The 56,434-nt window shown below is 40.1% G+C and carries 68 protein-coding genes (1 of these 68 cut by a window edge); 28 read left to right on the forward strand and 40 right to left on the reverse strand.

Annotated elements, in window-relative coordinates; genetic code table 11:
• A partial coding sequence (locus tag CL181_RS05705; protein ID WP_176505085.1) for a pentapeptide repeat-containing protein occupies nt 1–863 on the forward strand: 863 nt, incomplete at its 5' end.
• Nucleotides 864–986: 123 nt separating this feature from the next.
• Here CL181_RS05705 and CL181_RS05710 read toward each other — a convergent pair.
• From CL181_RS05710 to CL181_RS05725, 4 genes are read right to left on the reverse strand one after another with little or no spacing between them, the layout of a single operon-like run.
• Nucleotides 987–1,586, reverse strand: coding sequence for a hypothetical protein (locus tag CL181_RS05710; protein ID WP_097298315.1), 600 nt, complete (start codon nt 1,584–1,586; stop codon nt 987–989).
• Nucleotides 1,583–2,569 carry a cytochrome c biogenesis protein CcsA gene (ccsA, locus tag CL181_RS05715; RefSeq protein ID WP_097298316.1) on the reverse strand — a complete coding sequence of 329 codons (987 nt, stop codon included), beginning with the start codon at nt 2,567–2,569 and terminating at the stop codon, nt 1,583–1,585. The genes CL181_RS05710 and ccsA overlap by 4 nt, the downstream gene beginning before the upstream one ends.
• Nucleotides 2,569–3,027: an RNA-binding domain-containing protein gene (locus CL181_RS05720; protein ID WP_255251441.1), complete on the reverse strand. Its 459-nt coding sequence runs from the start codon at nt 3,025–3,027 to the stop codon at nt 2,569–2,571. The genes ccsA and CL181_RS05720 overlap by 1 nt, the downstream gene beginning before the upstream one ends.
• Nucleotides 3,024–3,563 (reverse strand): dephospho-CoA kinase, encoded by a 540-nt coding sequence (locus CL181_RS05725; protein WP_097298318.1) that lies wholly within the window; start codon nt 3,561–3,563, stop codon nt 3,024–3,026. The genes CL181_RS05720 and CL181_RS05725 overlap by 4 nt, the downstream gene beginning before the upstream one ends.
• A gap of 79 nt (nt 3,564–3,642) precedes the next feature.
• On the opposite strand from CL181_RS05725, the gene CL181_RS05730 reads away from it, so the two are divergent.
• The 3 genes from CL181_RS05730 to CL181_RS20170 all read left to right on the forward strand — a co-directional run bounded on the left by CL181_RS05730 (nt 3,643) and on the right by CL181_RS20170 (nt 5,865).
• Complete coding sequence (locus tag CL181_RS05730) at nt 3,643–4,854, forward strand: proteasome-activating nucleotidase (protein WP_097298319.1); 1,212 nt, start codon at nt 3,643–3,645, stop codon at nt 4,852–4,854.
• Between the two features lie 3 nt (nt 4,855–4,857).
• Nucleotides 4,858–5,526, forward strand: coding sequence for a TIGR00266 family protein (locus tag CL181_RS05735; protein ID WP_097298321.1), 669 nt, complete (start codon nt 4,858–4,860; stop codon nt 5,524–5,526).
• A 162-nt stretch (nt 5,527–5,688) separates the two neighbouring features.
• Complete coding sequence (locus tag CL181_RS20170) at nt 5,689–5,865, forward strand: type II toxin-antitoxin system RelE/ParE family toxin (protein ID WP_217993099.1); 177 nt, start codon at nt 5,689–5,691, stop codon at nt 5,863–5,865.
• A gap of 20 nt (nt 5,866–5,885) precedes the next feature.
• Here CL181_RS20170 and CL181_RS05740 read toward each other — a convergent pair whose 3' ends face one another.
• From CL181_RS05740 to CL181_RS05760, 5 genes are all read right to left on the reverse strand, one after another.
• Nucleotides 5,886–6,380 (reverse strand): DUF6036 family nucleotidyltransferase, encoded by a 495-nt coding sequence (locus CL181_RS05740; RefSeq protein WP_097298323.1) that lies wholly within the window; start codon nt 6,378–6,380, stop codon nt 5,886–5,888.
• Nucleotides 6,381–6,601: 221 nt separating this feature from the next.
• Complete coding sequence (locus tag CL181_RS05745) at nt 6,602–6,880, reverse strand: DUF1894 domain-containing protein (RefSeq protein ID WP_097298325.1); 279 nt, start codon at nt 6,878–6,880, stop codon at nt 6,602–6,604.
• Nucleotides 6,859–7,311, reverse strand: coding sequence for a DUF1890 domain-containing protein (locus CL181_RS05750; protein WP_097298326.1), 453 nt, complete (start codon nt 7,309–7,311; stop codon nt 6,859–6,861). The genes CL181_RS05745 and CL181_RS05750 overlap by 22 nt, the downstream gene beginning before the upstream one ends.
• Entirely contained in the window at nt 7,308–8,810 is a 1,503-nt protein-coding gene (locus CL181_RS05755) for a methanogenesis marker 14 protein (protein ID WP_097298328.1), read from the reverse strand. The genes CL181_RS05750 and CL181_RS05755 overlap by 4 nt, the downstream gene beginning before the upstream one ends.
• Nucleotides 8,794–9,510 carry an RNA methyltransferase gene (locus CL181_RS05760; RefSeq protein WP_097298397.1) on the reverse strand — a complete coding sequence of 239 codons (717 nt, stop codon included), beginning with the start codon at nt 9,508–9,510 and terminating at the stop codon, nt 8,794–8,796. Before CL181_RS05760 ends, CL181_RS05755 begins: the two co-directional genes overlap by 17 nt.
• Before the next feature lie 37 nt (nt 9,511–9,547).
• Between CL181_RS05760 and CL181_RS05765 the strand changes: the two genes are divergently transcribed.
• Nucleotides 9,548–9,913 (forward strand): hypothetical protein, encoded by a 366-nt coding sequence (locus tag CL181_RS05765; RefSeq protein WP_097298330.1) that lies wholly within the window; start codon nt 9,548–9,550, stop codon nt 9,911–9,913.
• A 109-nt stretch (nt 9,914–10,022) separates the two neighbouring features.
• On the opposite strand, the gene CL181_RS05770 is transcribed toward CL181_RS05765, so the two are convergent.
• The 9 genes from CL181_RS05770 to CL181_RS05810 all read right to left on the reverse strand — a co-directional run bounded on the left by CL181_RS05770 (nt 10,023) and on the right by CL181_RS05810 (nt 16,962).
• Nucleotides 10,023–10,469, reverse strand: a complete 447-nt coding sequence (locus CL181_RS05770; RefSeq protein WP_097298332.1) for a hypothetical protein — start codon at nt 10,467–10,469, stop codon at nt 10,023–10,025.
• Between the two features lie 25 nt (nt 10,470–10,494).
• Nucleotides 10,495–11,004 (reverse strand): hypothetical protein, encoded by a 510-nt coding sequence (locus CL181_RS05775; protein WP_097298334.1) that lies wholly within the window; start codon nt 11,002–11,004, stop codon nt 10,495–10,497.
• Between the two features lie 677 nt (nt 11,005–11,681).
• A complete protein-coding gene (locus CL181_RS05780) occupies nt 11,682–12,038 on the reverse strand; it encodes a dihydroneopterin aldolase family protein (protein ID WP_097298336.1) in 357 nt (118 codons plus the stop codon).
• Entirely contained in the window at nt 12,022–12,708 is a 687-nt protein-coding gene (gene pssA / locus CL181_RS05785) for a CDP-diacylglycerol--serine O-phosphatidyltransferase (RefSeq protein ID WP_097298338.1), read from the reverse strand. Before pssA ends, CL181_RS05780 begins: the two co-directional genes overlap by 17 nt.
• A 49-nt stretch (nt 12,709–12,757) precedes the next feature.
• On the reverse strand, nt 12,758–13,405 hold the full coding sequence (locus CL181_RS05790) for a phosphatidylserine decarboxylase (RefSeq protein WP_097298340.1): 648 nt from the start codon (nt 13,403–13,405) through the stop codon (nt 12,758–12,760).
• Nucleotides 13,395–14,210 (reverse strand): archaeosortase A, encoded by an 816-nt coding sequence (artA, locus tag CL181_RS05795; RefSeq protein ID WP_097298342.1) that lies wholly within the window; start codon nt 14,208–14,210, stop codon nt 13,395–13,397. Before artA ends, CL181_RS05790 begins: the two co-directional genes overlap by 11 nt.
• 46 nt (nt 14,211–14,256) lie before the next feature.
• A complete protein-coding gene (locus CL181_RS05800; protein WP_097298344.1) occupies nt 14,257–15,267 on the reverse strand; it encodes an NAD(P)/FAD-dependent oxidoreductase in 1,011 nt (336 codons plus the stop codon).
• Nucleotides 15,257–15,820: a hypothetical protein gene (locus tag CL181_RS05805; protein ID WP_097298345.1), complete on the reverse strand. Its 564-nt coding sequence runs from the start codon at nt 15,818–15,820 to the stop codon at nt 15,257–15,259. The genes CL181_RS05800 and CL181_RS05805 overlap by 11 nt, the downstream gene beginning before the upstream one ends.
• Complete coding sequence (locus CL181_RS05810; RefSeq protein WP_097298347.1) at nt 15,817–16,962, reverse strand: RNA-guided endonuclease TnpB family protein; 1,146 nt, start codon at nt 16,960–16,962, stop codon at nt 15,817–15,819. The genes CL181_RS05805 and CL181_RS05810 overlap by 4 nt, the downstream gene beginning before the upstream one ends.
• Nucleotides 16,963–17,240: 278 nt before the next feature.
• On the opposite strand from CL181_RS05810, the gene CL181_RS05815 reads away from it, so the two are divergent.
• Nucleotides 17,241–18,764: a small ribosomal subunit Rsm22 family protein gene (locus CL181_RS05815; RefSeq protein WP_097298349.1), complete on the forward strand. Its 1,524-nt coding sequence runs from the start codon at nt 17,241–17,243 to the stop codon at nt 18,762–18,764.
• 8 nt (nt 18,765–18,772) lie between these two features.
• Here CL181_RS05815 and CL181_RS05820 read toward each other — a convergent pair whose 3' ends face one another.
• Nucleotides 18,773–19,213 carry an Sjogren's syndrome/scleroderma autoantigen 1 family protein gene (locus CL181_RS05820; RefSeq protein WP_097298398.1) on the reverse strand — a complete coding sequence of 147 codons (441 nt, stop codon included), beginning with the start codon at nt 19,211–19,213 and terminating at the stop codon, nt 18,773–18,775.
• A gap of 77 nt (nt 19,214–19,290) precedes the next feature.
• On the opposite strand from CL181_RS05820, the gene CL181_RS05825 reads away from it, so the two are divergent.
• Both CL181_RS05825 and CL181_RS05830 read left to right on the forward strand, forming a co-directional pair.
• Nucleotides 19,291–19,560 carry a UPF0147 family protein gene (locus CL181_RS05825; protein ID WP_394336511.1) on the forward strand — a complete coding sequence of 90 codons (270 nt, stop codon included), beginning with the start codon at nt 19,291–19,293 and terminating at the stop codon, nt 19,558–19,560.
• Nucleotides 19,561–20,174: 614 nt separating this feature from the next.
• A complete protein-coding gene (locus CL181_RS05830) occupies nt 20,175–21,416 on the forward strand; it encodes an ORC1-type DNA replication protein (RefSeq protein ID WP_097298351.1) in 1,242 nt (413 codons plus the stop codon).
• Nucleotides 21,417–21,439: 23 nt separating this feature from the next.
• Here the strand turns inward: CL181_RS05830 and CL181_RS05835 are convergent, their stop codons facing one another.
• Nucleotides 21,440–22,021 carry a signal peptidase I gene (locus CL181_RS05835; RefSeq protein WP_097298352.1) on the reverse strand — a complete coding sequence of 194 codons (582 nt, stop codon included), beginning with the start codon at nt 22,019–22,021 and terminating at the stop codon, nt 21,440–21,442.
• 72 nt (nt 22,022–22,093) lie between these two features.
• Complete coding sequence (locus CL181_RS05840; RefSeq protein WP_097298354.1) at nt 22,094–22,678, reverse strand: S26 family signal peptidase; 585 nt, start codon at nt 22,676–22,678, stop codon at nt 22,094–22,096.
• 141 nt (nt 22,679–22,819) lie between these two features.
• Here CL181_RS05840 and hisS point away from each other — a divergent pair, with 141 nt between their 5' ends.
• Complete coding sequence (gene hisS, locus CL181_RS05845; RefSeq protein ID WP_097298355.1) at nt 22,820–24,052, forward strand: histidine--tRNA ligase; 1,233 nt, start codon at nt 22,820–22,822, stop codon at nt 24,050–24,052.
• On the opposite strand, the gene CL181_RS05850 is transcribed toward hisS, so the two are convergent.
• Nucleotides 24,049–25,059 (reverse strand): tetratricopeptide repeat protein, encoded by a 1,011-nt coding sequence (locus CL181_RS05850; protein WP_097298357.1) that lies wholly within the window; start codon nt 25,057–25,059, stop codon nt 24,049–24,051. The two genes, hisS and CL181_RS05850, sit on opposite strands and share 4 nt — an antisense overlap.
• Nucleotides 25,060–25,402: 343 nt before the next feature.
• Between CL181_RS05850 and CL181_RS05855 the strand changes: the two genes are divergently transcribed.
• The 7 genes from CL181_RS05855 (at nt 25,403) to moaA (ending at nt 31,007) form a co-directional block, all read left to right on the forward strand.
• Complete coding sequence (locus CL181_RS05855; RefSeq protein ID WP_097298359.1) at nt 25,403–25,669, forward strand: AbrB/MazE/SpoVT family DNA-binding domain-containing protein; 267 nt, start codon at nt 25,403–25,405, stop codon at nt 25,667–25,669.
• A 600-nt stretch (nt 25,670–26,269) separates the two neighbouring features.
• The gene (gene fae / locus CL181_RS05860; protein ID WP_255251442.1) at nt 26,270–26,770 is read left to right on the forward strand and encodes a formaldehyde-activating enzyme; all 501 of its coding nucleotides are present in this window, start codon (nt 26,270–26,272) and stop codon (nt 26,768–26,770) included.
• 143 nt (nt 26,771–26,913) lie between these two features.
• Nucleotides 26,914–27,870 (forward strand): protein translocase subunit SecF, encoded by a 957-nt coding sequence (locus CL181_RS05865; RefSeq protein ID WP_097298363.1) that lies wholly within the window; start codon nt 26,914–26,916, stop codon nt 27,868–27,870.
• A complete protein-coding gene (locus tag CL181_RS05870) occupies nt 27,867–29,528 on the forward strand; it encodes a preprotein translocase subunit SecD (RefSeq protein WP_097298364.1) in 1,662 nt (553 codons plus the stop codon). The genes CL181_RS05865 and CL181_RS05870 overlap by 4 nt, the downstream gene beginning before the upstream one ends.
• Before the next feature lie 131 nt (nt 29,529–29,659).
• Complete coding sequence (locus tag CL181_RS20175) at nt 29,660–29,797, forward strand: hypothetical protein (RefSeq protein ID WP_176505087.1); 138 nt, start codon at nt 29,660–29,662, stop codon at nt 29,795–29,797.
• A gap of 1 nt (nt 29,798) precedes the next feature.
• The gene (locus tag CL181_RS05875; protein WP_097298365.1) at nt 29,799–30,005 is read left to right on the forward strand and encodes a MoaD/ThiS family protein; all 207 of its coding nucleotides are present in this window, start codon (nt 29,799–29,801) and stop codon (nt 30,003–30,005) included.
• A gap of 102 nt (nt 30,006–30,107) precedes the next feature.
• The gene (gene moaA / locus CL181_RS05880; RefSeq protein ID WP_255251443.1) at nt 30,108–31,007 is read left to right on the forward strand and encodes a GTP 3',8-cyclase MoaA; all 900 of its coding nucleotides are present in this window, start codon (nt 30,108–30,110) and stop codon (nt 31,005–31,007) included.
• 163 nt (nt 31,008–31,170) lie between these two features.
• On the opposite strand, the gene CL181_RS05885 is transcribed toward moaA, so the two are convergent.
• From CL181_RS05885 to CL181_RS05895, 3 genes are read right to left on the reverse strand one after another with little or no spacing between them, the layout of a single operon-like run.
• A complete protein-coding gene (locus CL181_RS05885; RefSeq protein ID WP_097298367.1) occupies nt 31,171–31,719 on the reverse strand; it encodes a hypothetical protein in 549 nt (182 codons plus the stop codon).
• Nucleotides 31,720–31,722: 3 nt separating this feature from the next.
• Nucleotides 31,723–32,007 (reverse strand): hypothetical protein, encoded by a 285-nt coding sequence (locus CL181_RS05890; protein WP_217993100.1) that lies wholly within the window; start codon nt 32,005–32,007, stop codon nt 31,723–31,725.
• 13 nt (nt 32,008–32,020) lie between these two features.
• On the reverse strand, nt 32,021–32,977 hold the full coding sequence (locus CL181_RS05895; RefSeq protein ID WP_097298370.1) for an ABC transporter substrate-binding protein: 957 nt from the start codon (nt 32,975–32,977) through the stop codon (nt 32,021–32,023).
• A 280-nt stretch (nt 32,978–33,257) separates the two neighbouring features.
• On the opposite strand from CL181_RS05895, the gene CL181_RS05900 reads away from it, so the two are divergent.
• The 4 genes from CL181_RS05900 to CL181_RS05915 all read left to right on the forward strand — a co-directional run bounded on the left by CL181_RS05900 (nt 33,258) and on the right by CL181_RS05915 (nt 35,849).
• Entirely contained in the window at nt 33,258–33,545 is a 288-nt protein-coding gene (locus CL181_RS05900) for a DUF357 domain-containing protein (protein WP_097298372.1), read from the forward strand.
• 15 nt (nt 33,546–33,560) lie between these two features.
• Nucleotides 33,561–33,947 (forward strand): DUF555 domain-containing protein, encoded by a 387-nt coding sequence (locus tag CL181_RS05905; protein ID WP_097298374.1) that lies wholly within the window; start codon nt 33,561–33,563, stop codon nt 33,945–33,947.
• Between the two features lie 5 nt (nt 33,948–33,952).
• A complete protein-coding gene (locus CL181_RS05910) occupies nt 33,953–34,621 on the forward strand; it encodes a diphthine--ammonia ligase (RefSeq protein WP_097298375.1) in 669 nt (222 codons plus the stop codon).
• Nucleotides 34,622–34,802: 181 nt separating this feature from the next.
• A complete protein-coding gene (locus tag CL181_RS05915) occupies nt 34,803–35,849 on the forward strand; it encodes a hypothetical protein (RefSeq protein ID WP_097298377.1) in 1,047 nt (348 codons plus the stop codon).
• A gap of 67 nt (nt 35,850–35,916) precedes the next feature.
• Here the strand turns inward: CL181_RS05915 and CL181_RS05920 are convergent, their stop codons facing one another.
• From CL181_RS05920 to CL181_RS05955, 8 genes are all read right to left on the reverse strand, one after another.
• Nucleotides 35,917–36,930, reverse strand: coding sequence for a hypothetical protein (locus tag CL181_RS05920; protein ID WP_097298379.1), 1,014 nt, complete (start codon nt 36,928–36,930; stop codon nt 35,917–35,919).
• Between the two features lie 4 nt (nt 36,931–36,934).
• Nucleotides 36,935–37,105 (reverse strand): hypothetical protein, encoded by a 171-nt coding sequence (locus tag CL181_RS20180; RefSeq protein ID WP_176505088.1) that lies wholly within the window; start codon nt 37,103–37,105, stop codon nt 36,935–36,937.
• A 241-nt stretch (nt 37,106–37,346) separates the two neighbouring features.
• Nucleotides 37,347–38,492 carry an RNA-guided endonuclease TnpB family protein gene (locus tag CL181_RS05930; RefSeq protein ID WP_097298383.1) on the reverse strand — a complete coding sequence of 382 codons (1,146 nt, stop codon included), beginning with the start codon at nt 38,490–38,492 and terminating at the stop codon, nt 37,347–37,349.
• A 39-nt stretch (nt 38,493–38,531) separates the two neighbouring features.
• A complete protein-coding gene (gene mfnA, locus CL181_RS05935) occupies nt 38,532–39,728 on the reverse strand; it encodes a tyrosine decarboxylase MfnA (protein WP_096205822.1) in 1,197 nt (398 codons plus the stop codon).
• A 257-nt stretch (nt 39,729–39,985) separates the two neighbouring features.
• Entirely contained in the window at nt 39,986–40,633 is a 648-nt protein-coding gene (locus tag CL181_RS05940) for a DUF116 domain-containing protein (RefSeq protein ID WP_096205824.1), read from the reverse strand.
• Complete coding sequence (locus CL181_RS05945; protein ID WP_096205826.1) at nt 40,633–41,616, reverse strand: MBL fold metallo-hydrolase; 984 nt, start codon at nt 41,614–41,616, stop codon at nt 40,633–40,635. Before CL181_RS05945 ends, CL181_RS05940 begins: the two co-directional genes overlap by 1 nt.
• Before the next feature lie 10 nt (nt 41,617–41,626).
• The gene (trxA, locus tag CL181_RS05950; protein WP_096205828.1) at nt 41,627–41,899 is read right to left on the reverse strand and encodes a thioredoxin; all 273 of its coding nucleotides are present in this window, start codon (nt 41,897–41,899) and stop codon (nt 41,627–41,629) included.
• Nucleotides 41,900–42,048: 149 nt separating this feature from the next.
• Nucleotides 42,049–42,282 (reverse strand): redoxin domain-containing protein, encoded by a 234-nt coding sequence (locus CL181_RS05955; protein ID WP_097298401.1) that lies wholly within the window; start codon nt 42,280–42,282, stop codon nt 42,049–42,051.
• Between the two features lie 86 nt (nt 42,283–42,368).
• Here CL181_RS05955 and CL181_RS05960 point away from each other — a divergent pair, with 86 nt between their 5' ends.
• The gene (locus CL181_RS05960) at nt 42,369–42,722 is read left to right on the forward strand and encodes a hypothetical protein (RefSeq protein WP_097298385.1); all 354 of its coding nucleotides are present in this window, start codon (nt 42,369–42,371) and stop codon (nt 42,720–42,722) included.
• A gap of 43 nt (nt 42,723–42,765) precedes the next feature.
• Here the strand turns inward: CL181_RS05960 and CL181_RS05965 are convergent, their stop codons facing one another.
• The 5 genes from CL181_RS05965 to CL181_RS05985 form a co-directional block, all read right to left on the reverse strand.
• On the reverse strand, nt 42,766–43,911 hold the full coding sequence (locus tag CL181_RS05965; RefSeq protein WP_097298387.1) for an alanine--glyoxylate aminotransferase family protein: 1,146 nt from the start codon (nt 43,909–43,911) through the stop codon (nt 42,766–42,768).
• Nucleotides 43,912–44,066: 155 nt separating this feature from the next.
• On the reverse strand, nt 44,067–44,669 hold the full coding sequence (locus tag CL181_RS05970; protein ID WP_097298389.1) for a sarcinarray family MAST domain-containing protein: 603 nt from the start codon (nt 44,667–44,669) through the stop codon (nt 44,067–44,069).
• Nucleotides 44,666–47,362, reverse strand: a complete 2,697-nt coding sequence (locus CL181_RS05975) for a hypothetical protein (RefSeq protein ID WP_097298391.1) — start codon at nt 47,360–47,362, stop codon at nt 44,666–44,668. Before CL181_RS05975 ends, CL181_RS05970 begins: the two co-directional genes overlap by 4 nt.
• Before the next feature lie 68 nt (nt 47,363–47,430).
• Nucleotides 47,431–48,030: a diacylglycerol/polyprenol kinase family protein gene (locus tag CL181_RS05980; protein WP_096205691.1), complete on the reverse strand. Its 600-nt coding sequence runs from the start codon at nt 48,028–48,030 to the stop codon at nt 47,431–47,433.
• Nucleotides 48,031–48,046: 16 nt separating this feature from the next.
• Nucleotides 48,047–49,135 carry a flippase-like domain-containing protein gene (locus CL181_RS05985; RefSeq protein WP_096205690.1) on the reverse strand — a complete coding sequence of 363 codons (1,089 nt, stop codon included), beginning with the start codon at nt 49,133–49,135 and terminating at the stop codon, nt 48,047–48,049.
• Nucleotides 49,136–49,246: 111 nt separating this feature from the next.
• Here CL181_RS05985 and CL181_RS05990 point away from each other — a divergent pair, with 111 nt between their 5' ends.
• The 7 genes from CL181_RS05990 (at nt 49,247) to CL181_RS06015 (ending at nt 53,771) form a co-directional block, all read left to right on the forward strand.
• A complete protein-coding gene (locus CL181_RS05990; RefSeq protein ID WP_096205688.1) occupies nt 49,247–50,629 on the forward strand; it encodes a hypothetical protein in 1,383 nt (460 codons plus the stop codon).
• A 29-nt stretch (nt 50,630–50,658) separates the two neighbouring features.
• Nucleotides 50,659–51,243 carry a DUF169 domain-containing protein gene (locus tag CL181_RS05995; RefSeq protein WP_255251445.1) on the forward strand — a complete coding sequence of 195 codons (585 nt, stop codon included), beginning with the start codon at nt 50,659–50,661 and terminating at the stop codon, nt 51,241–51,243.
• Between the two features lie 372 nt (nt 51,244–51,615).
• On the forward strand, nt 51,616–51,855 hold the full coding sequence (locus CL181_RS21475; protein WP_369332914.1) for a DUF5830 family protein: 240 nt from the start codon (nt 51,616–51,618) through the stop codon (nt 51,853–51,855).
• A complete protein-coding gene (locus CL181_RS06000; protein ID WP_096205686.1) occupies nt 51,852–52,121 on the forward strand; it encodes a ParA family protein in 270 nt (89 codons plus the stop codon). The genes CL181_RS21475 and CL181_RS06000 overlap by 4 nt, the downstream gene beginning before the upstream one ends.
• Nucleotides 52,122–52,171: 50 nt before the next feature.
• On the forward strand, nt 52,172–52,426 hold the full coding sequence (locus tag CL181_RS06005; RefSeq protein ID WP_096205684.1) for a KEOPS complex subunit Pcc1: 255 nt from the start codon (nt 52,172–52,174) through the stop codon (nt 52,424–52,426).
• A gap of 38 nt (nt 52,427–52,464) precedes the next feature.
• On the forward strand, nt 52,465–52,821 hold the full coding sequence (locus CL181_RS06010) for a prefoldin subunit beta (RefSeq protein ID WP_096205682.1): 357 nt from the start codon (nt 52,465–52,467) through the stop codon (nt 52,819–52,821).
• 2 nt (nt 52,822–52,823) lie between these two features.
• Entirely contained in the window at nt 52,824–53,771 is a 948-nt protein-coding gene (locus CL181_RS06015; RefSeq protein WP_096205679.1) for a bifunctional oligoribonuclease/PAP phosphatase NrnA, read from the forward strand.
• 45 nt (nt 53,772–53,816) lie between these two features.
• Here the strand turns inward: CL181_RS06015 and CL181_RS06020 are convergent, their stop codons facing one another.
• The gene (locus tag CL181_RS06020; protein ID WP_097298395.1) at nt 53,817–55,313 is read right to left on the reverse strand and encodes a DUF790 family protein; all 1,497 of its coding nucleotides are present in this window, start codon (nt 55,311–55,313) and stop codon (nt 53,817–53,819) included.
• A gap of 5 nt (nt 55,314–55,318) precedes the next feature.
• On the reverse strand, nt 55,319–56,434 hold the 3' portion of the coding sequence (locus CL181_RS06025) for a DEAD/DEAH box helicase (RefSeq protein ID WP_096205673.1). Its footprint extends 222 nt past the window's final position; only the last 1,116 of its 1,338 coding nucleotides appear in the window; its start codon lies off the right edge, out of view; it ends in the stop codon at nt 55,319–55,321.

A 56,434-nucleotide genomic window follows, 5' to 3' on the forward strand; every position in this document is an offset into this window, starting at 1 on the left:
CTATAATATTTCTATTACATAATAGAAGCATCAGCAAAAAAGATTACACTCCCTGGGCTAATTTCAATGGAGCAAACTTTACAGGTAATGTTGTCTTTATAGATGTTAATTTTAATTCTGCTGATTTTACTGGAGCAACATTTTCTGGAAATGCTGATTTTACTGGTGCAAAATTCAATAAAGTTTATTTTTATAATGCTAAATTCAATAAAGTTATACTAAATGAATCAGATTACACCACCATGATAGGTAGTTTTAGTCCCTTTCAAGATACCTTGGTCTTTAATGATGCAACATATATAAAATTAATGAAAAATTTTAAGGATAATGGGCAGTTCGATGATGCTGACGTTGTTGTTTACAAATATCGGCAAATAAAACAAGAATCTAAAAAAGGTGTATCATGGTTATGGGATGAGATCCAAAGGCTTATTTATGGATACGGGACAAAACCAGAGAATTCACTCCTCGCTGGATTAATAACAATCTTTCTGTTCTCTTATTCTTTTGAAAGAAATTCCGATCAAATTAGGATTCAGTGGGATGTATTTTTCAAAAAGTCTATTCGAATAATATATAAAATAGTTCCTAGTTGGTTTTTTGACAAATTTATTCTACTAGCAAATAAAATTCCTCCTAACCGTATTTATGAAAAATTTAAACTTACTTTAAAAAAATGTTTATATTATTTGACACCTACTTGGGACGGCTTTTATTATAGTTGGATAACATTTATTACGGTCGGTTACATCGACACAAAAATAAACAGGCAGAGGTTAGCTACCATGGTCGAAGGTTTATTAGGATGGCTAATTCTCTCTTTGTTCATTGTAAGTTTGGCCAACCAAATAATAAAACAATAACCTCTATATATTGTATCTAGACCAAACTACCAACACAAATTGAAATCGACGGATGTTGGATTAGTATAAAGCAAACTTTACAAAGTCAAAATAACATAAACACAGGGAACTTAATACAAATAATCACTCCCTCGGCCACATCAAAGCCATTTTCTCAGGATAAAATGAAAACACATTTCCCACCGTTATTAATACCACTCCAATCCAGAAGATCAACAGGTGAAAAGGGCTATCCCTGAAGCTGACAAAATTCAATATAATAATAACAAACCCAAAATGCAGGAGTGATGAGCCCATCCTTGCAATATATCCTTCCTTTTCAAACCTGATGGATTTGCTCTTCCTGATCGTCAGTATAAGAACAATAGCCTGAACCACTGTCATTATCGCAAGGATAAATCCCAATCCCTTCTCCAATCCCGAAAAAACGGTAATCATCACAGTTATTCCCAGGATAGCAGCGCTGAATTTTATCAGGATATCCTGTTCAAAAAGTCTCTTAGGAATGCATAGACCCAGTGAAATAAGAAGCAATACCAGGAACGGATAAAGGTATGAATTCATCTCATCAATATACTGGCTGTATTGCGCGGTCATTGTCCACCGGGAATCGACTGCAAGATAATTATAATAAGTAATCCCGTAAAGGCTTACTGCGCCTATTGCAAAAAGGATAAGCGTTGTCAGGATTATCAAATAAAAATCGTAATTTTTAAGCTTCACGGCTGCACCACCGAATGTATCCCCGGGACAATATACGTAAGAAGATATGTGAATATCAAAGATACAAAACAGATTATACCAAGATATGCAGTAGTTTTCCACATTTTGCCTTTGCTGACATAAATACGGGAGTGCAGGTATGCGCTATAAAGCACCCACATCATTATCGAACCGCTGATCTTTGGGTCCCACCACCATGCGCTGTCCTTCCATGCTTCGACAGCCCAGGGGTATCCGATAAGCATTCCTGTCGTGAGAAGAATATAACCGATTTTTGCATAACTATAAGCAATTTCATCATAGAGCCTGTCTTTTTTAAAGAGCATATAAACACATGCTGCAAAAGTGATGATGAGGGATGCGTATGCAATAAACAGCATTGGCGGATGTGTCCACATATACGTTGAATTATAATAAAAAGTTATGCGGCCATAGAGTGTTCCTGCTATCTCGAAAATCCTCATATCACTTGATAAGAGCAATGCATACCATTGCGTGATTTCACCATTCACTATCGGAAGAGGGTCTTTGAAAGGATTTGAGAAAAAATATACAACAACGGAAAAAATTGATAATATCACACCGAGAAAAGACATTATATCTTTCCTTTTCGTAACGGTCATTGCAAATATTGATGCACACATTGCCCAGAAGTACAGTTTTTCCGATTCTATCCAGAGCGGGGCAGCGATCCTGCTGTTTTCAACCGGGATCATCTGTCTTAATGCAGCAGGGTACTCGATCAAAACAGTATCGTATATCTGAACATGGAACCACGCAAGCATTAAGAACCCGGTTAAATAAAGCCCTGTTGAAATATACAGGCATTTTATAAGATAATCATAATATCTGCTATTTTTTTTAATTAAATAAAGAATTGAAAATATTCCCTGGAATAACGATATTATAAGAATATATGTGATCACCGGCTGCCCGATCGTTCCCAGGAATTCCCTTGCTGCAATGTATTCCTCAAAACCCATTACAGATCGATCTCCATAACAGGTTTGCCATCAATTGTATCGGGAGCAAGCCAGTCGATTACTAAAAAGAGCTCACTCAAATTTTGCGCCGATATTTCTACATGGATAGAACCCAGGCTTTCCTTTCCTGCTGGAAAATTCAATTTACCGATATAAGCAACCTGTTTGTTCAACCGGAATTTTGTATTTGTAGTGTCGCCTTCAATTCCATTCAAAAATATCTTACGCGCAGTATCAAGTATCCGTTCTTCTCTCAAACGCAAATGCAATGTTCTTAAGCTTTCAAGATCGCCTTCTCCAAACAATTCCGGGATTTCTGATCCTTGAAGCTTGAGTTCAACAGGAAAAAAATTCGATATGGCTTTTTCAACTTTCTCCTGCATTTCTGTGGGATTGACAGGGGCTGAAATTTTTACTGATACGTTCATTCCTGATGCGTTCGTTACTGGTACACTCATATTTTTCCCAGCAATTGTTCAATTTGTTTCTGGAATTTCTCAATAGTCTGAGTGTTATCGATAGTTATGTCGGCTTTTTCAATGGCCTTATCCAGTCCCCACCCTTTTTCCCTTTCATCCCGCCTTTTTAGTTCTTCAGTGCAATTCATATCATCAGACCGGGCGCGCTTTCTTACCCTTTCAAACCGCATCTTAAAAGGCGTATTGATAGCTATTAGTCTGAAATCATTACCGAATTCTTTTTTAAAATATTCTATTTCATTAATATTCCGAGTCCCATCCACTACGACTACAGGTGTCTTTATAATACGTATTTTCGGGACACATCGTTTTGCGATTACATCCATCCCCTCTTCCCGCCGAAGGGAAGTTCCTGTACCCCCGATATTTTCATCAGTTGGAGGCAGACCCCGCCGAGCTGTTTCTTCCCTTACAACATCCCCCATATTGACAACAGGAATTCCAAGCTTTTTTGCTATAGCTGCAGCCTCTGATTTTCCCGATGCGGGCATTCCGACAAATGCAATGAGCTTCATGGAAGCGATTAATTTAGCTGGAAGATAATAAATCTATGCACCTAAAATATATATGCTATTAGCCAGCAGTATAGCATATATGAATGACGCGATAGCAAAGTCCCCGGTTGCAGGGGGGACAATAAATAAAGATCCTGATGACGAAATAGCCCAATTGCGGGAAACCATTCAAATAATGAAGGACCAGGTGAAAGACATGCATTCAAGGCTTCTTGAAGCAGCGGTCCTGAATAATAAATACATCCAGACTATCCAGGAATACCAGACGCAGATAGAACAATTGAAAAAGCCGCCTCTCTTTATTTGCAGTGTCGTCGAGGTTCTCGGGGATATGGCGCTATTAAGACAGCACGGCAGCAACCAGGAAATAGTTACAAAGATCCCTGATGATATGATATGTGATATTGAAGCGGGTGCCCGTGTTGCAGTCACTGGAAATCTTGCAATCGTGCAGGTATTATCAAAATCAGTAGACGTAAGAGCGCGGGTCATGGAACTGATTGAAAGCCCGAATATCGATTACGATATGATCGGTGGATTGAAAAAACAGATAAATGAAGTCATAGAAACTCTTGAGCTTCCTTTAACAAATCCTGAGCTATTTATTGATGTCGGGGTTGAACCGCCTCATGGCATTATGCTTTACGGTCCTCCGGGGAACGGCAAGACACTTGTTGCAAAAGCTGTGGCTCACAGGGCAAAGGCGACTTTTATCAGGATGAGCGGAAGCGAACTTGTCCAGAAATATATAGGTGAAGGTGCAAGGCTTGTAAGAGATGTTTTTGATATGGCCCGGGAAAAAGCGCCAAGCATTGTTTTTATCGATGAGATCGATTCAGTGGGAAGCAGAAGGACATACGATGGTACTACGGGTTCATCAGAAGTGAACAGGACAATGGTGCAGTTACTTTCTGAACTTGATGGATTCGATGCACGCGGGGATGTTAAAATAGTAGCTGCTACGAACCGTATCGATCTTCTTGATCCTGCTCTTTTAAGACCGGGAAGGTTTGACAGGATTATAGAAATACCTTCGCCTGATGCAGAAGGAAGGGAAGAAATATTAAAGATCCATATCAGGAACATGAAACTTGAAAATGTGGATATTGATGAGCTTGTAGAAATGACGGACGGTCTGAGCGGCGCTGAATTAAAGGCGATCGTCACTGAGGCTGGCATGTTCGTAATAAGACGCAAAGGAAAAGCAGTCACCATGCAGGACTTCAGGGATGCTTACAATAAGCTGATCATCAAGGAGTCAAGAGAAGAAGTTGCGGGAATGTTCGTGTAAATTATGCAGCATGAAATAATGTATAAACCGGCTTATACCTTGCTTGAGGTAAAGCTGGAAGCAGGGGAACGTATAGAAGCTGAATCCGGTGCTATGGTATATATGTCGCCAGGGATCGAGATCGCAACAAAAGCAAAAGGCGGCGTGTTTGGCGCGCTTACCAGGGGTTTACTTGGAGGCGAGTCATTCTTTACAAACAGTTTCACCGCAAAATCAAAAGGCATTGTGGGACTTGCGCCTCCATATCAGGGAGATATTGCCCATCACAGGTTGAATGGTGAGACTCTGTTTGTCCAGAATGGCAGTTACATTGCCTCTTCACCTGAAGTGAGCCTTGATACCAAATGGGGTGGAGCAAAATCATTTTTCTCGCGTGAGGGTTTATTTCTCCTGAAGATGACTGGAACTGGCGATGCTTTCATTTCCAGTTTCGGCGCAATACACGAAGTCAAACTGACCGGGGAACCTTTCACTATTGATACCGGCCATATGGTAGCTTTCACCGAAGGACTGGATTATACTGTAAAAAGAGTTGGCGGCCTCAAATCAACAATATTCAGCGGTGAAGGGCTTGTAGCTGAGTTCCGGGGAACAGGGACTCTTTATCTGCAAACAAGAAGCATGAACTCATTCATTGGCTGGCTGATGCCGTTTTTGCCAAAAGGCGGGTAATATTTGGAAATCATTTTATATAACAAAACCTACAATTCAATTGATTAATTTTGAAGAAGATGATCTTAATCTTTCAGATGAAATAAAAAAACAAATAGAAATTTCACGAAAAACACCAATTTCTAAAATGATATCTCAAAAAGAAGTTGAACTGGAATTTCTATGAGAATAGTGAAAAAGATAAAATTGGTGGGTGAAACGGGGATTGGTTTGGAAATTTTGAAAGAACAGGAATATGGTTTCAAGATTCGTATTGGTGACTATCGTGCTTTATGCGATATATATTATAACCCTGGTAAAGTCATTATCAGAGTTGTAGAACACAGAAAAAATGTATAAAAATTAGGACAAGACTTATTTCATCTGTCACTCCTATTTTTAATTAGCTCCATCTCCAAATCTTCTTCTCCCATCCGTTTCTTTAGATATTCCATATCTATTTTTTCAGAATACACCTCAAAAAGTACCTGCGCCTGCTCGCAATCATACTGTGATTTCCAGTGTTTACAGGCATTCAGCCTATCGACTATTAAATCTTCTATAGAAAGAACCCGGATCAACTTTCCTTCGTGCAGGATTTCATTAACGCGCCTGCCCTCGGTAGAATCACCTACAATTTCGATACCGATATCTTTTGTAAAAAACCAGTGCCTTCCTATCTTAGAAAAACCCATTTCTTCAAGCACTTTTACAAGAGAGTTCCTGTCTGCAAGTAAATCAATGTCTATGCTCTTGCACGTTCCTCTTGTATAAAGTTCTACAGCGCTGCCACCGACTAAAATCGGTTTTTTGTTTTTGGGAAACTTTTCGCTGATTTCTGCTAAAATCCTGAATTTTGAGCTTAATTCTTCCAAGGCAAAACCTCTTTGATTTTATTTCCCTCAAAAATTACTCCTTCTTTTACCCGGAGCTTCGCTATCTCGATGAACATTTTAATTTTTTCGGGAGAGCGCGGTTTTGTGCGGATGGCAGTCATAAGTTAATATGATAAAATTACTGCAAAGAAGTATAAGGATTTCGTATTTTTGACAATTAAATCAATGGTTGGTGTTATGTGTTGATAATTTCAGTCTAACTATTTCCCCATCCCTATCCTCATCCTCTCCACTTCTTCTTTTCCCGGTATCCTCAGCACAAAACACCCGTGGCAGGGCTTCACATAAGGCATGATAATATCATCATTATCAACAGCTATCGGTATCGGTGGGACTCCCACAAGATAATTATCAAATATCTTGTACCCCGCAGGCACATAATATACTTCGTTAAAATTTTTCTTTATGTACTCGGCACATTCCTTAAAAGAGCTGTTCGGGAGCAATATCTCATAGTTCATCTCGTCAACGCAGCCCATGACTTCACCCCGTCTATCTGTGCCCGAAGTGGGGTCGGATTATGAACAGCCTTTGCAGCAATGATGATAGAATCCCCGCTTGCCTCGATAAGAGGTTCGATCTCTTTCCCAAAAATCACAGCTATTGTCTTTGCTTTTGAAATTGATTTTATTGTTGCCAGATATGAAATCCCGCTGTCGCTGTGTATAAAAACAAAACAAAGGTCAAAATCAATTGTCTTTTCAGCAAGAGCGCCGATGCACCTGTCAAGGTCCATTACTTTTTTAATATAATGTTTTTCAGGATCTGAATTAAGAAGAAGGCTTATAGCAGCTTTATTCCCTGCTGATGTGACTTCAAATCCTTCCTGATTCAATTTATTTGCTATGTACAATGCCGCTGCTGTCTGAACTGGTAGTTCAGGGCATCCCATCATAAAAAGTGCTTTCATACGTTCCTTCCTTTTGATTTTTTATAATATTCAATACGCTCTTTCAGTACGCATCTGCCGCCTCTTACGCCTCCGATCGGGTTTTTCGGGACTCCCATGGAGTTCATGCAGCGTGCCATGACAGCGGCGCCGCGGGCAAGACCATCATCCACGAACACTACATGTTCCCGGGGTTCCTTAAAAAACCCCAGCTTTTCAATGCTTTTCAATATCAGGTAAGGTTTGCAACCTGTAATGGCAGCCCGTCCTGTCAGGCCAATGGAAGTCTTATCGGATACAAGCTGATGTTCGATTGCCAGATTCACGGTGCGGCCAACCATCTTTGCAGATACGAGGTCCAGAGTTGCAAACATTGTTTTTAAACCGTGTTTTGTATATAATTCAGAGCCGATATCTGTCAATTCAGGCAAAAGACTGCCGTTCTCCCCGACATCACATCCTATAAGGATCACACCGATTTCTTTTGCTGCTTTGGGATCAACAGGAACGCTCCCGTATCTATTCACATTTTCAGGTACGATCTCAATTTTGATCCGGGAATGTATCTCATCAGCATATTTCCTGATAATATTGCCTTTTAAAAGCCATATCATACGTTCTTTAGTATCTTTGAAAAGATCAAGGGCAGCACCGTATCTCTTATCCACAAGACCGGTTCCCTTAATGACAGCATCGGGGATTGCACCGGCAAACCCACAAAGATTGGCAATAGTTCTTGCATAAGGGATTTCGTCATTTGTAATTCGTCCTTTAAGGGTTGTCCCGAAATCCATTGAAAAAACAGGGTTCCTGAAATCCACACCCGACCATTTGGCGCCTTCTTTGATACCTGCTGTTGCAAGTTCTCCTTCCATTTCATTTGCAACGATCTCAACGCCAGTTGAACCAACAGGAGGAAGAACACCTCCGACAGCCCCTGTAAATACGATCTTATCGATCAGCGTATTGTTTTTGAATTTTAGCGGCACATTATCGATAGACATGGCAGGCACCATTTTTTTTGGCGGGATTCCTGCAAGCAGGCATCCATCTGCAAGCGCTTTTATAAATTCCCCGACTTCATGCGGCGACGAAAAACCCGCGACCACACCTGTTGACCTCACAGCGAAATCAAGGTCTGTTGTGATATCAAGATTCACAGCTTCATGAGCCTCAATAAGCGTGTCCCGCACGAGTTCGGCAATTGATTCCCTGGTCAATGATACTCCGCTAAGGGTCGAACCAAAAATCCTCTCATTGGGTTTCGGTTTCCTTACATCGCGGGTCATTTTAACGGTTTTGTTCAAAACGCGTGTATGCCCGTCTTTCATATTTGTAGCTGTCAGGATACATTTAGTAGTTGTATTCCCGACTTCTATAGATGCAACTATGAAAAAGGGAATGAACTCGCCTAATTTTATGTCCCCTTTAAGTTCGGACGGTTTGATGATCTGACTCTGGGCAATTCTTGGCTTTTTGCCAAAAAAGCAGCCAATAACAAATTTAACCGGATTTTCCATATTCACCTGTCTTTAATTTCCACTGGATGCGGCGCAGTATCCCGCGAAGGGTCTGTACCTCGCGTGCTGTCAATTGCGCCCGTCCTAATATTCTGCTTAGCATAAGCTTTGTCTTGTCTTCTTTATGTTCTTTATATTCTATATCATCCAGGACTCCATCAATATGCTCGTATAGAAGTTCAATATCAAAATGATCGGCTAAAAATCTATCTCCCCCTTCTATATCGCTGAGTTCATACAGAACAACAGCAACAGCATGGGAAAGATTCATACTTGAATAAGCGTGGCTTGTGGGAATATTGACTATGATATCACAAATTTCCAGTTCCTCATTTCGAAGCCCTGCATCTTCCCTCCCGAAAACAAGCGATATTATTCCGTTATTCCCTGAAAGTTTTTCTTTCAATTGCCTGGGACTGTATGCAGGGACCCTGAAGTGTTTATTATCTGTTTTTCCAGGGAGTCCGGTCATTCCGATAATGGTATTTGAACCTTTCAGGGCATCGTTTAAACTAAACTCAATTCGGGCATTCTCGATAATATCATAGGCATGAACCGACATAACACGCGCTGGCATGTCAATTTCACATGGATTCAGAAGTACAAGTTCACTAAATCCAAAATTTTTCATGACGCGCGCAACAGAACCTACATTTCCACTGTAGATGGGTTCGACAAGTACTATTCGAAAGTTAAGCATAGAAAAAGTTATAATATAGATATTCATTTATATAAGCATGGGTGAAAAGAAGCAGCTAAATGTGAGGATACCCTTAGAACTGCAAGAAAAAATAGAAGAAAGTGGCAGGCCTAAAGTGGATATTGTAATTGAGGCTCTTGAATTATATTTTGATAGCAAGAAACCGAAGGATGCAGGCAAAGAGGAGATTCCGGTTGAAAGCCCTGGTAGTGCCAATAAATTGGAACAGGTTGAAAGCGATGAAATGAATAGAATGAAAAAGGAAGTAGATTTCCTGAGAGCAAAAATAGATGACCTTCTCAAGCTGCTTCACCAGGAACAGGTCCTTCATATCCAGACACAAAGAATGCTTTCACCCCCACAAACTGAAAAGAAGAAGAAATGGTGGCAATTCTGGGGATAGGCAAAATGGATACTGGTGAATCTTCGGTAGTCATTGTAAAGAAATTTCGGTGAATATAAAGTTGGTGAATCGACGGGGAAGTTAATACCATTGAAATTTCTTAGCTAGTTTATTTTCGTAGCCAATCAAATCCTGCGCGTATCGCCATGGACTTAAATAAAGAATAGATAGTTACACTCGTTATCAGGAAAGCATAAATCACAGATGAAAATAAACAAACCCCTTTTGTAAATATATTAACAATTGGGGATTCTATATAAATAAAACCTATAAGCGAAGAAACAGAGGTGAAAGCATAAAGAATGGCGATGATAACCACTTCTAAAGTATGTCTACTGAGAGTATCGAGGAAGAAGACAGCAAAAATCTTATAACTGTCTTTTTGCATATCTACTTTTTGAATCATTTTTTTGAGGTCAATCTTTGTAGATTGTAGAGAGAAGGGGAGGATAACAACAATTACTGAAAGGAGTACGACACCTATAGTTGAAAATGCTAAAATAGAAGAATACTCTGTTGAGTAATCTGTAAAAACAGAAAGATTTGTACTATCCATTTGGCAATTTATTAACTATAGTTTTTTAATTTGGGGTATGTTGTGGAAACTCAGATATCTTCTTTTGTTTAGTATCTAATTCTTTACCTGACTCCCACCATGAATCAAAGAGTTCATTAGCAGCATCTATCATAGATTCGGGAGCTCCCTTAATTATAAGATTCTTTGTTTTGTCAGTTGTATTGTCCTCATGTGGCTCTTCTATTCTCAAGTTTTGGTTGTCTATTATCATGATATGCTTTAAATCTGGGTCTTCTATAAATCTGATATCCATTTTATTTGGATATTTCTTCTTTAATTCGATGAGCCAAGGCAATTCAGATTTAATTTTTTCAATATTTTTACCGTCGTCTATCAATAGTCTGATTTTTTTTACGTTCTCAATGCAACTTGTTAATGCCTTTTTCACTTCTGCATCATTATAAAACGGTGGATGTAAACTAGAAACTATACTTGCCTCATAACGTGCATTTGCAAAGAGGTCTATAATCTTCGGCTTAAATTGTTCCGCCCCTTCTAGTCGAAAAAGTTCCATGGTTATACCTCTTTATTAACTTTGAATACTGGAAATATTACTATACCCTTCGATTGTTTTAGTCATAGTCGATTCATTTTCTCCTTTCAACATCCTTTTTAGAAGTACGCTTACCAAACGCAATACACCAAATCGGACATATTGACTGAATGAAACCTCTGTAACATATATAAGGATTACGATGTATTAAATTTAATCCTTCATGTTTTGGTGTGATTGATTTTATTAATGCCGCACAATTTATAAAATAGAATCGATGAGTATCACTACTTTCTCTGATGCTCAACGCTCATTTGAATCATACCCACCATCTATTTCTCTCAAGCTTTAGATCAATCCCTTTCACTTGTGCTGGAGTTTGACCTTTTAAAGCCATGTGCGGTTTTTGCCGTTGCTGTGATTTTTGGCTTATGTAAATATTCTCTCTGTATCCTCATCTTCTCTATGTTTGGTTATGAGATTGGCTACCATGTCCCTTTTTTCATTATCCATGAAATGCCATAGTCATGGCCAATCCTCACGCTTAGTCTTTATTTTCATTTCATCGGCATGCCAGATAGTACCAAGCTGAAGCTATAAGGTTTCGGTATATTCGCTTATGATATTTCCTTTAATATAGTTATGTGAAATTCCACCAAAACCATGTGGTGATAATTCATCAATGTTTCGTGAAATCCTTACATTTCCTCGATCTTCTTGATGATCATAAGCGGATAATCTTTTTCTCCATCATAACTCATTTCTGCATGAACAATTACATTTTTATAAAGCACCTGTAAACTTACATGAAGCATCCGTCCTTCCAGTTCACAATATCCGAATCCGGGGTTTTGTTTTTTCTTAACCATTTCGTTGTCTATAGTAACGCTGATACTTCTTACGAAAGGCTGGACTCCTATACTTTCTTCTATTATCCTTGAAAGGCCATCAAGCATTTCCGTATTTATCGGAGTACCAACGAACTGGTGATACAATGCACCGAGCTTTATCCCGGCTTCAAAAACTGCCCTGTCACGATTATTTATTTCTGTCATATAATTTCACACCTATTGGACTTAAAACGTAAATCATAATAAGGATAAACAGGAGCAATGAACCTTTTTTTACTAAGTCGGTTAATCCGAGATAAAACGCGGCAATATTGAACACAAGGACTATTACCAGGGGTGCAAGGGTAAGGGGATTTTTTATTTTGGGGTAACTTATGGTGCTTATCATCAATAATGATAAAATAACAAGAAGTGCTGTAAAAATATATTCAAAATACGGAACAATATCCTTTACCATAAGAAATAATGCTACTATGAATCCTCCTGCGGTTATGGGAATTCCTTCAAATCCATCCTTTTTCCCTGAAACATTGAACCTGGCAAGACGCAATATGCCGCAAACCATGAAAAAAGCAGGAAAAACCAGCGCGAAATTTCCAAGGTTTGAAAGAGCAGCATATGAAACAACCGCTGGCGCAACCCCGAACGAGATACAATCGGATAATGAGTCAAGATTCGCACCAAGAACACCGTTTCCTGAAAACCTTGCTACTGCACCATCAGCGCCGTCAGCTATCACTGCAAGAAGTATAAACACGAGCGCGATTTCTATCTCTCCGCGCAGGGTCATTATAATTGAGAAAAATCCCAGTAACGCGTTTACAAGCGTTATGATATCTGCCGGTTTAATGAGTTTTAGAATATTTTGTCCCATGTCTGTTTCCTTTTTAGAATATTTTGCCCCATATCTGTTTCCTTATTTTCTATAGCTTATGTTCTTTATCTTTTTTCCTGGCAATTATAGTCTCGGCAGCTTTTACCTTATCATTCAGCCCGACTGTAAAAACATATCCTTCAGGTATCGTGACATCCACCCTGGAACCAAAACGTATCATTCCGATACGCTCTCCCCTCAAAATATAAGTCCCTTCACTTATGTACGAGACTATCCTCCGCGTCAGGACACCTGCGATTTGTGTTAATTCAAGAGTCCCTGCTGCCGTATTAAAAACAACATGGTTTCTTTCATTTACATCGGAATCCTTATTAAATGCCGGGATATAACCTCCCGGCTTATAATCGATATGAGTGACCGTACCGGAAAGTGGCGCGCGGTTCACATGAACGTTATGGATATTCATAAAAATACAGACCGTCCTGTGCTGGATGGATATCACTTTCCCGTCAGCAGGCGACACTACATCGTCTTCATCTCCGGGTGGTATTCTCTCCGGGTCGCGAAAGAATATAATGAAAAAAATTGATAGGATAAACCCGATGACAAATAACAAAAATAAGATCGCTGATGTTTTAAACGAGCCGGATACTTTAAATTTATTAAAAGCGACCCATGAAGCGATAGTAAATAGAAAAATTCCTGAAATCCATGGAAACGAACCCTTAGCCATCATTCTTAAAAATTCCTCCCACAAGGTTCAGGATACCATCGATCATATCGATTATCTCCGGAAGGATTTTAAGGACAGCGTAAGCTACCAGGAATAATGCGATCAGTGAACCTATTTTTGCTATCACGGTGTGTGCGATATAAAAACTCATATCCGGGTCGCCAAACCACATCATCCCGTAAGCATCAACTACAAAAACGTTTCTTATAAGATTTAAACCATATATTACAGGAACTGAGATAATGAAAGCCGAAGCCAGCCTCTTTATCGGCGCATTGACACTTGCTATTATCCCGATAAATAATGCTATACTTTCAATAGCAGTACATGCAAGGATTATTTCCACTTTATAGCCATTCACCGCTATCAGGTTCCAGTCAAGCCTTGTTATCGTTATTCCAAGGATCGATCCGGTCCATACGGTCTGGTCAGTAACTGTCGAGATTATCCATGAATTCATTGAAGGGATCTCGGAGAAGAGAAAATAAGAAATACCACTAATTGCGACAGCTGTGGTCATCATAGAAATAGAGGTCAGTGTATCTATTCCATTTATTTTACCAAACAATCTCCTGTCTTTCTTTATAAGGATGTAACCTATGAAAATGCTGAAAACCGCTGCAAATATCGTCAGGAATAAATTGACATAATCTTCCAGTTCATAATAATGCTGCCACTGGAACATCCAGTGTATTGAAAAAAACAGCCAGCTTACTCCTGCAAGAGGAAGTTTGATCTTATTATGAAGCGGGATAAGTGAAGCTATAACAAGCAATCCAAGAGCCAGCCAGATGATATTTTCTATCATGTTCCCAACTTATTCATACTGCCAGTTAATATATATTTCATCGAGATCATATCAATTTCCGGATCAATGAAAATATATATCCGGTTTTGTTTTTATCAATTTCTTTTGTCAGAATATCCTCTACAACCTTATTAAATCTCTCATTATCCTTGATTTCCCTTACAAATGCTTCCAGGATTGTATTGTTGGATAATAATCTTGAAATTTTTGCCATTGACAGGAAATCAAATTCACTTTTCCAGATATTTTCATATTCTGATAATGGATTATTTCCTGAAATGGCACGAGACAGGGTTTGGGCAGCTATTTCTCCTGAGCGCCGCGCATAATATATTCCTTCCCCATCAAAAGGTGATACGAAGCCTGCAGCATCACCCGCAAGAAGTGTCCGGTTGGAAAATGTCCTCTTAACAGGCCCGTTTATCGGAATAAGCCCTCTTTCTCCGGGAATATCAGGATAGCCTTTATCTGAGGATGTTCCTGAAACGACATTATCCTTTTTTGGTACGATCCACGAATATCCGCCCGGAAAAAGATCCATTTCGAAAAAATCACCTGGTTCCCGGTATTTTACCTGCTGTGTACAATATGCATATTGCTTTGTTCCCCCGTAAAGCTGGCTCAGTTCCGATACTCCTGCAGCAATGATAGCATAATCTGCAAGGACAATGTCCTTTTCTGTTTGGATCATTACACATGAGTCCTTTTCATTGATCGATAATACGAGATTTTTTTTCAATTCGCTTCCATTATTTACCGCACGGGCAAGATTGAATGCATCAAAAGAATCGCGATTTATGGAATATTCAACGGTGTTCCTGTAAGAGATTTCCCCCTTTATCCCTTTGAAAGATAACCTGACTCCCTTTATTTTCCGCTCAACATAATTTTCATTTACTTCATACTTTCTTGCATATTGGGCAGTTAGTACGCCGGCACATATCTTTTTCTTATTACATGGGTCAATTATCAGCGTTTTATAGCCCGATGCGGATAGTTTTTCAGCAGCAATTGAGCCTGCCGGACCTGCGCCTATTATAACCACATCATATTTCATGAACAAGCCTCGAATCAAGTCGTCCCGTTAAAATATATGCAAAGTCAAATGCAAAAAGAAGAAGTACTCCATTAAATCCGATCAAATCCAGAATAAAAAGCAGGAATAATCCAATTTTCAGGAACAGCCTGTATTTGAATACAAGATGCATGCTTGAAATTTTTATTATCTCTCCCATTTCGTCAAAGAAAGCAAAAGCAGCGATCATGAATACAAGGGGTGAGAGTTTTATTCCGTTAAAAAATACTATTGCAAGTATCGCAGCAAGGCCGAAATAATGGCCGTTGCTGTTTATTTTTCCCGATACAAGACATCCGAGGCTGATCCCCCCGAAAATGAGGGCTGCATCAATATCAGCGATCATCATATATCCCATCAAAGATCCATATATAATTCCAAAAGGTATGGCAAAAAGTCGATTTATTCGCAGGTTCTTATCTGATATGTCGTCAGCAAGTTTTATCAAAGAACCGACCAGGCATCCAAGGATCAAAAGTGTTATTGATTGCACGCACCAGATGCTAATTTCATAAAGTAAATAGATTTCTGTCAATTACCCCCGGTTGAAACCGGGGGCTTGTAACTATGCTCCATCTCAATTCCTGTTATGGCTTTGACTTCATTACATGCTACTATCCGCTGATTGACTTCAACGGCTCTTGCAGCGATATTGATCGCTGCTATATGATCAGCATTGCCAGAGAAACCACACTGAACACATCTGAATGTATCTCGATCTGGTCTATTCGCTCTTTCGTTATGTCCACATTCAGGACAGATATGAGAAGTTCCCCTTGGATTCACAAGAACAACAGGAATACCAGCAATATTAGCCTTATATTCAATGAAACTTCTCAACTGATAGAACGCCCAGGAATGAAGACGGCTTCTCTGAGTCCTTCTTACCGTTACAGACTTGCGAATGCCCTTGAGGTCTTCAAGAGCTATCGCCTGTCTTGTGTCTTTGGCTTTAGCCACGATCTTCCTGGAAATAATATGATTAATGTCACGATGGAAACGGGCTTCCCTATTGGAAAGTCGTTTGAGATGCCGCATTGCGGATGGGGTGTTAGCTTCTTGCAGGTCAGTTCGCAGAGTTGCGTTTTTCTCTCTTACCTTATCAACCTGCTTACCACTGAAAGTTTCCCCGTCATTATCAGTAGCAAGATACACGATTCCCAAATCAACCCCAAGAGTTCCAACAGCATCAACTTTGGAGGCTTCGGGGGCTTCAACCACAACCATAAGATAGAATATTCCATTTCTGAGAATAAGGTCAGCCTGACCCCTGATTCTGTCCAGTCTAACCTTTTGATATTCTCCCATACGGATAGGAACAGTCAGCCTTCCACTGTTGGTAAGGATAGATATGGCTTCCAGCTTTCGGAAGGACAGGATTCTTTGATCATAAACGATAGCTCCGGTAGGCTTGAATGTCGGTTTGATGGTTTTATCCCGTTTATAGGATTCACAAACCTTAGCAATAGCCCTTATGGTAAGCTGTGCAGAAAGTTTAAATTTATCCCTGACATCATAATAGACAAACTTTTGAAGTTCCCTCTTGTTTGCGGTTTTCAGTTCAAAAGCAATATCGGCAATATAATTACACGCTTCGTTAAACCTGTGCATGGTTTCAAGAATAGCACCATGCTGTTCCTTGTTTGTATCCAGTTTAACCACAAGCGTTTGTTTCATATCAAATATCCAATTGGGTATTCTCGTTATACCAATGGGTTTTATCAATGCTGTTCATATTGATATAAATGTTCAATCTGTATATATAGTTATTTGAAGGCGGGGTAAGATTTCTCTCCTGATTATAAATCAGGGGCTTCCTCTACCCCTGCACCCCAACGATGTGAATAAGAATTATATGTATCTGCCACATACATTGTCGTATGATTTCTTTAATTTTGATTGCTCAGTTGAGTTTTCAATTGAGTCTTCAATTGATTTTTCAGTTGAGTTGACCCATGACCACCGAAATTCTCTCCCTCGCAAAATATCTTGCCTCCTCCCGCTCTGAGTTTACACTTCTGGAGATGAACCAGTACCTTAGCAGGAAATACGAAGAAAAAGATCTGCATGCAGTTCTAAAACCGCATTTTTATGACCTTGATCTTTTTTGCAGCGCCGACTATAAATGTACAAAACTGGTAAAGGGCCCGCTGCCTTCTGACGAAGGGATCATCAGTGAACTTGAGGAGTTTTTTAAGAATCCGGAATTGCCTCTTTCCATGGAAAAATTGATTGAAGCTTATATAGAAAGATCCTGTGGAAAGAACTGGCACAAAGGAGAAACTGCGACGCAGATCCGCGAGAATATTGTGAAGCAGAAAGAGGAATACTGGAAAGGGGAAGGGAAAGGAAAAGAAAAAGTGAAAGTGAAAGGAGAATCCCGGTACCCCATGATAAGGGTCATATCCTATCTTCTCTATCATTTTCCTGTATATTTCTGCCAGTATCAGTACCTGTTACTTGAATTATTCAAGGGTGGAGTACTTATGAACAAAATGAGCATTGTTGACGTTGGTTCAGGTCCCGGAACAATTACACTCAGCACACTTGATTTCTTAAGGAAACTCCAGGATATTTATTCCAGGAATAAAATGGATGTTAAACTCAATATCAGGATAGGTTCGATAGAGCATGAGCTGGAAAATATCAGGTGTTACAGGGAACTCACATCCGGCTTTCTCTTAAGCGGTAATGCGAATATATTGAATTCAAATATAACAATTGATGAGTCTGTGCATTCACCTGTTGAAACCGCGCCTGTTCCCGGGGATGTCGACCTTATGATATTCTCAAATGTCCTGGCTGAGTTAAGATCGCTTCCTCATGAACGTGCTGATGTTGTGGAAAGGATCGCTTCAGTGAGCAAAAATCCCACACTAATAATTATTGAGCCTGCTGACCTTGATAATTCAAAGGCTCTGCGCGTTAGCCAGCATGCTTTGATCAAAAAAGGATTTAATGTCTATAGTCCCTGCTCTTTTATATGGGGAAGATTATGCAGCGGCATTAACTGCTGGAGTTTCCAGGAGCCCGGGAACATTAAGGTGCCAGGCTTCATGGAAAAGATCGCAGATACAGAGGATTCTTACAGGTATTTGAACACAGATATGAAATTTTCATCTGTCATATTAAGGAAAGACAGACTTACTAAACATGCTTATCGAGCAAAGGGAAAGATCATGGCTCTATCAAATCTCAAAAAACATATCAAGAAACACATAAATGTTGCAGTATCGGTTATGTCCGGAAATCTCGGTGATGAGAAGACTTTTGTGTCCAAGATATGCGACGGCACAGCTTCATTCCCATGCTATGCTGTAATGCCTGTATATCATATGAGTGAAAATAACAGGGCGCTTATTGATGCGGGTTATGGGGATATAATCGAGATATCCGGCACTCTCGTACGCGAGAACGTGGAACAATCATCTTTTAATCTTTTTATCACCCGAAATACAATCGTTAATATTGTGGGTTAGTCCTGTTCTTATTCCTGTTCCCGCAGCAATTTTAATATCTTTAAACCCTGTTCGATGCATTCCATTTTATCCTTTATCCTTGCGATTTCTGCCTCGTTTTCAAGACTTGCTGCCAGCTCACGAACTTTATTTATGATTATATCGTTGATCTCGCTAATCTGCGATATATCGGCTGATTGTGGGGCTATCTGGACCTGGACAGCCAGATTCTTCTTTTGCTGACCTTGCTTTATCCGATCTATCTGCTGTTTTTCAGTTTCAGTTTTTCCTGTTTCCTGCGGCTCAACAATTTGCTTTTTTTCCTGGGAATCACATACCGGACATATAATCTTTCCCTGATACCGAAACATCGGGGCTCCACACTCATGATGTGTTGCCAGCATTGTCCCTCCTTTTTCAAGGAGTTTTGTTATTTTTTGGATATTATCATCTGAGTCTTTGCCAACCATAATATCACCGAAAGTCTTTTCAAGCAATAATTTTAATTACAGTTTTTGTTTCATATTTATACCACGTGGTGATAACTGTGTCGGAAAATCTTAGCGAAATTATAAAACAATGTACTGAAGTGCTTGACAGGATTATCAGTGATGATTCTGTCCCAAGAAACATCAGACGCTCGGCAGATAATATAAAAAACGTTCTCTCTAATGAAAAACAACCAATATCAAAAAGGGCAGCAATTGTGATATCAAATCTTGATGATATAGGGAATGATCCGAATATTCCAATACATACAAGAACATTAATATGGGGATTATCAAGTAAGCTGGAGTCAATTCCTGTTGACCGGTGAGTCTATTTATTCTTTTGATCTTTATCGTATATGCTTTACAGCTCTAATCTAGTGCAGTTGGGTGTTCCATCTCAACGCTTAACTTATCTTATTTTAACTTATTTTACAGTTATGATTTCTACCTACCCTATTGTTTCTACTGGAGATTTGCAGATTAGAATTAACTTTAATTGATTAGTTTTCTTTAATTGATCATTTTTGTGTTTTGATTGTTTAGCTTATAGTATTCTTTATAACAGTACAATTATTTTTGTAACAAATAGAAATAACTTTTGCAATGATAGAAATCTTTATATATAGTTAGATCATAACTGGGTCACATCGGTTTTTTAAAATTTTAAAAAAAAATAATCATAATCGTTTTTTTAAAATCTCCACACGAAATAATGGGGTGGGTTTACACGCTTTCCAGTGGAAACAATGGGGTCTGAAGGATAAAATTTTACTTACATCACATACATTATGATATATATCATTAATAAAACGATATATTATGGCATCTTTTATGTATACGGGCATCTTCCGGACATCAGCATTTCCAATTGAAATAAAGGGGTCGTTACCATTACTCTTAATACCTATCCTTCCATTGGAGTAATCTACGAGGTTGAAGGATGGAGACAAAAAAAACATCAATAAATGGCATTTTCGAAGATATGTTGATGCGTGCAACGATCTTTGAGAATAGAGAGGTACTGAGATCTACATATACTCCGGATTATCTTCCGCACAGGAACGATCAGGTAAAAGGATTGGCTACCATATTAGTTTCAGCCTTAAGGGGCGAAACCCCTTCTAATATCCTGATATACGGAAAGACCGGGACAGGTAAAACCGCTGTAGCAAAACACGTAGGCAATGAACTTGTGAGAACAAGTGAAACGCATGACATTCCATGCGTTGTTGTATATATTAACTGTGAAGTTGTGGACACGCAATATCGTTTGCTGGCATCCATTGCACGGCATTTCGAGAAGGACATTCCTATGACAGGATGGCCGACTGACCAGGTATATTCTGAACTAAAAAGCGCTCTTGATGTTGATAAACGCATAGCTATAATAATACTTGATGAGGTTGATAAGCTTGTGTGCAAAGGAGACGATGTTCTTTACAATCTTACCAGGATAAATTCGGACTTGAAAAAATCAAAAGTCAGTCTTATCGGTATCACGAACGATCTTAAATTCACGGAATTCCTCGATCCAAGGGTTAAAAGTTCACTGGGCGAAGAAGAGATTATTTTCCCTCCTTATGATGCAAACCAGATAAGGGATATCCTTAACCAGAGAGCGCAGATGGCATTTAAACCCCAGGTACTGGAAGAGACTGTTATCCCTCTTTGTGCTGCTTACGCAGCTCAGGAGCATGGAGATGCAAGACGTGCACTGGACCTTTTGCGGGTATCAGGAGAGATCGCAGAACGAATAAAGTCGAGTAAGGTACTTGAAGCGCATGTCAAACAGGCACAGGAGAAAATAGAAATAGACAGGATAGTGGAGGTAGTAAGGACCCTGCCAAGCCAGTCTAAACTTGTTCTATTAAGTGTGGTCCTCCTCGGATACAATGGCGACAGTAACCTCACAACGGGCGAAGCGTATAATATTTACAAGCAGATGTGCAGATTGATAGGAATAGAAATCCTGACCCAGCGAAGGGTTACGGATCTGATATCCGAACTTGATATGATGGGTATTCTGAATGCAACTGTTGTAAGTAAAGGAAGGTACGGAAGGACCAAAGAAATCTCTTTGAGCGTCCCTTCCGAAAGCACTAAACGGGTTTTATTTGAAGATTACAGGTTAAAACCGCTGGAAGATTTCAAGCCGCCCAACCAGACAAAATTGTATGCCTGAAATCGTCTCATTTTTTATTGCTTTCACTTAAAACATGCAAAATTCCCTCTGGGAATAAGCGAAATACACCCGAGCAATGGTACCCTGCCAAATCTTGCTTTTCCGATCACCCATTCTTTCTTAATAGGCTGCAGGTGGCTTATGCTGCCTTGCTGGTCATATGCAGCATTGGTTCTGCTGTTATCACCTTTTGTAATGTAGCCTGCATGTGGGGCAAGAGGTCCTCCCGGCCACATAGGTTCGCTTTCGTTGATATAATACATGGCGCGATGGATTATTGGGGTTGTCCCTTCCATTCCACGTGGTTTGTATAAGATGACATCGCCATATTCGTCAAAAGACAAATAATTCAATTTTTTTCCTGCTTCATTTGTGATTATTTCCGTGCGGTCGATACTTTCGACAAATATGATATCACCGATCTGGATGTGGGGGATCATGCTCCCGCTTTCTACTGCTACCATTGGTGTATATAGTCCCAATGCGATCTTTGAAACCGAGGCAAAAATAACTACAACTGTGATAACAAAAACCAAATCACGCAAAAGTCCAGCCCAGAAACTATCACTTTCTTTAAAATATTTTATTATGTTTTTTAAATCCATAAACAGCTTGAGATAATATCGGTTATCATATTAAGACTTGTCCTTATTAATCTTAATCCGAGCCAGACACAACTACTGGTTAAAACACGCCGGATTTCCTCTCATGGTGAGTGGAACACACCCGATCAAAGGTATTGGTCTAAAACGGGCGACACCAATTATCCATTCCTTCTTGACAGGCTGCAAATAACTTATGCTCCCCTGCTGGTCGTATACTGCATTTGTATTGTCATTATCCCCTTTTGTAATATATCCCGCATAGGGAGCAGAAGGCCCGCCCGGCCACATAGGTTCGTCTTTATTGACATAATACATGGCTCGATGAATAATAGGGGTTCTTTTCTCATTTCCGGAACGCATGTATAAAATCACATCACCGTAATAACCAAAAGATAAATACCCGGTTTTTTTACCTTCTTCATATGTTATAATTTTCGAGCGGTCCGAGCTTTCAATAAAGATTATATCCCCTATATTTAAATTCGGGACCATACTTTTACTTTCCACTGCTACCATAGGGGAAAAGCGGCCAAGCGCAATGTAAGAGATCGAGGAAAAAATCGCAACCACTATAAGCACAAATAAAAAATCCCTAAAAAGCCCGATCCAGAAATTATCGCTTTCCTTTATTTTTTTTATCGTTTCTTTTATCCCCATGACTTATCTGTAATACAGTAAGAAGTATTAATTGTTGCTATTTCTTAAATTTTCAGGTATCCTTGTTGGGAAGTTGAAAGGTGGAAAACATACAGATTTATTAATATCAAAGCTGTATTCGAGGCAAAAGGAAGAATATTAATGGAGCTCCAGAAACCCAGAGGCACGCGTGATTTCCTGCCAGAAGAAATGATTAAGCGCAGATATATTGAAAATAAGTTGCGCAAGGTTGCTACACACTGGGGATACGGGGAAATAAAAACACCGACATTTGAGCATATAGAGCTTTTTACGCTAAAATCCGGTGAAGGGATACTTGGTGAAATATATAATTTCAAGGATAAGGGCGACCGTGAGATAGCGCTTCGTCCTGAACTGACAGCCCCTGTGGTCAGGATGTATGTGGAGGAGCTCCAGAGGTCGCCAAAGCCCCTGAAATTCTTTTATTTTGATAACTGCTTCAGGTATGAGCGCCCCCAGAAAGGACGTTTCCGTGAGTTTTTCCAGTTCGGGGTTGAGATAATCGGAAGCGCAAGACCTGAGTCTGATGCAGAAGTAATAGCGCTTGCAGTTGAAATGCTAAAAAGTGCAGGTGTCAGCGGAGATCTGCATGTGGGAAACCTGGGAATAGTGCGGGCTCTTTTAAAAGATATCGGGCCTGAACACCAGGGCAAGATCATGCGGCTTGTGGATAAGAAAGATGATTTAGGGCTTGAGAAATTTCTCGATGAGATCAATGCACCTGATGATATGAGGGGCAAATTGTTCCGGTTGATCGGATTACATGGTGAGAATGCAGTGCATGAGGCGCGGGAGCTTGTGGGAGACATTGATGCGATATCGCAATTCAAAGCGCTTCTTGATCTTCTGGATGTGTATGGCCTTGAATACCAGGTTGATCTTGGGATCGCAAGAGGTCTTGATTATTATACAGGTATGGTGTTTGAGATTTATTGTGAAGGACTTGGCGCACAGAACCAGGTATGTGGCGGCGGTTCTTACCGCCTTGCGGCGCTTTTTGGGGGCGAGGATACGCCATCAACCGGATACGGCATCGGGTTTGACAGGATAATGGAGATTTGTGAAGTAAATCCCCAACAACCCAAACGCATTGTGGTAGTCTCGTTTGAGGACACGCGCAAAGAAGCGATAATTATAGCAAATAAGCTAAGAGAGCACGTTTCAACGTACATCGACGTGATGGGGCGCAAGTTCAAAGACCAGATTTCCTATGCCAATACGATTGGCGCAAGTCATGTGGTTATCGTGGGGAAAAACGAGCTTGATGCAGGGAAGGTGGCGCTCAAGGATATGAAGACCGGGGAGCAGGTGCTTGTGACGGTGGAAGAAGCGGTTGAAAGAGTGAAGAGCTAATTTTTCAGATTTTCTCTTAACAATTCGATATTTCCCTTTACAATGTCCGCACTTCTGACATCTTTCAATTCATTGAATATTATTAATGATTTAGTATAATATTCCAGCGCTTTCTCTGGCTTTCCCCATTGCTTGTACAAAAGTCCAATATTGTTGAGGTGTGTTGCTTTTCCCCTTATATCCTTAAGTTCCTCAGCTATTTTGAGCGCCTGCTCGAAATATTCCAGCGCTTTCTCTGGCTTCCCCCAGTCCTGGTATACGCTCGCGATATTGTTGAGGCGTCTTGCTTTTCCCCTTATATCCTTAAGCTCTTCATCTATTTTGAGCGCCTGCTCATAAAATTCCAGCGCTTTCTCCGGCTTTCCCCAGTCCTGGTACACACTTGCGATGTTGTTGAGTTCTGTTGCTTTTTTCCTTATATCCTTAAGCTCCTCATCAATTTTGAGTGCTTCGTTGAAATAGTTGAAAGCATCTTCAGGTTTGCCGAGATAATATGCCTCATTACCCAGAGTACGAAGAATATTGGCATCTTTAACAGGCTTTCCTTTTACTTTTGAATATTGGTCAACTTTCTCGCGCGTTACATTCAAGAGTTTGAGCTTATCATTGCTGAGTTCAAATGAAGCATCCTTAATAACGGCTCCTGTCATTTCAGGTAAATTCCGGATAAAACAATCGCTGATATTTTTCAAAACGGTTTCTTTATCAAGATCAAGAGGACTCAGATTTTGGATATTTATTGTGCAATTAATAAGATTAACGATGGGAGCAGACGCATTTTTTATCTCAGGTGAATTAATTTTTATAGTCTGCTTTTCGATACTCATATTATTAGCGTTCTGCTGAATTAAACCTGAAGAGTTGTTGGCAGATTGGGAGACAACGGGGGGATGGGCAGCAGGTTTCTTGCGATAATTCAGGTAAGCGATAATCACCCCTAAGGCTGGTACTATCAGGGCAAGCACTGTAGAATCTATGACCATCCCGAACAACTGAATATCTACCATCTGAACAAAACATAATTCAAAGGATAATAAAACTATCCTGAATAATTATAAGTGAACACAAATCAGCATTTTCAATCCACTTGCCCCACAATATGGTGGTTACCAATTCATGAGTTCACCACTTAAACTTAACTGTTTTTTACGCGCGCAGTAGAACTATTGTAATAGTTACAATACATATGGTAAGATTGGGTTGGAAAATTTTATTACTATTGTAACTGTTACAATAGTACTGAAAAAGTTACCAATGGTTTTGAGCGGTTCTTGGTAATCACCAATATACCCCCCTCTGATTAAGTATAAATTTAAGTTATACCAGAAATAAACATTGGAGCTAATCAAAATGGAAGCCATAATGAAAGTCGGACCTAAAGGGCAGGTAGTGATTCCCCAGGAAATCAGGCACGCTCTGAACATTTATCCGGGATCAAAGGTGCTGTTCAGGTTAGTTGGTAATAAATTAGAGATAGAAAAACCTCCACAGGATGCAGTTGCCATTTTCAGGGAAAGTGCAAAAGGCATGGGTAAACTCAAAATTCACCCGCATGAAGCGTATGAAGAGGAACTGGGGAAGAGAGGATACGTGGATTTTGATAACACCCGGATTTAAAGAAAAAGTGGCGGGGAGAATGAATAAACAAATCCAGGCTCACATATGTTTCACACCTTCTTCACACCAAGCTTAATTAAAATGTGAAAAGATTACCCGGTATCGGGATCGATTATGGTTTTACCAAGAAAATTCAAAAGAAGAGCAGTAACCTCAAGGATAATGATCGAGCGAAAAAACAGGAGCCTCAGGGAGGATTTTAATCAATTTGATTTGAGTTCCAACTATTGAATACTCTCACTGGTTTTCACACTTACAATGAAAATCCACATATTTTTCACACCCACATTAATCAAAGTGTGAGTTTTTATGATAGTTGTTAGAATGAAGGGTCTAACGGATGGAAAAATATGAAATGTAAACACCTGGAAATAAATTGCGTAACGCGAATTATTAACAAAGAATGTGAAGAGCTCCGCGCATGTGAATTCGGAGTATCCTGCAATTATCAAGATAAACAAATAGCAAATTTATCTTAATTCTCTTGAGCTATTTATTCGCGACATGCATCGCCACGCCGTTCACAACGGCGTCTCCTTTTTATTAGAAAAATTAGAAATCTCTAAATATCATTAACGTTCAGGAGAGGCGGGTGATTTAATGGTATACATAAGAAGTATGATAGGAGAAGCACTTGCAGGCGATGGTAATGAAATTGCACATATCGACCTTGTAATAGGGCCAAGAGGAGGTCCTGTTGAGACAGCGTTTATGAATTCACTTGCAATGCCAAGGGAAGGACATACGCCGCTTCTTGCGGTGCTTGAACCGAACCTCCAGCCAAAACCATGCACATTGATGGTAAACAAAGTTACCATCAAGAATGCGGACCAGGCCGTATTGATGTTCGGGGCCGGACAGGCGGCTGTGGCAAAAGCGGTAATTGACAGTGTTGAGGAAGGAGTAATTGCAAAGAGTGATGCTGAAGATCTCTTGATAATAGTTTCAGTATTCATCCACTGGGAAGCCAAAGATAAGCAAAAAATATATGATTACAATTACGAAGCTACAAAGCTGGCAATAAAACGGGCAATAGCAAGCGAACCTTCTGTGGGAGAAGCTCTGGCGCGAAAGGATAAGGCAAAGCATCCATTTGCATGAATAAGCTTTTGTGGCAAAGGTCATTGCCACTCATTTTTTAAATGTCTCTTCTGGACTAAAAACCAAAAAAATCTCAAACAGCAAAAGGTAAATATGTTGTGTTATAATGTAAGCCAGTCTTAAGATGTCGAAAGGAGATCCCAATGAATCTAATTAATGAAAAAATGATTGACGAATATGTCAAGAAGTTCAATTTCAAACAAATGCTAATTCTTCCTGTAATACTTCTTATAGTATCGTTGTTGATTTTAGCTTATACATCCTACACGACCAGGACGCCCGAGGGGCTTGGTGCGCCTGTGAAACTCGGCATGGAATTCCAGGGGGGAACGGCCATAACTTTTGACAGCTCAAAGACTCCTGAACAATTAAAAGAAGAATTTTCAGCATATCCTGTTGTGCAGGCAAGGGAATATGGCGGTGGCGACCAAAAATTATTACAATTCGGCCCCATGACGGAATCCCAACTCTCCGATGTTATAAACAAGATAAATTCCGAATACTCCAATCCGGGTCAAATAACACAAATGGGAGAAGTAGTCAGTAAATCTTTACAGAGGCAGACGCTTAACGCTATATTATTCTCGTTCATTGGAATGGCTATTGTTGTATTCATAGTATTTCGGGTTTTTGTACCATCCATAGCAGTGGTAATTTCGGCTTTTGCAGATATTGCCTTTGCTGCGGCAATGATGAATGTTTTCGGTATAGTACTATCTCTTGGAACAGTTGCGGCCCTTCTGATGTTAATAGGTTATTCCGTAGATACGGATATCCTTTTGACCACGCGTCTTCTCAAGCGAAAAGGCGAATTGAGTGATAAGATCAAAGACGCCATGAAAACCGGCATGACAATGACATTAACGACCCTTGCAGCTCTTATTGCATTATTCGTGGTCTCATCGGGTTCTTATCTTGTATCATCGTTTACGCGTATTGATATAATAAGAGACATTTCCGTTGTCCTTATTTTCGGTTTGATAGCGGACATGGTAAACACCTGGATGACAAACGTGGGAATCCTGAAATGGTATATGGAAAAAACCGGAAAAACGGAAACCCGGGTCGAAAAACCTAAGAAGAGGAGGCAGGCAGCATGAACGGTGAAGAACCATTTTACAAAAAGCCACGGGTCCTCTTATTATTGATCGTGATCCTTGCTTCAATTGCGGCAATGACTGTTTCTTATGAGAACGGGGAAGTAAAAGTCGGCAGTAATCTGAACTACGGACTTGACCTGCAGGGCGGCTCATGGCTGCAATTGCAGCTCCAGGGAGCAATTGTCCAGGTAAGCGCTGATGAGAGCAAAATAATACAATCGGAATTCCAGAGACTGTTAAATGACCCTTCCATCAAGGTCGAAGAGACCACTTTAAATTCAGTCACCTTTACAACAACAAAACAGACCACCCAGAAAATAATAGATAGCTTCGGATTTGGCAAATCCACGATAACCCAGGCTCCAGACGGCGGCACAAGGGTCTCCCTGCAAATAAGCAGGGAATATTCCATCCAGAAATATCTTGAGAATAACCTCGATGCAGAAATAAGAATGATCCCTGGGAATATTCTCACCTTTGAAATACGAAAAGCGGTTACCGAAGATGAATTGAATGCTCTGCTTAAACCAGTTGACGGAAAAGTCAATTCCTTCAAGGCCGGTGTATCATCGGATACAAGAGAAGAAACAAAAAAGATTCTTGAATCCAAGCTCAACAACCTGGGGATGAAAGAGATCCCGATAAGGACAGTTGGAGATGATTATATCCTTATCGACCTTGCAGGCGTGGATATAACCACAGCAAAGGATATTGCTGCCAAACCCGGAAAATTTGAAATTCGGATACAGGTGAATGGCAATGTAACTGAACATGTGCTGTATGGCACGGAAATAACACCCGGGCTACCTGAAAAACAGACCGGCGATCAATGGGCTGTGACTTTTACCCTGAGTGATGCTGGTGCAGCTGTACTCCGTGATGCTGCAATACAGTATGGGGCTGTCACAAATCCTGAAGCACATGAGCTGATAATGTTACTTGATGAAAAAGAGGTATATAGTGCTCCGCTGTCACCCGAGCTGGCCAGGAACATCCAGAGCGTACCTGTGAAAAGCCTTTCAGCAACAACAGGCGTAGGAGACGAGGGACAGAGAAGAGCCAATGAGCTCCAGATCCATTTAAGAGCCGGCGCCCTGCCTGTGGAGGTAGATGTGATAGGCGCTGGAGAGGTTTCAGCAGAACTTGGCTCCAGGTTCAAATCCCAGGTTTTGATTGCAGGATTAATAGCACTTATATTAGTCGCTATAGTTGTTTCATTAAGATACAAGCAGCCAAACATCGTTATCCCGATGCTTTCGACATCTTTCAGTGAAGTGATAATCATATTGGGTTTTACTGTCCTTGTTGGATTCCAGCTTGACCTTCCCACAATCGCGGGTATAATTGCGGTCATCGGTACAGGTATTGACCACCTTATAATTATTACTGATGAGGTTCTTGCAGGCGGTGCAATGCCGCCAGATAAGGTTTATAGATCGCGTCTTACTAAAGCATTTGCCATAATATTCTCAGCAGCTGCAACAGTACTTGTGGCGATGTCTCCTCTCCTGATCATGGGATTTGGCGCTCTGAGGGGCTTTGCTGTAATTACCATAGTCGGAGTACTAATCGGGGTATTCATTGCAAGACCAGCGTATGCCGAAGTAATCCAGGGCATGCTTGTTGAAGATACTGGCAAGAAGTTCGTGGATGAGTAAACAATAACTTAATAAATGAATGAATCCATGTATTAGATATAGCAATTATTTAGAACCATTCATTATGTTTTCATGCAATTTTCCAATGGTCAAACATTATTTCTAAAATCGAAAAGATGCGAGGTAAGAATATGTCAAAACTTAAAAAGAGAGAATTGGAACGAAAAGGCCAAAAGAAACAGAAAATATTGGATACTAAATTGATGGGTGAGCATCTTGGGGATTTAACTAAGAAAGAAGTAGAAGTAGCGGAACTCCCTGAGGAATAAATTGAAGATAAAAGTAAAAATCCTGTCCGGAGGTGTTAAAGAACAAAACCTGGACGTCACATCAGAATCAACGTATGAAGAGGTTCTTGAATCTCTTCATATTAATCCGGAAATCGTTCTCGTGTTCAGAGGAGGCAATCCTGTGCCACTTGATGAAAAAGTTACACCCGATAATGTCGAAATATTAAGAGTAGTGACGGGCGGATAATTACGTTGGTTATATATTATTTTATCCTGGTAAGTCTGAAAGAACTCATTTTCACACAATATTTATTCTTGGAGCGAGTAGGGAAATATGTAAATCTTTATCATGGCAGCTATGCAATTAACAGACTCTTATGGACGAACAATAAAGAGCCTGCGAATTTCCATCACAAACCGCTGCAATCTTAAGTGCATTTATTGCCATCGTGAAGGTGAAACGCGTTATACCAATAATGAAATGAGTGTTGAAACCATAGCTAATATTGTGAAGGCTTCAAAGAGATTCGGGGTTAATAAAGTGAAGTTCTCAGGGGGTGAACCTTTAATGCGGAATGATTTTGAAAATATCCTCAGAGCTCTTCCGGAATTGAAGGATATTTCAGCTACAACCAATGGTACATTTCTTGCGCAAAGAGCAAATGACCTTGCCGGGAGCGGACTTAACAGGATAAACATAAGTCTCCCATCCCTGCAAGCTGAAAAATACAGGAAAATAACGGGTGGCGACGTGAGAATCGTACTTAAAGGAATAGATGCTGCAGTAGACTCCGGCCTGGTACCTGTCAAATTAAATATGGTACTGATGAAAGGATTAAATGATACTGGAATTCCGGAAATGATGGATTTTATTCAAAAGTATGATGGAAAGGTAATCCTGCAGCTAATTGAATTGATGAATTTCCAGAAGACGGCGCAGTATCAGGTAAATATCAATGAAGTAGAAAAATTCCTTGAAAAAAGGGCAACGGATATAGAAGAGCGATCAATGCACAGGAGAAGGAAATACCATATAGATGGTATTGAAGTCGAGCTTGTCCGCCCCATAGACAATTCTCATTTCTGTGCAAATTGTAACAGGCTCAGGGTGACTTCTGATGGAAAGCTGAAGCCCTGTCTTCTAAGAAATGATAATCTTGTGGATGTCAATAACAAAGAACCGGAGAAAATCGCAGAATTAATGGAATTCGCAATGGAAAAAAGAGAACCCTTCTATAAAGAAGGTTAATAATTTGTGAACTTCTTATATTTTTTTGGATTTCTATCTTTCATCTCAAGATAGTTTGCTAATTTTTAGACTCTATCATAAGTTTCTTCATCTGTAAATCAACGTGTGATAAATGCAGAAATCGCAGGAAATGTAACCTTTACAATTTGTATTTAAGAAAAGATTAGACAGAAACCTTACATTTAGTTGCATATTCCGGATATGCATCATGGGCATAATTGACAATTTCAGATGCTCTTTTTTCTTTAAATTCTTCTCTCATTTCAATTAAAACATTTTTAATTGAATCTGGCAACAAACTACACAATTTCTCTGCCTGCTCATTATCTCTAATTATGTATTTTTTGAATACATGCCCCTCTTTACTTTCTCCTATTATATGCTCTAATTTATCAGGCACCAAATCTTTTAACGAAGCTTCAACAACATCCGAGTAAGCTCCGAAATCACTGGGATACCACGAAAAGATACCAGAATCATTAAGACCTGTACGTTCACCAAAAATATGCAATCCTTTGAATAATGGTATTTTATTTAATGAATTACCGTTTAAATGTAATAATACTAAAATCCAATCTTCTGGGGTGAAATCTAATACTTTCTTTAAATCACTTTCTGTCTTTATTCTAATTTTGCTTCTTTTTTTCCATTCCCTAAAGGCAATCAAACCACTTTGATCTTCCCAATCAATCTCATCCCAATCAGATGACATAATTCACGACCACACTATTCTATAATGTTCTAACATCCCTGACCTATATTTTACGCCTTCCGAAATCAATTTTTCTAATATTTCAAGTCCTTTTATGCTGGGTAACATTCCTTCATTAACACATTCTTCAATTATATTAACGTGCGTCATAGTCCTTAATCCTTTCTTCTTGGCAATCGTTTTTGCAGTCTTTTCATCTATCAAAACAAAAGCACTTCCAAGCGATGATTTAGCAATCTCACCTTTTACTATAACACAGGCTTCAGTATAATGATACAATAAGCTCAATAAGGGGAGTCATTCAATCATTTCCTCCGAAAGTCTCAGAGGGGGGAAGATTGTAATGAGGTTGTTCTGTATGGATTTTTTGAATAAAAAAATACTCGAATATTTCTTTTCCTGATATGATATTTGAGATATATTTTAGCCTGTGGAGCACAGGTACAAAAGCCATTGTCGATTTAACAAATTCTCTTGAAAGGGCGGCGCAATATTTTGGAGAGATCCTGTAAGCATCCAGAACAAACTTCTCATCAACTATTCCTGTCAGTCTTGATACAAGCCTTGCAGCTTCTGCCGGGTGTATCCTGATGAAATTACTTGCTTTTTCATGCTGTTCAAGGAACCTCAGGATAACATCAGGATACTGTATTAATTCTTTCCGGATAACGATACCGTAACTCGGATTATCAGGCCAGAGCAAGTGCGGTGGAATAATTAATTTTGCATTACAAGCACGTGCTGCTGCAATAGCGAGTGATGGAGTCCCGATCGCAGCATCGATCTTTCCATCTACCAGCGCCTCAAGAACAAAGTCGGTCCATGGGAAGTTCTCTACCCTGATGCTCAAGTCATTTGCATTTATGATATTATTTATAATGACATCATGAATAGACCCTTTTGGGGGAGAACCTATTACTTTTCCCTCAAATTGTCTCATGACAGTGTTGATATCATCATATTCAGTATAAGTCCTATAATTTTTTCCGGCGATCAATACCGTTCCTTCGACATGTCCCCCTGCAACACAGACGATTGGAATACCGCGATCCATACCAATGATAGCAGGAGGAAGACCAATGTACCCGATATCAATTTCTTTATTTTCAAAAGCTTTAACAATATCAGGTCCCGAAGCAAAAAGTTTCCAGGTCGCATGTATCCCGGACTTCTCCAACCAGCCAGTACCCATGAGAATAAAGGAGGTGTGGTATAAGGTAGAAAGATGCCCGATAATAATTTCTTTTTCTTCAAACATGATGTGTTTTTAATGGGAAACTGCAATTAAAACTTTTCTATCATTCGAGGATTTGGATGTAATTTGGGTATAATATTGGAAAAATACTATTAAAGGATAAACCAATTATCAACCACGTAGAGGATAAATACAAATCATCAAGATTCACATCCTATCCTATCCACAATCTATCCAAGAATTCTTGAAATCCTCTACCTTTTTTCTCATTGCTTGCAAGATTACTTGTGTATTTAACAAATTACAATAACCTTTACATATCATTGCCTGTATATACAGAAAAGTGAAACAACACGCTGTCCTGCCGGAAAAAGTCAAAAGATACGAAGAACTCTTACGTAAAGCGTTGAAAGCTTTTGAGATAGCGGTGCAGGAAAATTCCCATTTGAGTAAAGTTGCCCTGGATTATTCAAATATGGCCAGTTCCTATTACGATGATGGAATGCACTTTATCAAAGATGAGGATATGGTGAATGCACTTGTCTGTTTCAGTTATGGACACGCGTGGCTGGATGCTGGTGTAAAACTCGGTGTCTTTAAAGTAAGTGACGAAAACCTGTTTACAATTTAATAGAGGAATAATAAAATGTCAAATTATATAGTTACACTTGAAGCTGCATGGCTTGTGAAAAGTGTAGAAAGTGTTGAAGATGCAATGAATATTGCTATATCTGAAGTTGGAAAAATGCTCAATCCTGATTTGAACTTCGTGGAAATAGAAGTGGGGACAACCAGCTGTCCGGCGTGCGGCGAAGCTTTCGACAGCGTATTTATGGCAGCAGGTACCGCTCTTGTGGGAATTCTGCTTGAAATGAAAGTGTATGACGCAGAAAATGAGGAGCATGCGGCAAGGATCGCAAAATCAACAATAGGCAAGGCGTTGATAAGCACGCCTCTGGATGTTGTTGATGTCGATGAGTTCGAAGGTGGAAAAGATAGTAAGGAAAAGAAAAAATCCTCAGGGAAACATTAACCAGGATGAAACTTGCAGCTCTTATTTCCGGGGGCAAGGATTCGTCATTTGCAATTTATAAAGCATTGCAGGAAGGTCATGAAGTCACAGATCTTGTAACGATAATACCCGCAAATGAAGATTCGTACATGTTTCATTCTGCAAATATCCACCTCACCGAGCTCATCTCAGAAGCCTGCGGAATTCCCCTCACTTCCAGGATATCGACAGGAGAGAAGGAAAAAGAACTCGAAGACCTCATAAAAGCCCTGAAGTGTGTGAATGTTGATGGTGTTGCTGTGGGGGCTATCGAATCTGAATACCAGGCTTCCCGCGTGAGGCGGATCTGTGTTGAACTTGGAATAAAAATGTATGCACCGTTGTGGCATATGGATCCTGAGAAGCTTCTTCGGGAAATGATCACCTTAATGGATATCAGGATGATAAAAGTAGCAGCAGCAGGGATGGATGAAGCGTGGCTTGGCAGGCGCTTTGATGAGAAGTTGATAGAAGACCTCAAAGCACTTAACAGGAAATACAGGGTTCATATCGCAGGTGAAGGTGGCGAATATGAATCGCTTGTTCTTGATGCGCCTTTTTACAAAAAAAAAATTAATCTTCTTGCGACCCGAAATATCTGGATGAAAGATCACGGGATCATGAAAGTGATAGCAGCAGATCTTGGGGAAAAGTAACCCCACTCCCCCAACCCGCCTTATGCATTCCGCACTAACAGTGCATTATCATGCAATATAATTGATATAGTATCACTAATAAATAGTAGATTACTACAATTGTACTACTGAAGTATTACTTACTGAACACTAATGTGAAAAGGTTTATAATAGATTAACTTAGTGATAATCTGGTGGTACAATGGTTGTTAGAAAAAATATTTCACTGGAAACAATTCATCTTAAGAAACTTGATTCGTTGATCACCAAACACAATGGAAATCTGAGTGCAGCTATAAGGGATGCCATTGATATTACTGAGATTTCGCTTCGGCGCTATGGTTCTGTCGAGGAGGCAATATCAAAAATTGCCTCTGATAAAAAAGAATTAACAGAAAGGGGAGAATCAATAGAATCAGGAAAGAACGTTCTTCTCGGAAGACCTATTTTTCTCTGGATGCTTAAATCCACAAAAGGTATTCCACTTGAAAAAGAAATATTTGAAGAGGTGCTTGACCCCCTGAAAATCATCACGATATCAGACCTGGATAAGAGGATAAATGAAATAAGCTCCGAGTCCGGTTGGAATAGCCGGATATCCATCTTTTGTATGGATTATATTAATCCGACTACTGCAACTGTTACCATAACAGGTGATAATGAATTTTATCGTGATTTTGTAGCCCACATTGTGGTAATGTTCCTTGTTAATAACAAATCCCTGGACATTGATGTTGTTCACAAACGAGCGACGACTATCAGGGTTGACCTGAAGTACCGTGAAAAAGGAACTCAACCTGTTGCAGCAATGAAGTACTTCGGGTATTTGAAAGATGCAGTGAAGGAATTCAAATCCAGAGAAGAATTCTGGAAAAATCTAATGGGAATATATAGTTCTGTGAATTATAATATGGTCTCGCTTTATAAGGGGAATTATGAAGAACTGCTTGCCTGCGATCCACTCACGGATGCAGGCATATTTGAATCAATATCGAAAAAACATATTGCCAATATCCCTCACCAGGATTTTTTGAAACTATTAAAAAAAACTGAAGAATCCATGCTGATAGTGGACAAGATCGAGATACTGGAGAACAGCATAAATATTTATCACAGTTACAAGAACGAAAAAGCGATCAAGAACATCCAGGATTATTATGTATCACTTCTAAAAGCAAACGGGCATGAATATGAAGCGAAATATTCCACGAGCCTTATAGTGCTAAATCATGTCTGCTGTAAGAGTTAGATCATTGAATTATTTAATTATTTTATTGAATTGTTGATCTATATTATTATTGTCTTTCTTTATTAAATTATATTATTATTGTCTTTCTCGCAATATCCCTGCATGTGGCCATGAACCGGGCAGGATTTACTGAAGGGAATGTATCTATCAAACAAATATCCGATCCCTTAACTACCATATCAAGTTTGCGTATATCCCCATGATAAACCAGAACTTCTGATTTCCCTTGTGCTCTTGCTAGCAGCACCGGCTCATCTGCGATCAGTTTATCATAATCTGTGTTCTCAAAATTAATTTTAAGCCCCAGAATACTTGAGTTCACTTTGATATTCAGAATGGTGTTCTTGAGTGCAGGAAGCCAGGCATCGTTGAGGATTACCTTCTTAGCACCTGCAAGAACGCATAAAAGCCCAAGTGTACCAGGTCCGCAAAAACCATCAACCACTACGGCATTTTCCAATTCCCCTTTAAGGTAAAGTTCCTCCATTTTTGTTATTTTTGTGTTATTGAACTCTATGTGGATCAATGACTGGTTCTTATAAATACACAATTCCCCGAACAGTGATGAGACAATATCACATCGCATGTCACATCCAAAAAGCAGTTCATATATATGCGGGGAGCTGTTGGTATCAAGGATACCGATGCTTTGTGATTGCAGACCCTTTCTTTTTATAATTCCTTTAACTTCCGGTACTTTTTCGACTATTTCTCTGGCAATGTCTTCTGTCACAGAATCCATAATAAGAACAAGGTTTTTTTTATTGAGCCTTGGCGGATATGGTATCTGATAGCCAAAAGAGATGAGCGGGGTTCCAACTTCACGAAGGGCTGCATCCCGGGGGAATAATCCTTTTTCCTTCAATATCGAAAGAACATTCCAGATGACAATGTCCAGATGCCTCTTTTTGCAATTAGTACACTGGCCGAAATTTTTATCGATTTTTCCTGATATCGGGGCATTTTTAACCAGCATAGGGTCGGGAGGACACAAGCCGCATGCCATATACATCCCCAATATATCCTCCAGCACTTTCCGGGCAGGAAGAATGCAATCCCCATTGCATGTCGGGCATTTCATAGAATCATTCGGACACAAATTCTTTCGTGATTGATTTCTTTGGGACGCATGACTTTAAGGCTATATACCAGGTATAAGCAAATAATACAAGGGTCATCATCGCAATCGTATCAAGTAATTCAAAAAATACCATTGTGCCAGGTATATTCAATCCTTCAAAAAATTCATGCGCCATGAAAAACGTACTGAATAAGAATATATATATGCAATTTTTTTTAAAAAAAGATTCTTTTACCAGTGATTTCAGGACGAACTCATTTTTTTCCACATCTTTCCACAAAAACCATATTTGAGCTAATAAGAAAATAAAAATTAAATATGAAGAAAACATAAGAAATTCCACATATTTATATAAAGTAAAATCATTCATACATTTAACTTCCTAGGATAAATATTAAATGTGATAAACATTTCGGTCAATTACCCACGATTGAAATCGGGGGCTTGTAACTATGTTCAGTCTCAATTCCAGTATTGGCTTTGACTTCATTATATGCTACTATCCGCTGATTGACTTCAACGGCCCTTGCAGCGATATTGATGGCTGCTATGTGGTCAGCATTGCCAGAGAAGCCACACTGAACACATTTGAAATTATCCCTATTCGGTCTGTTTCCTCTTTCGTTATGATTACATACAGGACAGATATGAGATGTTCCCCTCGGATTAACGAGTACAACAGGCACACCCACAAGGATAGCCTTGTATTCAATGAAACTTCTCAACTGAAAGAATGCCCAGGAATGAATGCGGCTTCTCTGTGTCCTTCTTACCGTTACAGACTTACGAATCCCCTTGAGGTCTTCAAGAGCTATCGCTTGTTTTGTGTCTTTGGCTTTAGCCACAATCTTCCTGGAAATTACATGATTAACGTCACGATGAAATCTACTTTCCCTGCCGGAGAGCTTCTTAAGATGCCTCTTAGATGATTTCGTTCCTGTTTTTTGAAGGTTAGCCTTGAGTACAGCGTTCTTTTCCCTGACAGTATCAATCTGCTTTCCACTGAAAGATTCACCGTCATTATCAGTGGCAAGATTAACTATACCCAAATCAATACCGAGAGTACCAACTGCATCGAATTTAGAAGCTTCAGGAACTTCAACAACAACTGCGAGATAGAATATATCATTACGGAGGATTAGGTCAGCCTGTCCTCTGATCCTATCCAGTCTAACTCGTTGATACTCACCGATGCGAATAGGAATTGTCTGCCTTCCGCTTATCGTCAGGATAGAGACAGCTTCGAGTTTACGCCAAGAAAGTATCCTCTGGTCATAGACAATAGCACCAATTGGTTTAAATTCCGGCTTAATGGTTTTATTTCGTTTATATGCTTCAGATACTTTAGCAATCGCTCTAATGGTCAATTGTGCGGAGAGTTTGAACTTATCTCGAACTTCATAATATATAATTTTCTGAAGCTCCATTTTATTAGCCGTCTTTCTCTCAAAAGCAATATTAGCGATGTAGTTACAAGCTTCGTTAAACTGATGCATTGTTTCAAGAAGAGATGCATGCTGTTCTTTGGATGTATCAAGTTTTATCATAAGCGTTTGTAACATAGTATTGAATATATCGTTCAATGTATATACAGTTTACTATCACTTTAAGGCGGGGTACGCTTCCTCCCCGCAATGAAGTATGGGGCATCCGCTACCCCCTGCACCCCCATTATCGTGAATGCATTCACCAAGATCGGAAATAAACGAATCAATGGTATCCTCAGTAAGATGCGGCATTATTATCAATCTCATGGCTTTTGGGTTTCGCGTTAAAGAAGTAACCCAGCCCCTGGAACGCAATTTTTTCCTGACGTCATCAAGATCAGGTACGTCAAGCGCTACGATGTTCATTGCAGGCTCGATCAGCGGGTCAATTCCCAGGTCACAGGCGCCCTCTACAAGCCTGCCGGTCATTTTCATACATCTTTTCACAATTTCTTTGTATCCTTCTGTTCCAAGATGCGTCATAACGGCATATGCAGCCGCAACTGCTGCCCCGCTTCGTGTGCCAACCAGGGAATGCTGCTTCCTGATCGTCAGGTAGGGCGTGTCGATCTCCAGTGGAAGAAGACAGGCCTCTTCCCTGAACAGGAGACCTCCTGCCGGAATAGTGGACATGCCCATTTTATGGGGATCTGCTGTTATTGATGTAACTCCTTTCACTGAAAAATCAAAATCATATTTTTTATCAAGAAAAGGTATGACATATCCTCCAAAAGCTGCGTCCACATGCAAGAACAGGTTATTTGATAACGCAAGTTTGGCCAGCCTGTCTATCGGATCGATCTGGCCGAATTCTGTTGAGCCTGCAATACCAACAAGAGCAATGGTGTTGCTATCGATAAGGTCTGAAACTGAGTCCATATCCACCTTGAATTCCGTATCAAGCGAAGCTTTTCTTATCTCTATTCCAAGGAGATCCGCTATCTTATCGAAAGAGAAATGGGCTGAAAATGGAACGATCATGTTCGGACGCTTCTTTTTGCTCATGTTCCTGGCAGTCCTCAACGCCTGGATATTGGATTCCGTGCCCCCTGTCGTAATGTAACCGCATGCATTACCATCACCGAGCATGTATCCCATCATCTTTATTACTTTATCTTCAAGTTCCTTTGTCCCCTGGAATAAACCAAAGTCCCCCATATTTGATGCAATGAATTGCATGTGGGCTTTTACAGCTATGGGGTGGGGTTGTGTGCACATGGCACTCATGACCTTATCATAGGAAGTGTCTTTTTGCATAGCGTTTTTAAGCCGGGATAGTACTTCCTTTTCAGAGTGCCCTTTCAGGTTCATGTCCTAAACTCCCGAATACTTGCTTATAAAAGTTTGTTTATTGTATAGGATTAGAGGAGCCAAAAAGGTCTGGATGGAATCCATGATGATGGTTTGTAACTGCTCCTCTATATTTTCAGATATGCCAGATGAGATATAAATAAGCCGACATTTTTAAGGGTTATTTTTCAGTTTCTAAGCTATAACACGGTCTTTTTTAGTTTAAAATAGTTCATAGCATATTGAATAACAATAAAAACCTCAAAAAATGCTTATTCTCATGAACTTTCGATGAACTCGTAGAACTTATCCCAGTCAAGGACTGTGGAAACACATCCTGCCTTCTCAAGAACGATACCAACACCAAAAAGATCGATTTTCTCGCACATTTCAATCCCGGCTTTTATTTCGGTCATACACCCAACCCCCAGTATTGCCTCCGGCTTGTGTTTTCGTACTAGCCGCCTGATAAAACTTGAACCTGGTACAATAAAAACCTTATAACCAAGCATTTCTGCGCTTTTCTTGGCCTGTCCTATCTCGCATGCACCGCAATTTTCGCACTGCATGCCTTCGGGACTGAGCTTGGATGGGCAGGTGATGGCTCTTAAGCATTGTGGAAAAAATATCAGTCGTTTATTGATCGGCGTGTCCCTGAATTTTCGCAGAGATATCTTGTTCTTAAGTGCAATACCCACATCATCTACAATGGAATCATCCATTTTGATAAGCCTGAATAAAGCCTTGACCAGGTTTTCAAGAAGAGTGATAGAGAAAAGCATAAATCCCGGAAAAATAAACTTCTCGGTCTTAAATGAATAAGCAATAAGCAGTGAACCCATAATTGCTATTATCAATAAAAAAGCCGCAAAGTATACTACAGCTTCGCCGATTATTGTGAATAAAGGTTCAATTTCTATTGCCATCAAATTTCAAGAATAGTATTTATTTCTTCAAGGGCTTTCGCATAAACCCCATTTTTCCTTAGATACGCAGCAAGCTTAAGGGGACGGTTGCCGCCCGGGTGGTATGTGATAACTGCTGACGGTGCGCATTGTTTTGTCATACCGATAAGACCGTTCACATCCATGTGGTCGCTGATATTGATAGTAGGAAATTTAATATCCTTTCGTCCTGTCAGTATGAATTTCGTTGCGCAGGTGAGGCCGGAAATTTCACCGGGTGTAGTTATTTTAATACCGCAATTGCTATCAAGATCAACAAGCTGCCCCGCATTTTTCATTAATCCGTCAGTAAGAGCATGAGATACCGGATCCATACCGATCTTTCCCGAATAACCGGATTCACGAATCAGTTTGACTGCACGCTGAGCCTTCCCGAATGCATAAGCGCCAAAAGCAATATCATTGGGCATTTCTTCCAGGGATTCCCTGAATGCACCCAGATCATCTTCGAAATGACATTTCGGGTCATTAGGGTCTCCATAATTTGCTTCAGTGACAAGACAATCGCAGTCTGGCAGGTCTCTTGAGTCTTTGACGTCACCTGTGACCATGATCCTTGTACCCACATCATTTTTCCAGTAAAAAGCACATGAACCTATTGTATGATGTGTAGGATATGTTTTTACTTCAACGCCGGCAATGTCAATACTGTCACCGATCCTGAATGTTCTTCCTGCATATTTTTTCCCGTAAAGGATTTCAAGTGCCTGTGCAGTTTCCTGCGAACAGACAGCATTCTTCGAGAGCATTGCAGACCTGCCATGATGGTCTGAATGTGCATGGGTTATAAGGTATGCATCAGGCTGGTGGAAACGGGAGTTCGTAGTATCCACGGAAAAAGTCAACCGTTTCCCTGCATTGAAAACAAGTGAAATATGGGGTTTGAATCCCTTATCTGTCCTGTGCCTGATCGGCAGCACACCAAGGTCAAATAAAGGTTTCAATCAAACCACGCTATTTTAAGGCTGCGTTTAAATCCGATTCAAGAACATTCGCGCGGGTTACGCCGGTATATCGCTTGAATACGGCTCCATCTTTTTCTATTACCAGTGTAGGGATTGCATGCACTGTGAATTTAGCGGCCAATTCATTATTGTTGTCAACGTCAATTTTCTTGAATTCCACTTTATCCCCGAATTTTTTCTTAAGCTCTTCGATGATCGGATCCTGCATCTTGCAGGGACCGCACCATTCTGCAAAAAAATCCATTAGAACAACTTTACTCATTTGATTTCCTCCTCTTGAAGCAGATGTTGCACGATTTGCATTTTTCCTTAATCGGCGTTTTTTTCTCCGCTTTTTTATCTGACATATTTTTTACCTGCTACGATACCTAATAATACACTTATGATTTAAAATTGTTGCCCATCCAGACTTTATTTTGGCTCCATATCTTCAAGGACTTTTATTATTTCTTCAATATCAAGTAACTGAGTAACTGGATAAATCTTCACGAATACTATCTTTCCGTTCTCATCAATAATAATATTCGCCCGTTCGGAAATTCCCTCTTTCTCGTTGAATACCCCATAGAGAGCAGCAACTTTGCCGTGAGGCCAGAAATCAGAAAGAAGCCTGGTATTTTTTATTCCAAGATTAACTTTTTTTATTAACTTTTGTTATTAACTCTTGTCATTATCATTAGACAGCTTTAAATAGTAAATTTGCATATTATAATCATAATACAGGTGGAAAGATGAGACTGAGTAAAAACAACTTGTTAGTAATAGGAATAATACCAATAATTATTGGTTTGATAATATTTTATAACTTCATAGCAGCTATTAATATTTTACAACCCGGCGGAATGACAACCGCTATGGTCTATTACCAGTTGCTTGGAATTGCAACTGCAATGTTTGTGGGTGCTGTCGTTTACTGGGTAATACTTGTTTATTACATTTATTTGATACAGGAAAATGAAGTTTTCATACAGGATAACTTTACACAGCTGGCAGGAAGCGGAACAGCTCATCTGCAAAATGCCAAAAAGCTGATCTCCCAGGTCCTGCAAGATATAAAATCTACTGAATTAAAACAGCATCAGTAGATTTATTGATTTTTTATTTAATTTATTTTGTTATTTTTAAAATCTATTTCAACACATTACTTGCAGCTTCTACACCAGGCCCCATTTTCTTGACCACATCATTCTTATGGAGAACAATTTCCACTGCCTGTACCGTGCTTAGAATATCCAGCTTGCTGATATTGCCCATGCTCCCTATCCTGAATATTTTGCCTTCAAGAGCGCCCTGGCCGCCTGAAACCTGGATGCCTAATTCCTTTATCCCATTTCGCAGTTTCTTATCATCGATACCTGTGGGTATTTTCATCGCTGTTACGGTATTTGAGTATTTACTATATTTATTCAATTGCGGGAACATTTCGACATTCATGGCATCGGCTGCCGCCCTGAGTGCCTCTGCAAATTTTGCATGCCTCATGATGCGGGCCTCGAGTCCTTCTTCCTTTACGATACGAAGCGCTTCCTGCATTGCAAAAAACAGGGATACTGCAGGAGTATAAGGTGTCTGGGCTGTTTCTTTATTTGCTGATTTTTTATAAGCTTTAAGATCTATATAATAAGGAGGCTTATCAACCATGGATTCCCATGCTTTCTTGCTCACAGATATTGCAGATAATCCCGGAGGTGCGCCTATGCATTTCTGGGAGCCTACGACAGCAATATCCACACCCCATTTATCAACAAGAACTTCATCCCCGCCAATAGTAGTCACGCCGTCCATGATAAATATGGCGCCGTATTTTTTTGCCAGATCGCCTATTTCTTTTGCAGGATTCTTGATGCCAACTGATGTATCATTATGAACAAGAGTTATTGCTTTTGCTCCTTCTGCCAGCGCGCTTTCAACACTGTCAAGTTCAATGGATTCACCTTTTGTCCAGTCAAATTTTACAGCCCTGACTTTGCCGAAGCGTTCTCCGATCTCCCTGAAGCGTTCCCCGAATTTCCCGTTCTCAATTGTTATAAGAGTATCTTTTTCCCCGATATTGTTGCTAACCGCAGCCTCCATGGCACAGCTCCCCGACCCTGTGATTATATACATGTCGTTTTTGGTACCGAAAAGCTCCTGGAGCGTTGTCCGGCATTCACTGTACATGTCACCGAATTCCTTGCCCCGATGCCCGATAATGGGTCTGGACATGGCTCTTAATATCCTTGGTGCAACGGGCACAGGACCCGGTATCATCAATAAGTTATTTTCAAGATTCATATGATATTCTCCTGATTTTTTCCTATACAACTAACTTGCATGTATATCTTTTGCAGTAATATAGGGATTATGAGGTAAAAATGGATCAAAAATGAGAAATAAAAGTGGAATTAATTCAGCATCCAGGTAATTCGGCTCCTGGTTGATCAACAGAGTCATGCTCTCGTTCTGAAGCGCCAGGCAACAAGCAGCGCCGTAAAGACAAAAATCACAGAAGGGAACGGCGTTGCTTTCGCCGGAGCGCCCGTTCCTGTTATTTCCGGCGCGGGAGTCGTGGCGGCGCCGGTGTACTGCTCGTCGAGGATGTAGGGATTGGCGATGGTGAATTGGATAATTTTTTCCTTTTTAGCTTTTGTATCATAAAATTTTATAAAAAGATTAATAGGTGTGTTAGCGTTTTTCCAGGCACCATTTGGAGCTACTGTCCAAATATAGGTTTTTGACCATCCAGAATTAATATTAAGATTATCAATTCTTTTTTCTTCTTCACTTGGTCCATTTAATATTTTAAAGGCTTTTGTAACCCCAGGTTCAGTCAATGCAATTATTACATGGCCATTAATTTTTGAGGTGACTTCAATTTTAACTTCAGAAGGTTCACCAATTTTTAATCTAACGTCTTCGACAGTTTCCATTGTTGCATTTTTTTCATTAAACCACGCTTTAACAATTCCATAATCATTTTCCTCAGCTGCTATTATATGTAAATTAATAATTAAAACAAAAATTGAAAAAAATAATTTATATTTAATATTCATCTTATCACCTTATAACCATCAGTTTCTTCAATTGGATTGATTATATTTTTATCCCCAATACCTAATATTTTTCCAGGAGGTACTACTATGAAAGTCCCTGTCGTAAAATTGAATTTAATCGGAATATTATCTCCTATCGGTAAACCTGTCACTTTGTCAATAATGCCAAAATCTTCTTTTCGAACATATACCTGTGCTTCGTGTCCGAAAATCGGATCAGGATGTACTTCATTATCAATATCCTGCACCTCAAATACTACAAACTCACCTTCCACATTTATAGCCCACGCATTAAACGTGGCAATCCATGGCTCCAAAGAAGGTAAAATGTTAATTCCGGTTTGACCCAGTAGATTAATATTCCTCAACTTCAAAGTATACAATCTCGGATTAGAAGGAAGCGGTTTGAATGCATCCAGATAATTCGGCTCCTGGTTGATCAACAAAGTCACGCTCTCATTCCATGCCTGAAGCTTCCCTGGCTCATAAATATTCCCATTCTCATCCACATGATATGCCCTCATACTAACAGCAAGAGGCAGCTTGAACCCGCGCGACAGGAACTTTGCAGCATCACGGTTTGCCTGCTTCACTTTATCAGGTTCGGAAAAGTTTTTCTTTATCTCATCATCGATTCTTTTACTCCCTTCAGAAAACTTCTCCCGTATCTGATACTTCACCTGGTCAATATACCACTCGCGGATAACAGAAATCACCTTTGCACTTGCGCTATTATACTTGCCTGAAAAATAATTTGACTTATTCACATACCCTGTCTCTCTAATGGAGATCTTCTCGATCAGGTCATCCCGTACCGCATTGATCAGGTCAGAAGGAACAGGATAATTCTCATAATTGATATCAGGGTCAAGATGAATATCACTCCTCATCCGTTCAGTAATATCATCAACAGCATACTGCGCCTCCTCAGAAACCCATGCGGGTTCATCCACTGTAAACGATTTTTTGTCAGTATCACCATTTAAGCCCATGTTCTTCAGGTTCGATATTTTATTAGAATCGAAAAAATCCCTGTATTGCAGGTATGCAGGTTCAAGATTCGGGTCTATGTAATTATGAGTCAATCCGTATGTCAATCCGTATCCGTATGTCACATCCTTTGAAGCATAAGTCCCGAACAGGTCATTTTTCGATGCAAGAGACTTCCCTACAAAATCAAGATTGATATTGGTATTTGAATTCTCAACAGCCTTCAAAGTAATCGCGACCCTATCCATGCGCGAATCAGTAGTGGTCATATAATTATAATGCGGCACCTGCTTCGTACAATCTTTTCCGCACGATTCAGTAACCCAGTACGTGTGCCTCCAGACATGATTTCGCGTCCATGTGAGCTCCCAGGTTTCACCATACAGGTTTCCGGGAATATACGAGTCTTTTGCTATCGTTCCTGTCTGCGTCATGCTGTCAGGTTCGCCCCATTCCTCAATACTGTCACTTTCCTCATATCCGTCATGAGATCCAGGATAATCCGTTGTTTGCCTTGCAACACCAGTTGCAAAAAGTGTACTGTAAACCTGCGGGATGACAGCTCTTATCTTCTTATTCACGATCGAGCCGCCAGGCTTTGAATCATTGTTCAGGTAATCAGTAATAACCGTGGTATTAAAATCATATTTTCCTTTCTGTGATTCTTCCTTTGCCTTATCAGGATCACCAGTTGAATTATACGCATCCTCCTTCGGGTCAACTTTGATAGAATTATTATCAAGCGTCACATCCTCGTATTTCTTTTTCTTTCCCAAAATCGTGTATGCGGTCTCGTTTGCATATTCAACAAGGCTCATAGGATCAATTGAGTTAAAAACAAAACCCTGGTCAAGAAGCAGCGCCCCATTAAGGATCAGGGAAAGGTGCGAGTTGTTAACGATGTTAAGGGGTGTTTCTTTTCCATATTGCATATACCCGCGGCCCCATGTGTATGCCATTGCAAACGCAGTTGTCTCTGTCATCACTGCATTTGTCCCGTTAACTCTTATTTCGTATTCCTCGGTGAGATCATGCAAAAGCGGATATCGCGATGTGATAAGTGTTTCCACGATTGTGTTCTCGCTCAAAAGTTCTGATTTCATATCAAGATCATTAAGATGAATTTTCACAGGTATGGATACTTTCCAGTATGTTTCATAACCATTCTGTCCGGGTTCAAATAGCGGCGGACGTATAGTCCTGTTGAGTTTCGTTCTTATCGGCGTAATGGTTATTTTTTCCCATGAATCAGGATGTTCCACGTTCACCGAGTATCCGCCGTATGTGAAAGTATCGTACATGTAGTTTGATACCATATACTCATCAAATGTTTGATTTGTCATGGCTCGCGCCCGGTTCATATTGAATTTATAAGTGTCACCGTTTGTGCCGTTATAATATTGGCTTGTGTTATCAGGGTTGATAACCGGCGTTTCTCCAAGTTTCTTGAGTGCTTCCATGCCTGCATAGTTTAAAGCACGTTTCAGGTCTGCCTTTGCATATGCCAGCGCCTGGTCAGGCGCTGATATTTCAATATTTGATGACATGGTCTTTGCCATTTTTATATCCATGCGTGTGAGGTTGAGTGAGATGATGGTGGACAGGATCACGAGGAATATGCCGATAACAACGAAGGGAACGCGGGCTGAGTCATCGCGGAGGAAGTGGATATTTTTATAGCACTTATCATTTTTTATGGGCATATAAGGCTGCGAAAAAGAACTGTTTTGTTGATAAGGTTTACTATTAGCATAAATATTGTAGTTATCCACTAGTTAAGATAATTAAGATATGTTAAAATAATAACTGTAAGCTGCCCGTTAAATCCTGAAAAAAGCGGGATCAGGAGATTATCATCCAGCTTATTGGTAATCGTCTCAACGATCGTTGCCGTACCTGCCATCACAAGGACAAGTATCAGGTTTGGCAGGAACAACAATCCGATAATAATATCTACGACAAACTCTGCAGCGCAGCCTTCATATGCCCTGTTTTTCAATCCCTTGATCCATGTCCGTCCGAATACCTTCCCGAAGATAGCTGCAGATGCATCCCCGAATGTGGTCATAAGGATGGCAGCCGAAGCAATCTCTTTAGAAAAAACTGAAATTGCGATTATGCTGCCTATCGTGAAAAATACATGACCTCCAAGCCTGTCTGCTTCTTTTACCCTGAAAAGGCTATGAAATACAGGTATTTTTTTCCCCCATTCTATCCTGAAATACTCAAGTTCAAGGATCACGATCAAATAAACCGTGAGCAAAAGAAGCACTGCTTCCTTGCCGAAAAAATGATAAGTCAGGACTATTATGATAGAGGTCACGTGTACTGCTTTTCTTATCACTTCATGGATAATGTCTTCACGATGCAAATTTTCACTTTCCTTTTTAGCGCAAATTATCTATATCAATGATACCTTGCATATCATCCTTTGCTTTGTCCTCTTTTCTTTGCCCTATGTGAAATAATCGCATTATAAAGATGGCTGCATACGCAATGAAAATTACAAAAAACAAATAGATCACCCTGTCTATCAGGGAAACTATGACGGCAATGGTTATTGGTATTCCAACCATTGAATAGATACCTACCATAATCAATTCTTTTATCCCCAGGCCTCCAGGAATCGGAAGAATAGAGATTAACCAGAGGACCAGGGAAAGGGAAACTATGAGATCTGCAATGGTAATATCATATCCCACACTCTGGAAGATCATATAAGTTTTTAAATAAATGAATGCAAACATAAGAACAGAAAGACCAATATCTATTGAAAGGATTTTTCTGTCTTTCATGATCGATTTGTAGGTTTTTTCGAATTCAGCAATACCTGTTATTAAAAGTTCTTCGAATATTTGATATGAGTCAAACCTTTTCCTGATGAATTTGAATAATGAAAAATAATATGTTCTCTTAAGGATCAAATAGAAGAATGAAACTTGAGCAGACCTGTTTATCTTATGTTTAGAAAGATATGCAAAAAATGCCAGCAGGAAGAATATGAGTGCTATCACTTCTAATAAAATTGATAGCCACCGGGGTATATCCAGGAATAGCAGCACAAAAATTAAAGAAAAGCTCACAGGGATTGAAAACACAAAGCTGTTCGTTGTCTGGTCCATGACAATAGTAGCATACCAGTTAGCATGACGATGATCATTGGTTACATTCTTCAGGAACATCGCTTTTCCGAAACCGCCAAATGTTCTTGCGCGCGCTACATTAGTATTGAGAACATTTTCTCCCATAAGCCCCAGGAAAAGGATTGAAAATTTTACCGGCTTTAGCCTGTCCACAAGGAATTTCCATTTTAAGGCCCATATCAGGAATCCGCACAGTTCAAGCAAAATTGCAAGAATTACCATGTTTGGGTCAATTGATCGAAGAATTATGACAAGCTGTTGATAATCGATTAGCCGGAGTATAATAACTAATGTTAATAACCTGAATATGAAGATTATCTCGCCAGGCTTCATTCTTCCTTAATCCACATTGATAGATATATATATATTTACCTTAATCACAATTGAAATAGAATATCGGAGGGATGAGCTATTCGAAGATACGATGAAGAGAGAAAAACAAAAATGTTTATTTTGATTGCACTGATCGGAGGGCTGATATTAGGATTTGCTTCTGACAGGTTTGTAACAGGTTGGTTGGGATCTTCGCAATTATATATTATTGGAATTACAAACGAGGTTGATGTCGGAAAGTCTACTAATGTCACGTTCATAACTTTTGGCAATGATAAAGTAATAAGTAACGCCAGCGTAAATCTCGATGGGCCTGCATCAGGTGCAGGATTAACCGATAAAAACGGGATGTTGACTTTGACTGTAAATGCCACGTCAGGAGGAAATATCAATGTCACTGCTGGAAAAGCTGGTTATTATAATGCAACGGCAACTATGATTGCCATACCAGGGCTTGTTATCAGCGCCACGCCCACATTACTTACATCAAATACGGCATCTTTTGTGACATTTTCCGCGAGCAGTGTTGGAAAACCTGTTGGAGATGTTCTGGTGAATCTCTCTGGTGCGGGAATTTCACTTGATGGGGTTACAAACAGTAACGGTGAAGTTGTCCTGCAAGTAAATCCTCCTAAAACAGGTGCAATTCTGGCGATCGCAAGAAAATCGAATTATACTGAAGGTTCAACCACTATAACATCCACGAGCCAGCAGGCATTGAGCGTTTCTTCAAGCCACAGTGCAGTAGCAGTAAATGTTCCGATGTATGTCACATTCACAGTTACAGCCGGAGGATCAAGAGTTAATGATGCCCTTGTAAGCTTAAGCGGCACAGCATCCGGAAGCGGGATCACGAACCAGGATGGAAAAGCCATTTTACTTGTGACACCCGGCACAGCAGGCACAATTACTGTATCTGTGAGCAGGACAGGCTATGCAGGAGGCTCTACTACTATCACGTCGACCGGCATACAATCATTGTCCATAAAATCAAATCCTGCAACAGTCACAGCAGGAGTTCCTGAGTTTGTCACTTTCACAGTGACAAGCGGTAGTAATGCTGTTGCCGAATCAACTGTCACACTTACCGGTGCTGTTAGCGGAAGCGGGATCACCAACCAGAACGGCCAGGTCATATTATATGTTAATTCAACAGGGGGTGGAATTACTGCTACTGCAACAAAGAATGGTTTCTCCACTGGAAGTATGAGTCTTGGTGTATCAGGCTCAGGCCAGAAATCTCTTGCTATTATCGCAAGCCCATCCAGTCTAACCAACTGGGTAACAACATATGTTACTTTTATGGTTACAAGCGCAGGTTCTGCGGTAAGCGGGGCAACAGTTGCAGTTTCAGGAGGCGGAATCAGTACTGACGGCATAACAAATTCTGCAGGCCAGGTAACGTTGCAGCTTAATGCGGCAGGACAAGGAACTATCAGCGTGACAGCCCGGAAAACCGGATACGTTGATGGGCTAACAACAATAGACCATTGATTTTTATGCTGGAAAATATCACGCGATTAATGGAAAAAGGAAACCCTGTAAGCATTCTTATTTCCAATGAAAAGGGCACGGAAAGTCCACTTTTATATTGTGAACTCGTGCATAGAGCAAGGTATGGCGAATCTTTTATAATCACGAGCCAGGGATGCAGTGTTTGTGAATATGTTTTTTGCAATGCGGAAAACTCACCGGGAGATTATTATAACAGTACTGGCAGGTACAAGAACCAGAAGGCGACATCAAATGCTGTTTCTTCGTTAAAGAGGTTTGAAATTAATGGCCGCTCAATAAGGATTACTCCTTTTAAAGGAGAGAAATTCGATGTCCTGATCCTTTACCTGAAACCCGTCAGGGCGATGAGGATAATCCAGGCTTATGCATATCTTGAGGGGAAGCAAGTCAAGATCAGTACCGGGGGTATAGCATCAATTTGCAGCGATTGTACTGTAAATCCATTGCGGGGAAAATTGAGTTACTCTCTGGGTTGCAAAGGTTCAAGGAAGCATAGCAAATATGGAGATGATGAGGTGGTTGTAGGAATCCCTTTTGAATTAGCAAAAGATATCGATGAAGCTCTCGGAAAAATCCCTGAGACCCTTTCATGAGTTTCTGAAAAGGCTCATCAAGCTGGCGTTGGTCAATTTTAATGTTTAACCATACGATACATTCCTTTTTCCCAAGAAAAAAATGGTGGGGAGCCACTCTCCCCAGAAAGTCCACGTTGCTATGTGAACTTGAAATTTGCTACATGTGCCGTTCCATCTATAAGTTTCACGTTAAGCTGGCGGGAGGTATTGCTCCAAGCCTTTTCGATCTTCCGGACATAGATGAAATGAATCTCCCTCCCACAAACAAAGATTTTTTAAAAGCTCATCTGAGCTGGTATGTGTGTATTGGTTCAACTGGAAAATATTATAATATTAATTATCTAAGAATATATACACAACCATCCTCTCCCCTTCCCCCGGCACCCCAAAATCCACGCCGGCCTTGAACTTCTCTCCGCACTCGGCGCCATCAAGTTAAAGCCAATTGAAATTCGGGATTTACTTTACAATCTAATCTCGAAAAACTACGATACAATTGATGCAATCCTGGAAGCAGCCCAGAAAGAGGGGCTTCTGCAGCGAACTGAGAAAACATATGTGCTTACCCCAGAGGCATCAGGTCTTGAATTTGAAAAGCCCAGGATCGTGACTATGCTCCTGAAGGAGTGACGCAGCTTATGAACGTGATCTCGCGGGTCAGGGAAGACCTGAACCCAGGCCTGAAAGTAGGCGCTGTTCTTCTGACTATATATGATGAAAGGACAAACCTTACAAAGGCTATCAAAGAAAAGGTACGGGAGGTGTTTGGAAATATCGTTCTGAATACGACCATTCCTCGAAGCGTAAAGCTGGCAGAAGCACCGAGTCATAAGCAGACGATTTTGACTATGCTCCTGATTCAGAGGGGTCAGGGCATACATGGCCCTCTCAAATGAATTGATCCATACTCCAATAATCTAAATAACATCAAGACACTTATCACATTATGCAAGTTCTCGCAGAGTTTGAATTCAATGCCGGAAATGCTGCCAGCATAATCTATGAAGCATTACTTCCGGAACTTGACCAGGATTACCAGCGCACCAGAACATCACTTATGCTCAAGGGTGATACGCTTATTTTAAAAGTTGAAGCAAACGACACAGTTTCGATGAGGGCTGCCTTGAACGGATGGCTGCGGCTCATAAAAATCACATACGAGATGTGTTCTTTGACTTCTGATACACAAGTTATAAATTGAGGATATACAATACTACACCAGATTTACAGGTGAATTAAATGAGTTCAGAATTACCCCCACAAATTCAAAACCAGCTTGCACAGTTGCAGCAGATACAGCAGCAGGCTCAAGCCCTGGCAGCCCAGAAGAACCAGGTCGAGATCAACTTAAAAGAAACAGAATTGGCTCTGGCAGAAATTGAAAAACTTGATGACAGCTCTGTAGTTTACAGGGCTATTGGAGATTTGCTCATTAAGACCGAACGTGAAAAAACGAAAAATGTCCTGGTTGAGAAAAAAGATATGCTTGGCCTGCGTGCAGAGACTATTACACGACAGGAAGAACGCATCCAGAAAAGATTCCAGCAATTACAGGAGCAGCTCAAACAGGCGATCGGCACTCCGGCCGCCAAGTAATTATGGAGTTAGACGAATCTGAATTCTATAACCAGCTGCTGGACTACAACAACATTCTTTATTTATGTCACAGGAATGCGGACCCTGATGCCCTTGGAAGCGCATTTGCGCTAAAAGAAGCAATCGGGGGAACGATTGGAGTTGTGGACGGATGCGACAGGGTTGCGTCCCAGATTGCCGGCCAGTTGAATATAGAATATGTACTTTCGCCAAAGGGAGATTATGACTTTGTGGTCGTTGTGGATACGTCCACACCTGCCCAGCTGAATGGGTTTCCATTAAAGTCTTATGCTGTTATTGACCATCATTCGACCTCCTCACTGTCTGAAAATTCGGCTTTTCATCTTCACCGCAATAAAAGTTCAACCGCCGAGATCGTTCTTGAAGTCTTAAAAAAAATGGGCGCACCCATTATGCGGCGAACTGCTTTTGCCCTGCTATCAGGAATAATCACGGATACAGGCAACTTCAGGCATGCATCATCGGATTCATTCAGAGCTGTAGCTGAACTTATGGATATCAGCGGTATAGAATACAATGAAGTTATTGATCTTTTATCTTCAGTTCCGCAGGATGTCTCAATGAGAATTGCCTTTTTAAAAGCAGCCCAGCGCTCGGTCATAGAACGTGTGGATGACTGGATAATCGTTTCATCGCATGTGAATTCTTTCGGGGGCGCAGCAGCCTCAAGCCTTGTCTCAATAGGCGCAGACGTTGCATTTGTTGGCGCAAAAAGGGATGATGTTGTAAAGGTGAGCGGCAGGGCAAGAAGGGAGATACAGAATGCAGGCATAAACCTGGCAAAACTGATGGAAGATATTAGCGCCAAATTCAATGGTACCGGAGGCGGTCATGAAGGCGCAGCAGGAATGGATGCATCAGGGGATGTAGAAACTATCCTTGCTGCCTGTGTCGGGTATGCCAGAAATTCAATTACAAAACGACTATAAGTCAACCATTTGGAATTATTATTCTCACATTGCTCATCAATATTTTTATGCTCTCGATATTTCTGCATTTTCAGGATCAAGTCCGACCCATTTAACTTTGTAACCGAGAATATCAAGCATCTGCTGGCTTTTTATTCCGTATTTCTCGAAAATAATAATGGCTTCACTATGTTTTTTGATGCTATCCAGTTCGCTCTGAATTGTTTTAATAGTTTGATTATCTACAAGCTGGTCTCCGATGAGTGAATGCCCGTTGATCTTCTGCCGTATCACAGTCTTTAAGGCATCCAGGCCGACACCATATTTTCTTGCGATTTCATCAAGATCAATAACACTCCCCTGCAAAATAATTTCGATGTTTTTAAGCTTTTCAACTTCTTCAGCGAGTTGTTTCTCCTCATATCGTCTCAAGATTTCCAGTATCTCAAGATATGGTATTTTCTTATCATAAAAAATCAGGTTATCAACTTTGAATTCCGGGCCTGAGCAAGCAAGATCATTATTCACCAGGAGTATCAAGTTTTCCTTTTCTGTCAGCAGATTTATCTTTTGGATTTTATTCTTGAGATATTCAGGTGTCCAGAAGCCAATGATTTCAACGTATATCCTGGTACCGTTTCTCTCAAGTGAAAAATCAGGAATAAAGGCATACTGACCTGCTTTCATCAATGCCGGTTCTCTCTTACATGACCATCCGTTGAAGTTCAGTAAAGAGAACTCTTTTTCAATGGCACTATCAAAAGTCTCGATATTAGGGTATGCTTCTATATTGAAAATCTGTCTGGTATTATCCAGGGTAAAATCATAAATCTTTTTTCCCTGCATTGTTTTTTTCATGATACTTGCTTTCAAATTCCATTTGCTGCACTTCATGATAGTCGGCAGCAACTTTGCCAGAGCTGTACCATACTTTTCAGTCATTTTGAATATGCTAACAGGACCATCGATGATTATTTTTCCATCCTGGATAAGGTACATTAATCCAAGCCGTTTAATCTTCCAGAAGATATCCTGGTAATTTCCTTCTATCTGAATTTCCATACCCCATGCTTTAAAAAGAAGCGTTTGCGTCAGGGATAGATTATATTGCCTGAGCAGGTTTTCAGGTGTTGTGGTCTTGAATTCTTTTATTACGAGATTCTCTTCCATATCCGCCCACAAAATCTTTTCAAAGGCATCAGTCTCAATAGACAATCTTCTGGCAATCCTTTCAATAATCTCTTTTCGTTCCTTAATATCACTAACTGCGCCATTGCATTCCTCAAAAACAGTTCTTCTTGCAGTGACTGGTTCTATGAGCGAATCCATCTCGATGATGCATCTTCTCTCAAGAATTTGAGTTAGTCCACGGATCAAGCGGTAATCTATCTCCTCAAAATCTTCGATTTCTTCAACGAGTTCCCCATATGTTTTCCCGATATGTTCCTGGAACAGGTTAATAACCGAGCTTGAAATTTCCAGGTTCTTCCGGTCAAGCGTAGCGTAAACAGGCTCTATTTTTCCGTTGTAGATCTTTGTAACAAGAAGGTCACTGGTTAGCATTTTTCTTACCTTATAGCTTTATTTCTCCTTCTTGCCGTGTTAATTTCACTTGTTTCACCGGATACAATTTCATAAAGGATAGCTTCCTTTCCTTCTTTCTTTCTGAGTATCCTTCCCAGCCGCTGTATGAAAGCTCTTTCACTGCCTGTTCCACTCAAGACAACGCCAACATCGGCTTCGGGAACATCTATTCCCTCGTCAAGAACTCTCGATGTAACAACCGCTCTATATATTCCTGATCTGAACCTGTCCAGAATATAGCTCCTTTCCCTGGTCGCGGTTCTGTATGTAATGGCTGGTATTAGAAATCTCTTTGATATCATGTGAACCAGTTTGTTATGTTCGGTGAAAACGAATAATCTCCCCTCTTTATGTTTTTTCAGGATTTCTGAGAATTTTTCTATCTTCGAGACACTGTTCAGGGCGATGTCTCTTGCCTTATTTCTTGCAAGAAGTGCCTTCCTTGCGTCAGGATCTCTTCCGCTTCTGATTACAATCTTCTGAAAATCCAATGGAGTCCTGATTGTGATATTATTTTTCCTCAGGTAGTCCGTAAAGGTTCCATGATTTAGATCATACTCTTTTTGTTCTTCTGCTGTCAGTTCAACAACAATCTTCTGGATCTTGAAAGGTGATAGGTACTCTCCTGCAAGCTCTCTTATCTTCGTCTCAAATACCTTCCCACCCATTAGCCTGTTAAGCTCTCTATGAGATCCGTCTTCTCTTTCATAGGTAGCAGTCAGACCCATCCTGAACGGTGAAGCAAACATCTCAGCAATTTGTTTAAAGCTCTCGGCTGGAAGGTGATGGACTTCATCAAAGATTATAAGACCAAACTTATTGCCAAGTTTTTCTGCATGTATATAAGCAGAGTCATAGGTTGAAACTGTTAAGGCTTTGATATCATGCTCCCCGCCACCAAGCATTCCCACTTCGATTTTAAACTCTTCCTTCAATTTGGTACGCCACTGGTCAAGTAAGTCAAGGGTCGGAACTATCACTATTGTTGGAGTGTTCAGCAAGCATATAGCCTTCATACCAATAATAGTTTTACCGCTTCCTGTTGGTAATGTGAGCACTCCTCGCTGGCCATTTAGGATCCATGCATCAAGAGCCTGTTT

The sequence above is a fragment of the Candidatus Methanoperedens sp. BLZ2 genome, from assembly GCF_002487355.1.
Taxonomy (GTDB): Archaea; Halobacteriota; Methanosarcinia; order Methanosarcinales; family Methanoperedenaceae; genus Methanoperedens.

Excerpts from the sequence above, each read along its gene's own strand:
- ccsA (WP_097298316.1), bottom strand. The coding sequence starts at position 2,569 with ATGGGTTTTGAGGAATACATTGCAGCAAGGGAATTCCTGGGAACGATC.
- CL181_RS05720 (WP_255251441.1), bottom strand. The coding sequence starts at position 3,027 with ATGAGTGTACCAGTAACGAACGCATCAGGAATGAACGTATCAGTAAAA.
- CL181_RS05725 (WP_097298318.1), bottom strand. The coding sequence starts at position 3,563 with ATGAAGCTCATTGCATTTGTCGGAATGCCCGCATCGGGAAAATCAGAG.
- CL181_RS05730 (WP_097298319.1), top strand. The coding sequence starts at position 3,643 with ATGAATGACGCGATAGCAAAGTCCCCGGTTGCAGGGGGGACAATAAAT.
- CL181_RS05735 (WP_097298321.1), top strand. The coding sequence starts at position 4,858 with ATGCAGCATGAAATAATGTATAAACCGGCTTATACCTTGCTTGAGGTA.
- CL181_RS20170 (WP_217993099.1), top strand. The coding sequence starts at position 5,689 with ATGAGAATAGTGAAAAAGATAAAATTGGTGGGTGAAACGGGGATTGGT.
- CL181_RS05745 (WP_097298325.1), bottom strand. The coding sequence starts at position 6,880 with ATGGGCTGCGTTGACGAGATGAACTATGAGATATTGCTCCCGAACAGC.
- CL181_RS05750 (WP_097298326.1), bottom strand. The coding sequence starts at position 7,311 with ATGAAAGCACTTTTTATGATGGGATGCCCTGAACTACCAGTTCAGACA.
- CL181_RS05755 (WP_097298328.1), bottom strand. The coding sequence starts at position 8,810 with ATGGAAAATCCGGTTAAATTTGTTATTGGCTGCTTTTTTGGCAAAAAG.
- CL181_RS05760 (WP_097298397.1), bottom strand. The coding sequence starts at position 9,510 with ATGCTTAACTTTCGAATAGTACTTGTCGAACCCATCTACAGTGGAAAT.
- CL181_RS05765 (WP_097298330.1), top strand. The coding sequence starts at position 9,548 with ATGGGTGAAAAGAAGCAGCTAAATGTGAGGATACCCTTAGAACTGCAA.
- CL181_RS05770 (WP_097298332.1), bottom strand. The coding sequence starts at position 10,469 with ATGGATAGTACAAATCTTTCTGTTTTTACAGATTACTCAACAGAGTAT.
- CL181_RS05775 (WP_097298334.1), bottom strand. The coding sequence starts at position 11,004 with ATGGAACTTTTTCGACTAGAAGGGGCGGAACAATTTAAGCCGAAGATT.
- CL181_RS05780 (WP_097298336.1), bottom strand. The coding sequence starts at position 12,038 with ATGACAGAAATAAATAATCGTGACAGGGCAGTTTTTGAAGCCGGGATA.
- pssA (WP_097298338.1), bottom strand. The coding sequence starts at position 12,708 with ATGGGACAAAATATTCTAAAACTCATTAAACCGGCAGATATCATAACG.
- CL181_RS05790 (WP_097298340.1), bottom strand. The coding sequence starts at position 13,405 with ATGATGGCTAAGGGTTCGTTTCCATGGATTTCAGGAATTTTTCTATTT.
- artA (WP_097298342.1), bottom strand. The coding sequence starts at position 14,210 with ATGATAGAAAATATCATCTGGCTGGCTCTTGGATTGCTTGTTATAGCT.
- CL181_RS05800 (WP_097298344.1), bottom strand. The coding sequence starts at position 15,267 with ATGAAATATGATGTGGTTATAATAGGCGCAGGTCCGGCAGGCTCAATT.
- CL181_RS05810 (WP_097298347.1), bottom strand. The coding sequence starts at position 16,962 with ATGAAACAAACGCTTGTGGTTAAACTGGATACAAACAAGGAACAGCAT.
- CL181_RS05815 (WP_097298349.1), top strand. The coding sequence starts at position 17,241 with ATGACCACCGAAATTCTCTCCCTCGCAAAATATCTTGCCTCCTCCCGC.
- CL181_RS05820 (WP_097298398.1), bottom strand. The coding sequence starts at position 19,213 with ATGGTTGGCAAAGACTCAGATGATAATATCCAAAAAATAACAAAACTC.
- CL181_RS05830 (WP_097298351.1), top strand. The coding sequence starts at position 20,175 with ATGGAGACAAAAAAAACATCAATAAATGGCATTTTCGAAGATATGTTG.
- CL181_RS05835 (WP_097298352.1), bottom strand. The coding sequence starts at position 22,021 with ATGGATTTAAAAAACATAATAAAATATTTTAAAGAAAGTGATAGTTTC.
- CL181_RS05840 (WP_097298354.1), bottom strand. The coding sequence starts at position 22,678 with ATGGGGATAAAAGAAACGATAAAAAAAATAAAGGAAAGCGATAATTTC.
- hisS (WP_097298355.1), top strand. The coding sequence starts at position 22,820 with ATGGAGCTCCAGAAACCCAGAGGCACGCGTGATTTCCTGCCAGAAGAA.
- CL181_RS05850 (WP_097298357.1), bottom strand. The coding sequence starts at position 25,059 with ATGGTAGATATTCAGTTGTTCGGGATGGTCATAGATTCTACAGTGCTT.
- CL181_RS05855 (WP_097298359.1), top strand. The coding sequence starts at position 25,403 with ATGGAAGCCATAATGAAAGTCGGACCTAAAGGGCAGGTAGTGATTCCC.
- fae (WP_255251442.1), top strand. The coding sequence starts at position 26,270 with ATGGTATACATAAGAAGTATGATAGGAGAAGCACTTGCAGGCGATGGT.
- CL181_RS05865 (WP_097298363.1), top strand. The coding sequence starts at position 26,914 with ATGAATCTAATTAATGAAAAAATGATTGACGAATATGTCAAGAAGTTC.
- CL181_RS05870 (WP_097298364.1), top strand. The coding sequence starts at position 27,867 with ATGAACGGTGAAGAACCATTTTACAAAAAGCCACGGGTCCTCTTATTA.
- CL181_RS20175 (WP_176505087.1), top strand. The coding sequence starts at position 29,660 with ATGTCAAAACTTAAAAAGAGAGAATTGGAACGAAAAGGCCAAAAGAAA.
- moaA (WP_255251443.1), top strand. The coding sequence starts at position 30,108 with ATGGCAGCTATGCAATTAACAGACTCTTATGGACGAACAATAAAGAGC.
- CL181_RS05885 (WP_097298367.1), bottom strand. The coding sequence starts at position 31,719 with ATGTCATCTGATTGGGATGAGATTGATTGGGAAGATCAAAGTGGTTTG.
- CL181_RS05895 (WP_097298370.1), bottom strand. The coding sequence starts at position 32,977 with ATGTTTGAAGAAAAAGAAATTATTATCGGGCATCTTTCTACCTTATAC.
- CL181_RS05905 (WP_097298374.1), top strand. The coding sequence starts at position 33,561 with ATGTCAAATTATATAGTTACACTTGAAGCTGCATGGCTTGTGAAAAGT.
- CL181_RS05910 (WP_097298375.1), top strand. The coding sequence starts at position 33,953 with ATGAAACTTGCAGCTCTTATTTCCGGGGGCAAGGATTCGTCATTTGCA.
- CL181_RS05915 (WP_097298377.1), top strand. The coding sequence starts at position 34,803 with ATGGTTGTTAGAAAAAATATTTCACTGGAAACAATTCATCTTAAGAAA.
- CL181_RS05920 (WP_097298379.1), bottom strand. The coding sequence starts at position 36,930 with ATGAAATGCCCGACATGCAATGGGGATTGCATTCTTCCTGCCCGGAAA.
- CL181_RS20180 (WP_176505088.1), bottom strand. The coding sequence starts at position 37,105 with ATGGCGCATGAATTTTTTGAAGGATTGAATATACCTGGCACAATGGTA.
- CL181_RS05930 (WP_097298383.1), bottom strand. The coding sequence starts at position 38,492 with ATGTTACAAACGCTTATGATAAAACTTGATACATCCAAAGAACAGCAT.
- mfnA (WP_096205822.1), bottom strand. The coding sequence starts at position 39,728 with ATGAACCTGAAAGGGCACTCTGAAAAGGAAGTACTATCCCGGCTTAAA.
- CL181_RS05940 (WP_096205824.1), bottom strand. The coding sequence starts at position 40,633 with ATGGCAATAGAAATTGAACCTTTATTCACAATAATCGGCGAAGCTGTA.
- trxA (WP_096205828.1), bottom strand. The coding sequence starts at position 41,899 with ATGAGTAAAGTTGTTCTAATGGATTTTTTTGCAGAATGGTGCGGTCCC.
- CL181_RS05960 (WP_097298385.1), top strand. The coding sequence starts at position 42,369 with ATGAGACTGAGTAAAAACAACTTGTTAGTAATAGGAATAATACCAATA.
- CL181_RS05965 (WP_097298387.1), bottom strand. The coding sequence starts at position 43,911 with ATGAATCTTGAAAATAACTTATTGATGATACCGGGTCCTGTGCCCGTT.
- CL181_RS05970 (WP_097298389.1), bottom strand. The coding sequence starts at position 44,669 with ATGAATATTAAATATAAATTATTTTTTTCAATTTTTGTTTTAATTATT.
- CL181_RS05975 (WP_097298391.1), bottom strand. The coding sequence starts at position 47,362 with ATGCCCATAAAAAATGATAAGTGCTATAAAAATATCCACTTCCTCCGC.
- CL181_RS05985 (WP_096205690.1), bottom strand. The coding sequence starts at position 49,135 with ATGAAGCCTGGCGAGATAATCTTCATATTCAGGTTATTAACATTAGTT.
- CL181_RS05990 (WP_096205688.1), top strand. The coding sequence starts at position 49,247 with ATGTTTATTTTGATTGCACTGATCGGAGGGCTGATATTAGGATTTGCT.
- CL181_RS05995 (WP_255251445.1), top strand. The coding sequence starts at position 50,659 with ATGGAAAAAGGAAACCCTGTAAGCATTCTTATTTCCAATGAAAAGGGC.
- CL181_RS06005 (WP_096205684.1), top strand. The coding sequence starts at position 52,172 with ATGCAAGTTCTCGCAGAGTTTGAATTCAATGCCGGAAATGCTGCCAGC.
- CL181_RS06010 (WP_096205682.1), top strand. The coding sequence starts at position 52,465 with ATGAGTTCAGAATTACCCCCACAAATTCAAAACCAGCTTGCACAGTTG.
- CL181_RS06015 (WP_096205679.1), top strand. The coding sequence starts at position 52,824 with ATGGAGTTAGACGAATCTGAATTCTATAACCAGCTGCTGGACTACAAC.
- CL181_RS06020 (WP_097298395.1), bottom strand. The coding sequence starts at position 55,313 with ATGCTAACCAGTGACCTTCTTGTTACAAAGATCTACAACGGAAAAATA.